This is a genomic window from Acinetobacter sp. G11 (genome assembly GCF_049808495.1).
GTDB lineage: Bacteria > Pseudomonadota > Gammaproteobacteria > Pseudomonadales > Moraxellaceae > Acinetobacter > Acinetobacter kookii.
In genome coordinates this window covers 1-57,671 of sequence record NZ_JBNCAT010000017.1, presented here as the reverse complement: position 1 = coordinate 57,671, position 57,671 = coordinate 1, and the positions used below count along the sequence as shown (strand labels likewise).

At 43.8% G+C, this 57,671-nt stretch carries 51 protein-coding genes, 1 tRNA gene and 3 pseudogenes (1 of these 55 running past the window's edge); 37 read left to right on the top strand and 18 right to left on the bottom strand.

Annotation, left to right across the window (positions count from 1 at the left end):
- Positions 1-281, bottom strand: partial view of a tRNA dihydrouridine(20/20a) synthase DusA gene (gene dusA / locus ACPUEY_RS08285; protein ID WP_425121773.1) — the beginning only. 751 nt of this gene lie to the left of the window's left edge; 281 of the gene's 1,032 nt are visible here — the first part of the coding sequence; its start codon is at positions 279-281; its stop codon lies off the left edge, out of view.
- Positions 282-395: 114 nt separating this feature from the next.
- Here dusA and ACPUEY_RS08280 point away from each other — a divergent pair.
- The 6 genes and pseudogenes from ACPUEY_RS08280 to wecB all read left to right on the top strand — a co-directional run.
- Positions 396-872: pseudogene (locus tag ACPUEY_RS08280) on the top strand (integrase); the annotation flags it as partial.
- Positions 873-1,351: 479 nt separating this feature from the next.
- The gene (locus tag ACPUEY_RS08275; RefSeq protein ID WP_425121772.1) at positions 1,352-2,179 is read left to right on the top strand and encodes an ABC transporter permease; all 828 of its coding nucleotides are present in this window, start codon (positions 1,352-1,354) and stop codon (positions 2,177-2,179) included.
- On the top strand, positions 2,118-3,479 hold the full coding sequence (locus tag ACPUEY_RS08270) for an ABC transporter ATP-binding protein (protein WP_425121771.1): 1,362 nt from the start codon (positions 2,118-2,120) through the stop codon (positions 3,477-3,479). The genes ACPUEY_RS08275 and ACPUEY_RS08270 overlap by 62 nt, the downstream gene beginning before the upstream one ends.
- A gap of 3 nt (positions 3,480-3,482) precedes the next feature.
- Positions 3,483-5,732 carry a methyltransferase gene (locus tag ACPUEY_RS08265; protein WP_425121770.1) on the top strand — a complete coding sequence of 750 codons (2,250 nt, stop codon included), beginning with the start codon at positions 3,483-3,485 and terminating at the stop codon, positions 5,730-5,732.
- Positions 5,722-6,780 carry a glycosyltransferase family 4 protein gene (locus tag ACPUEY_RS08260; RefSeq protein ID WP_425121769.1) on the top strand — a complete coding sequence of 353 codons (1,059 nt, stop codon included), beginning with the start codon at positions 5,722-5,724 and terminating at the stop codon, positions 6,778-6,780. Before ACPUEY_RS08265 ends, ACPUEY_RS08260 begins: the two co-directional genes overlap by 11 nt.
- A 43-nt stretch (positions 6,781-6,823) precedes the next feature.
- A pseudogene (gene wecB, locus ACPUEY_RS08255) lies at positions 6,824-7,875 on the top strand (non-hydrolyzing UDP-N-acetylglucosamine 2-epimerase).
- A 192-nt stretch (positions 7,876-8,067) separates the two neighbouring features.
- On the opposite strand, the gene ACPUEY_RS08250 reads toward wecB, so the two are convergent.
- Complete coding sequence (locus tag ACPUEY_RS08250) at positions 8,068-9,168, bottom strand: hypothetical protein (protein WP_425121768.1); 1,101 nt, start codon at positions 9,166-9,168, stop codon at positions 8,068-8,070.
- Between the two features lie 324 nt (positions 9,169-9,492).
- On the bottom strand, positions 9,493-10,254 hold the full coding sequence (locus ACPUEY_RS08245; protein ID WP_425121767.1) for a glycosyltransferase family 2 protein: 762 nt from the start codon (positions 10,252-10,254) through the stop codon (positions 9,493-9,495).
- 1,044 nt (positions 10,255-11,298) lie between these two features.
- Between ACPUEY_RS08245 and ACPUEY_RS08240 the strand changes: the two genes are divergently transcribed.
- Positions 11,299-11,943: a hypothetical protein gene (locus ACPUEY_RS08240; RefSeq protein WP_425121766.1), complete on the top strand. Its 645-nt coding sequence runs from the start codon at positions 11,299-11,301 to the stop codon at positions 11,941-11,943.
- Between the two features lie 59 nt (positions 11,944-12,002).
- Here the strand turns inward: ACPUEY_RS08240 and ACPUEY_RS08235 are convergent, their stop codons facing one another.
- Positions 12,003-13,190, bottom strand: coding sequence for an MFS transporter (locus ACPUEY_RS08235; RefSeq protein WP_425121765.1), 1,188 nt, complete (start codon positions 13,188-13,190; stop codon positions 12,003-12,005).
- Positions 13,191-13,378: 188 nt separating this feature from the next.
- Positions 13,379-14,305 carry a DMT family transporter gene (locus tag ACPUEY_RS08230; protein WP_131274378.1) on the bottom strand — a complete coding sequence of 309 codons (927 nt, stop codon included), beginning with the start codon at positions 14,303-14,305 and terminating at the stop codon, positions 13,379-13,381.
- Between the two features lie 977 nt (positions 14,306-15,282).
- Here ACPUEY_RS08230 and ACPUEY_RS08225 point away from each other — a divergent pair.
- The 5 genes from ACPUEY_RS08225 (at position 15,283) to ACPUEY_RS08205 (ending at position 20,550) form a co-directional block, all read left to right on the top strand.
- Complete coding sequence (locus tag ACPUEY_RS08225) at positions 15,283-16,410, top strand: Re/Si-specific NAD(P)(+) transhydrogenase subunit alpha (RefSeq protein WP_092820281.1); 1,128 nt, start codon at positions 15,283-15,285, stop codon at positions 16,408-16,410.
- An 11-nt stretch (positions 16,411-16,421) separates the two neighbouring features.
- Positions 16,422-16,745, top strand: a complete 324-nt coding sequence (locus ACPUEY_RS08220; RefSeq protein WP_092820282.1) for a proton-translocating transhydrogenase family protein — start codon at positions 16,422-16,424, stop codon at positions 16,743-16,745.
- 3 nt (positions 16,746-16,748) lie between these two features.
- Positions 16,749-18,203, top strand: coding sequence for an NAD(P)(+) transhydrogenase (Re/Si-specific) subunit beta (locus ACPUEY_RS08215; protein ID WP_261183227.1), 1,455 nt, complete (start codon positions 16,749-16,751; stop codon positions 18,201-18,203).
- Positions 18,204-18,573: 370 nt separating this feature from the next.
- Complete coding sequence (locus ACPUEY_RS08210; protein ID WP_425121764.1) at positions 18,574-19,908, top strand: ammonium transporter; 1,335 nt, start codon at positions 18,574-18,576, stop codon at positions 19,906-19,908.
- Between the two features lie 21 nt (positions 19,909-19,929).
- Positions 19,930-20,550, top strand: coding sequence for a hypothetical protein (locus ACPUEY_RS08205; RefSeq protein WP_425121763.1), 621 nt, complete (start codon positions 19,930-19,932; stop codon positions 20,548-20,550).
- Positions 20,551-20,650: 100 nt separating this feature from the next.
- Here ACPUEY_RS08205 and rsfS read toward each other — a convergent pair whose 3' ends face one another.
- The 5 genes from rsfS to ACPUEY_RS08180 form a co-directional block, all read right to left on the bottom strand.
- Positions 20,651-21,052 carry a ribosome silencing factor gene (rsfS, locus tag ACPUEY_RS08200; protein WP_092820286.1) on the bottom strand — a complete coding sequence of 134 codons (402 nt, stop codon included), beginning with the start codon at positions 21,050-21,052 and terminating at the stop codon, positions 20,651-20,653.
- Between the two features lie 77 nt (positions 21,053-21,129).
- Positions 21,130-21,924, bottom strand: coding sequence for a hydroxypyruvate isomerase family protein (locus ACPUEY_RS08195; protein ID WP_092820287.1), 795 nt, complete (start codon positions 21,922-21,924; stop codon positions 21,130-21,132).
- Positions 21,925-21,958: 34 nt separating this feature from the next.
- Positions 21,959-22,825, bottom strand: coding sequence for an NAD(P)-dependent oxidoreductase (locus tag ACPUEY_RS08190; RefSeq protein WP_425121762.1), 867 nt, complete (start codon positions 22,823-22,825; stop codon positions 21,959-21,961).
- 36 nt (positions 22,826-22,861) lie between these two features.
- On the bottom strand, positions 22,862-23,650 hold the full coding sequence (locus ACPUEY_RS08185; RefSeq protein ID WP_425121761.1) for a crotonase/enoyl-CoA hydratase family protein: 789 nt from the start codon (positions 23,648-23,650) through the stop codon (positions 22,862-22,864).
- 126 nt (positions 23,651-23,776) lie between these two features.
- Complete coding sequence (locus ACPUEY_RS08180) at positions 23,777-26,587, bottom strand: GacS-like sensor histidine kinase (RefSeq protein ID WP_425121760.1); 2,811 nt, start codon at positions 26,585-26,587, stop codon at positions 23,777-23,779.
- A gap of 153 nt (positions 26,588-26,740) precedes the next feature.
- Here ACPUEY_RS08180 and cysM point away from each other — a divergent pair, with 153 nt between their 5' ends.
- From cysM to ACPUEY_RS08065, 23 genes are all read left to right on the top strand, one after another.
- Positions 26,741-27,661 carry a cysteine synthase CysM gene (gene cysM, locus ACPUEY_RS08175; RefSeq protein WP_180174432.1) on the top strand — a complete coding sequence of 307 codons (921 nt, stop codon included), beginning with the start codon at positions 26,741-26,743 and terminating at the stop codon, positions 27,659-27,661.
- A gap of 20 nt (positions 27,662-27,681) precedes the next feature.
- Complete coding sequence (locus ACPUEY_RS08170) at positions 27,682-28,503, top strand: 3'-5' exonuclease (RefSeq protein WP_425121759.1); 822 nt, start codon at positions 27,682-27,684, stop codon at positions 28,501-28,503.
- Between the two features lie 6 nt (positions 28,504-28,509).
- On the top strand, positions 28,510-29,901 hold the full coding sequence (rlmD, locus tag ACPUEY_RS08165; RefSeq protein ID WP_425121757.1) for a 23S rRNA (uracil(1939)-C(5))-methyltransferase RlmD: 1,392 nt from the start codon (positions 28,510-28,512) through the stop codon (positions 29,899-29,901).
- A gap of 29 nt (positions 29,902-29,930) precedes the next feature.
- Complete coding sequence (locus tag ACPUEY_RS08160) at positions 29,931-32,237, top strand: RelA/SpoT family protein (RefSeq protein WP_092820294.1); 2,307 nt, start codon at positions 29,931-29,933, stop codon at positions 32,235-32,237.
- Between the two features lie 232 nt (positions 32,238-32,469).
- Positions 32,470-33,108: a beta-ketoacyl synthase chain length factor gene (locus ACPUEY_RS08155; RefSeq protein WP_425121756.1), complete on the top strand. Its 639-nt coding sequence runs from the start codon at positions 32,470-32,472 to the stop codon at positions 33,106-33,108.
- A complete protein-coding gene (locus tag ACPUEY_RS08150) occupies positions 33,093-33,902 on the top strand; it encodes a lysophospholipid acyltransferase family protein (protein ID WP_131274368.1) in 810 nt (269 codons plus the stop codon). The genes ACPUEY_RS08155 and ACPUEY_RS08150 overlap by 16 nt, the downstream gene beginning before the upstream one ends.
- On the top strand, positions 33,899-34,159 hold the full coding sequence (locus ACPUEY_RS08145) for a phosphopantetheine-binding protein (RefSeq protein WP_092820297.1): 261 nt from the start codon (positions 33,899-33,901) through the stop codon (positions 34,157-34,159). Before ACPUEY_RS08150 ends, ACPUEY_RS08145 begins: the two co-directional genes overlap by 4 nt.
- A gap of 9 nt (positions 34,160-34,168) precedes the next feature.
- On the top strand, positions 34,169-34,417 hold the full coding sequence (locus ACPUEY_RS08140; RefSeq protein ID WP_092820298.1) for an acyl carrier protein: 249 nt from the start codon (positions 34,169-34,171) through the stop codon (positions 34,415-34,417).
- The gene (locus ACPUEY_RS08135) at positions 34,414-34,968 is read left to right on the top strand and encodes a septation protein IspZ (RefSeq protein WP_425121755.1); all 555 of its coding nucleotides are present in this window, start codon (positions 34,414-34,416) and stop codon (positions 34,966-34,968) included. Before ACPUEY_RS08140 ends, ACPUEY_RS08135 begins: the two co-directional genes overlap by 4 nt.
- 12 nt (positions 34,969-34,980) lie before the next feature.
- On the top strand, positions 34,981-36,651 hold the full coding sequence (locus ACPUEY_RS08130; RefSeq protein WP_425121754.1) for an AMP-binding protein: 1,671 nt from the start codon (positions 34,981-34,983) through the stop codon (positions 36,649-36,651).
- A 12-nt stretch (positions 36,652-36,663) separates the two neighbouring features.
- Positions 36,664-37,398: a glycosyltransferase family 2 protein gene (locus tag ACPUEY_RS08125; protein ID WP_425121753.1), complete on the top strand. Its 735-nt coding sequence runs from the start codon at positions 36,664-36,666 to the stop codon at positions 37,396-37,398.
- Between the two features lie 55 nt (positions 37,399-37,453).
- The gene (locus ACPUEY_RS08120) at positions 37,454-38,332 is read left to right on the top strand and encodes an acyltransferase (RefSeq protein WP_425121776.1); all 879 of its coding nucleotides are present in this window, start codon (positions 37,454-37,456) and stop codon (positions 38,330-38,332) included.
- Positions 38,332-39,864, top strand: a complete 1,533-nt coding sequence (locus tag ACPUEY_RS08115; RefSeq protein WP_425121752.1) for an HAL/PAL/TAL family ammonia-lyase — start codon at positions 38,332-38,334, stop codon at positions 39,862-39,864. Before ACPUEY_RS08120 ends, ACPUEY_RS08115 begins: the two co-directional genes overlap by 1 nt.
- Before the next feature lie 19 nt (positions 39,865-39,883).
- Positions 39,884-40,303, top strand: a complete 420-nt coding sequence (locus ACPUEY_RS08110; protein ID WP_425121775.1) for an acyl-CoA thioesterase — start codon at positions 39,884-39,886, stop codon at positions 40,301-40,303.
- Between the two features lie 68 nt (positions 40,304-40,371).
- Positions 40,372-40,956, top strand: coding sequence for an outer membrane lipoprotein carrier protein LolA (locus ACPUEY_RS08105; protein ID WP_425121774.1), 585 nt, complete (start codon positions 40,372-40,374; stop codon positions 40,954-40,956).
- A complete protein-coding gene (locus tag ACPUEY_RS08100; RefSeq protein ID WP_425121751.1) occupies positions 40,931-43,264 on the top strand; it encodes an MMPL family transporter in 2,334 nt (777 codons plus the stop codon). The genes ACPUEY_RS08105 and ACPUEY_RS08100 overlap by 26 nt, the downstream gene beginning before the upstream one ends.
- An 11-nt stretch (positions 43,265-43,275) precedes the next feature.
- Positions 43,276-44,574: an NAD(P)/FAD-dependent oxidoreductase gene (locus ACPUEY_RS08095; protein WP_425121750.1), complete on the top strand. Its 1,299-nt coding sequence runs from the start codon at positions 43,276-43,278 to the stop codon at positions 44,572-44,574.
- Positions 44,564-45,127, top strand: coding sequence for a DUF3261 domain-containing protein (locus ACPUEY_RS08090; RefSeq protein WP_425121749.1), 564 nt, complete (start codon positions 44,564-44,566; stop codon positions 45,125-45,127). Before ACPUEY_RS08095 ends, ACPUEY_RS08090 begins: the two co-directional genes overlap by 11 nt.
- An 11-nt stretch (positions 45,128-45,138) precedes the next feature.
- Positions 45,139-46,338 carry a beta-ketoacyl-[acyl-carrier-protein] synthase family protein gene (locus tag ACPUEY_RS08085; RefSeq protein ID WP_425121748.1) on the top strand — a complete coding sequence of 400 codons (1,200 nt, stop codon included), beginning with the start codon at positions 45,139-45,141 and terminating at the stop codon, positions 46,336-46,338.
- Positions 46,335-46,772: a 3-hydroxylacyl-ACP dehydratase gene (locus ACPUEY_RS08080; protein ID WP_425121747.1), complete on the top strand. Its 438-nt coding sequence runs from the start codon at positions 46,335-46,337 to the stop codon at positions 46,770-46,772. Before ACPUEY_RS08085 ends, ACPUEY_RS08080 begins: the two co-directional genes overlap by 4 nt.
- Positions 46,769-47,494, top strand: a complete 726-nt coding sequence (locus ACPUEY_RS08075; RefSeq protein ID WP_425121746.1) for a 3-ketoacyl-ACP reductase FabG2 — start codon at positions 46,769-46,771, stop codon at positions 47,492-47,494. Before ACPUEY_RS08080 ends, ACPUEY_RS08075 begins: the two co-directional genes overlap by 4 nt.
- Positions 47,494-48,714 (top strand): beta-ketoacyl-ACP synthase, encoded by a 1,221-nt coding sequence (locus tag ACPUEY_RS08070; RefSeq protein ID WP_425121745.1) that lies wholly within the window; start codon positions 47,494-47,496, stop codon positions 48,712-48,714. Before ACPUEY_RS08075 ends, ACPUEY_RS08070 begins: the two co-directional genes overlap by 1 nt.
- Before the next feature lie 20 nt (positions 48,715-48,734).
- Complete coding sequence (locus tag ACPUEY_RS08065) at positions 48,735-49,169, top strand: excinuclease (RefSeq protein ID WP_425121744.1); 435 nt, start codon at positions 48,735-48,737, stop codon at positions 49,167-49,169.
- 119 nt (positions 49,170-49,288) lie between these two features.
- On the opposite strand, the gene secF is transcribed toward ACPUEY_RS08065, so the two are convergent.
- From secF to queA, 7 genes are all read right to left on the bottom strand, one after another.
- Positions 49,289-50,257 carry a protein translocase subunit SecF gene (secF, locus tag ACPUEY_RS08060; protein ID WP_425121743.1) on the bottom strand — a complete coding sequence of 323 codons (969 nt, stop codon included), beginning with the start codon at positions 50,255-50,257 and terminating at the stop codon, positions 49,289-49,291.
- Between the two features lie 10 nt (positions 50,258-50,267).
- Positions 50,268-52,169 carry a protein translocase subunit SecD gene (gene secD, locus ACPUEY_RS08055; RefSeq protein ID WP_425121742.1) on the bottom strand — a complete coding sequence of 634 codons (1,902 nt, stop codon included), beginning with the start codon at positions 52,167-52,169 and terminating at the stop codon, positions 50,268-50,270.
- 51 nt (positions 52,170-52,220) lie between these two features.
- A complete protein-coding gene (yajC, locus tag ACPUEY_RS08050; RefSeq protein WP_086195837.1) occupies positions 52,221-52,550 on the bottom strand; it encodes a preprotein translocase subunit YajC in 330 nt (109 codons plus the stop codon).
- Positions 52,551-52,655: 105 nt separating this feature from the next.
- Positions 52,656-53,786 carry a tRNA guanosine(34) transglycosylase Tgt gene (tgt, locus tag ACPUEY_RS08045; protein ID WP_092820315.1) on the bottom strand — a complete coding sequence of 377 codons (1,131 nt, stop codon included), beginning with the start codon at positions 53,784-53,786 and terminating at the stop codon, positions 52,656-52,658.
- Positions 53,787-54,050: 264 nt separating this feature from the next.
- Complete coding sequence (locus ACPUEY_RS08040; RefSeq protein WP_261183250.1) at positions 54,051-54,617, bottom strand: LemA family protein; 567 nt, start codon at positions 54,615-54,617, stop codon at positions 54,051-54,053.
- 30 nt (positions 54,618-54,647) lie between these two features.
- Complete coding sequence (locus ACPUEY_RS08035) at positions 54,648-55,676, bottom strand: hypothetical protein (protein ID WP_425121741.1); 1,029 nt, start codon at positions 55,674-55,676, stop codon at positions 54,648-54,650.
- 26 nt (positions 55,677-55,702) lie between these two features.
- Positions 55,703-56,740, bottom strand: a complete 1,038-nt coding sequence (gene queA / locus ACPUEY_RS08030; protein WP_425121740.1) for a tRNA preQ1(34) S-adenosylmethionine ribosyltransferase-isomerase QueA — start codon at positions 56,738-56,740, stop codon at positions 55,703-55,705.
- A 194-nt stretch (positions 56,741-56,934) separates the two neighbouring features.
- On the opposite strand from queA, the gene ACPUEY_RS08025 reads away from it, so the two are divergent.
- Together ACPUEY_RS08025 and ACPUEY_RS08020 are read left to right on the top strand one after the other, a co-directional pair.
- Positions 56,935-57,021, top strand: a tRNA-Leu gene (locus ACPUEY_RS08025).
- 93 nt (positions 57,022-57,114) lie between these two features.
- Positions 57,115-57,588, top strand: coding sequence for a hypothetical protein (locus ACPUEY_RS08020; protein WP_425121739.1), 474 nt, complete (start codon positions 57,115-57,117; stop codon positions 57,586-57,588).
- A 2-nt stretch (positions 57,589-57,590) separates the two neighbouring features.
- Here the strand turns inward: ACPUEY_RS08020 and ACPUEY_RS08015 are convergent.
- Positions 57,591-57,671, bottom strand: a pseudogene (locus ACPUEY_RS08015) (IS1 family transposase); the annotation flags it as partial.

Here is a 57,671-nt window from a genome sequence, read left to right as displayed (position 1 = left end):
TCATAGCCCCAGTCTTGTGCCATTTTAGTACAGGTCGCAAGATCTTTCGGATTTGAGCCACCGAGTTGCAGCACAATCGGGTGTTCTTCGTGGTTATAGTCCAAATGGCGTGCTGCACCGCCAAAAAGAATGGCACCCGTCGTCACCATTTCGGTATACATAATAATATTCGGATTAAACAGGCGGGCAAAAAAACGGTAGTCACTGGTAGTCCAATCCATCATCGGGGCAACACTGATTCGCGGGGATTGAGTGTTTTCAATGTTTTTGATAATAGTCATTAAAAATCATACCTTTAATCTATATTTCGCAACCTGCGCGAATCTGTTTGAACCTGTGTTTAGATGGGTTAATCGGTTTGCATTTACACCAAATTTTACACCATAATCAAAAAAATAGGCTGTGGTGTAAATTATGGGTTAATTACAGCAAGGAAAGGTGCCGATGGTAAAATTAACTATCCTGCTGCGATTAGAATCAATCGAAAGGGCTTTCCTACTTTCTCTGAAAGTAAAACATTTCACTCAAAGAAGTTGGCTGAAAACTGGGTTAAGAAACGAGAAGTCGAAATTCAAGACAGTCCTGATATTTTGCTTGGCAAAGAACAGCTCATTGATCTGACCTTATCAGATACCATAGATAAATATTTGGATGAAGTCGGGAGCGAGTACGGAAGAACGAAACGCTATTCTCTGCTCTTAATTAAGAAGCTACCAATCGCGCGCAATATTATCACAAAAATAAAACCAGCCGATATCTCAGAGCATGTTGCGTTACATCAGAATTGTGATGTTAAGTTGGATTTGAAACCAATCGCTATAACTACCTTACATCGTGAGCTACTTCATATATGGGGAATATTATCTCACGGCTAGGTCATGTAGGAGGTGAATGTTGAATTGGCTAGCTTTGATAAAGTAAATGCGTGATTATGAGAAACTAGACAGATCTGATCTAATGGTAAGCGTGACAGGACTACCTGCAACAGCAGAATTGAAGGAGTTCTTATTGAATACAGATATAGTGAAGTAAATTGTGTCCGTGAATTAGAAGAGTTTGATTCATTAACTTCAAAGAATCATAGGTCATTCTTGCTATTGGAATATTTTCCTGAAATAAATTAATAGAATTAAGGAGGTTGGGGATAGGTGTTGATACAATTGTATTTGTGTAACAGGACTAATTAAAGTTGGTATATATACGCAATTAAGCTAGTGACTAGCCTGAAAGAATTCGATTCTATAATAAAGCATGGTATTATTCATCCTCAAAAATATATTTTTTAAAAATAAAGTGCTGGCTAATAAATTCACAGTAATTTAGTTGACAAAATGAAAATGGAGTATTGTTGTTGAATCCGCATGCAAGTCCTTCCAGTTCACTCTTGGCTTTGATTAGAACTGTTATTATCAATAAAAATCTTATTTGGAGTTTAATTAAACGAGAGGTTGTTGCGCGCTATCGTGGATCAATATTTGGGCTGCTTTGGTCTTTTTTTAACCCCATTTTAATGTTAGTTGTTTATACATTTGTTTTTAGTGTCGTGTTTAAAGCAAAATGGTTGGGTGGTTCGGATTCTAAAACAGAGTTTGCTTTAATATTATTTTCCGGGTTAATGATATTTAACCTTTTCTCAGAATGCATTAATCGTTCTCCAAACTTAATATTAAGTAATGTGAATTATGTTAAAAAAGTTATTTTTCCTCTCGAAGTTCTCCCCATAGTAGCTTTAGGTTCTGCAATTTTTCATTTTTTAATTAGTTTTTTTGTATGGATTATTTTTTATATCATATTTATGGGTATTCCTCACATTGAAATATTCTTATTTCCATTTGTTTTATTACCTTTAATAATGTTGGTTTTAGGATTTTCTTGGTTACTTGCCTCAATAGGGGTTTTTTTGAGGGATGTATCACAAATTGTAGGAGTTTTCACCACCCTGCTAATGTTTTTAACAACAATTTTTTACCCAATAACGGCTCTACCTGAAGCATACCAGTCTTTAATGCAGTTAAATCCATTAACATTAATAATTGAACAAGCACGTGATGTCCTAATTTGGGGTAAAGGAATTAACTGGATTGAGTGGTTAATCCAAGTTGTCTGGACTAGTATGTTTGCTTGGTCAGGTTTTTTATGGTTTCAAAAAACCCGTAGGGGATTTGCTGATGTTATCTAATTATGCCATTCGAGTAACCGATTTAAGTAAATGTTATAACATTTATGAAAAGCCACAAGATCGACTCTTTCAAATGCTAAGTTTTGGAAATAAAAAAAAGCCTCGCCAATTTTGGGCATTAAAAAATATAACATTTTCTATAAATCGAGGCGAAACTGTAGGAATTATAGGCCGTAATGGTAGTGGAAAATCCACTTTACTCCAAATGATCTGCGGTACAGTGACTCCTACAACTGGTCGTATTGACACAAATGGCCGTGTAGTGGCTTTGCTTGAGTTAGGAGCTGGCTTTAATCCAGAATTCACAGGGTACGAAAATGTCCTTTTAAATGCGGCTATTTTGGGATTTCCTAAAGAAACAATAGAACAAAGAATGGGTGAAGTGCTTGAATTTTCAGAGCTTGGCGATTTCTTAGGCCAACCTGTTAAAACTTACTCTAGTGGCATGTATGCTCGGCTCGCATTCTCAATTGCCATTCATGTCGATCCTGAAATTCTCATTATTGATGAAGCACTATCTGTAGGCGATGCCCGTTTCGTAGCCAAGTGTATGAAACGCATTAAAGAAATCCAAGAACGTGGCACGACTATTTTATTTGTTAGTCATGATGTGGGTGTAGTTCGGACACTTTGTGATAGAGCAATATGGCTTGATAAAGGAACGCTTGTTGAGGATGGAGAAGTTTTTCCGGTTACAGGCAAGTATATGGAATATATGTTTCAAGATGAGCTATCCGAGGAACAGGGTCTACATCAAAATATTAAAAAAAATATAGCAACTCAGACGGTGATTGATTCTTTAGAACAGAATGATCAGCAAATTATACAAAACCATCATGCTTTGGATGCTCGTCCTGTTACCCATTGGGGGGCACGTAAGGGATTAATTCTTGGAGCATCAGTATGTAATAAACATGGTGCTAGAAGTGATGTTATTGCTTGGGGTGAGCCTATAGAAATTGTGGTGCAGGTACATGTGCCTTCGGATATTCCTCGCAAGCATTTAAGCATCGCCTGTTCAATTAAAGATCTTAAAGGGACTGATTTAATTGTTTCAACAACACATGACAGTGGCGATATTCGACTTCTTGAGCAAGAAGAATTTAGTATACGTTTTCGTATGATAAATCCGTTAGTGACGGGAAAATATCTCTTGGTGGTGGCCGTGGAAAATCGTGCCGATTTAGATATCCACTACTATGAATATCTTGAGGGTGCTCACTATTTTTCATCTTTGTCTGAGCAGCGTTTTTTTGGAATTTTTCAGCCGGCGATTGAGCAGACAGTACAGGTTTTATAATAAATGTTATCTACTATTAATTCAGATACTTATTGGGATAAACGATTTACCGAAGATTGGGAGGTTTATGAAGGACCGCGACAATCTCGCTTTTTTGCTCAACTTGCACTTGAAAATTTGCCAATTTGGTTGATTGAGCAAATTCGGCGAGAATCTCTCAGTGTTGTAGACTGGGGGTGTGCACAAGGGGATGGAACTGATATTTGGGCTAGTTATATAAATTCACAGCAATTATTTGGTGTTGATTTTTCAAAAATAGCGATTGAGCAGGCTAGCCAGCGCTATCCTATGATTAAATTTTTTTGTGAAAACTGGCTTGAACCAGATTCTGAGATTACACCAAGCTATGATGTAGTTTTTTCATCTAACACACTTGAGCATTTCCATAATCCGTTTGAAGTATTGGCAACTTTAAGTACAAAGGCTAAAAAAGCCGTTATTCTTGCGTTGCCATATCGCGAGATTAATCGTATTGCTGAACATTTCTCAACTTTTTTGTCAGAAAATATCCCTTTAGAACTAGACAATGGTTTTCGGCTAGTATGGTCCAAAGTTTTGGATTGTTCACGTATTCCTTCTACACAATGGAGTGGGGATCAAGTTTTTTTAGTCTATGGTGACTCCTCTTGGATTCATTCACTTCAGCTTAGATTAAGTGATTGTGAACTAGAAAAAATTGATTTGAATACAGAGTTTAATATTCTAAAGCAAACTGTGCTTGAACGAGATATACAAATTGCAAGTCTAACACGGGCAGTGAGTGATAGAGATATACAAGTTGCCAGTCTTACGCAAGCAGTGACAGATAGAGATTTACAAGTTGCTAGTCTTACGCAAGCTGTGGCTGATCAGAATATGCAAATAGCAACTCTCAACCAGAAAATATTTCAGCAAAATAATCAAATTCAGATGTTTCAGACATCTCGTTCATGGAGATTGACTCGACCTCTGCGTTTAGTGTATTCGCTTTCCCGTTATATTTGGAGTAAAGATGGGAGATATTTATTATTAAAAGCGATTTACTGGAAATTACCTCAAGCATTACAAGATAAATTAAAAAAGCAAAGATATGCTTTTGCAGCTAAACGCATGCAGCACAATATGGATATCGCTAGTGATAAATTTTTGAATGATGATACTAACGGTTATATTGAATGGGTTGAGAAAGCAAACAAGAACAATAAAGTTGTGATTATTCCTTGTGGGTTTGAATTTGATGAGTTAGTAAATCAAAGGCCAATTAATGCAGCAAAATATTTTGCTGAAAAAGGTTATCAAGTATTATTTATTGCTTGGCAGTGGTCTGCTAAGGATAAATTGTCCAAAGGATGTAAAGAGGTTTTTCCAAATGTATTTCAAGTTCCTCTCTTCGATTTTATAAAGTACGTTAATAAACTCCATCTTTGCCGTGAGCGTTCTCTTTTTCTTGTGACTATGCCTACTCCTAATTTGGTGGGGCTTGTTCCCATTTTAAGAGAAAAGGGATTCGCTATTATTTATGACATTATGGATGAATGGGAGGCATTCTGTGAAGTAGGGCAAGCTCCTTGGTTTAAAAAATCTGTAGAAGAAAGTCTTATATTGCAGTCTGATTTTGTTTGTGCGGTATCTCCTCCTTTACGAAACAAATTTTCCCATATTCGTTCGGATATTAAAATAATTGGGAATGGTTTTACTCCTGAAGTGCTTGGTGTAGAGAATCAAGGAATAGCGAGGAATCGAGAAGATGGAGGTCCTATAATTGGATATTTCGGACATCTCACTGATGCTTGGTTTGATTGGAAGCTTATACTGCAGCTTGCGAAGAGCTATCCTCATATTAAGTTTGAGATTATTGGTTATGGCGAGCCAGAATGGGTTAGAAAAGAAATTACAGCTTTATCCAACATTCATCTTTTAGGTAAGGTATTACCAAAAGATTTACATAGGCAAGTTTCCAATTGGTCTATTGGGATAATTCCTTTTATGGAAGGAATCTTAGCAGAAGCTGTAGATCCTATTAAGATATATGAATATTTGTACTTTGGACTGCCTGTTGTTGTAACGGGTATCCGACATTTGAAAAGCTATCCTATGACATATTTTGCAGAAAGCGAAGATGTTGAAGACATTATTGAGAAGGCACTTAATGACGACTATGACACAGAAGATATTAATAATTTTTTGCAGCAGGTAACTTGGCGAGCGCGATTTGAGACGCTGATAAATGAAATAAATAAAAATAATGGTATATGGGATTTATATGCAAATTAGAATATGTTTTGTTTATCCTTGGGCGACTTTTGGTGGCTGTGAGAGAGTGCTAATTAATCGTGCACTAGCTTTTAGACAATATTTTCCAGAGATTTTAATAGACTTTTATTTTATGCATGATGCAGGAGGGGGGCAGGCATTTCGTTTAGCGCTGAAAAAATATGGACTTGAAGACACCACATCAATTGTAACTTCACTTGATAGAAACTATGATTTAGTTTCTTTAATCGATTGCCCACAAGCAATAGAATTATGTGAAAATCGTTCTCAACGTTATATCGTTGAATGTCACACTGGATATCAAGATAATCGGGAATATCTTCAAAAATTATCGTCTAGTTGCGAGCAAGTTGTCGTCCCTTCATTATCATTTAAGACACTGATTGAAAATGAATTTTTATCTTTACCCACTTCAGTGTCTTTACTGAGAAATTTTGTTCCTTGGGGGATCGATTCTTTTGAATTGTCACAAAAAATTTCTCTTCCAGCATGGAAGCGTAAGCCTATTCTTTTCTTTGGCCGTCTAGATCGTTTAAAAGACCCCTTATCTATATTAGATGCCTTCCAAATTTTGGAGAGTCGACGAAAAGGAGAGTTCATGCTTTTGATCTGCGGTCCCAAAAACCCTGAAATTAATATTGAAAAAGAATTGTTAATGCGTTCCCTTGATAGTATTTCTTTAGTATTACCTCCTGTTTCATTTACCTCCTCTAGAGCTTTATTGAATGCTGTTGCTGATTCAGGTGGAATATTTGTTTCCCCCTCTCAAAGTGAATCTTTTGGCCTTTCGGCTGCAGAAGCAATATCTTCAATTATTCCTGTCGCTTTGTCAGATATTAAAGCACATGTAGATTTAGTTTCTGGTCATGAGTCTATGCTTACTTATCCACTCGGTGATACTGAAAAGTTCGCTAAGTGTATAGAAAATTTATTTGATCATTATGACGTGGCGCGTAGAGCGGTAACTTCAGTACGAAATAGCTTTTCTACAGAGATATTTCTTGAGGATTGGAAAAAACTCATGAAAAAACTTGGAATTACTATATAAAAAAATTCTCTGCGTTGTAGGTACCCACCTTGAAGCCATTAAAATGCCACCAATCATTTTGGCACTAAAATCTGAACCATGGGCTGAGGTTCGAGTGTCGGTAATGGCTCAACATCGACAAGTGCTTGATCAAGTCAACCAATTTTTCGGTATAGAACCCGATATTGATCTTGATATTATGCGTCCCAATCAAGCATTAACTACTTTAACAGCAAGATTATTATTAGACTTGGAGGAGGTTTTACAAGGTGAAAAACCCGATGCTGTTTTAGTACAGGATGATACGACTACAGTTATGACTGTAGCTCTGGCGTGTTTTATCATCGTATTCCGATAGGACATGTTGAAGCAGGATTAAGAACTTGAGATATGCAAAATCCGTTCCCTGAGGAGGCTACCGAGTTATTGCTGGAAAATTAGCACGTTGGCATTTTGCACCGACTGAAGGTTCTCGGCAGAATTTGCTAAAAGAAGGGATTCTAGATGCTGATATCGTGGTCACAGGTAATACGGTAATCGATGCATTGTTGATGAGTGCTGTCAAAGATTTAGAGCTATCCATTGATATAGAAGCGGATAAGCGACTGGTATTGGTAACTTCACATCGCAGGGAAAATTTTGGAGAACCATTCCGAAATATTTGTAAAGCACTACGTACTTTAGCTAAGAATAATTCAGATATTCAATTTCTTTACCCAGTACATCCAAATCCAAATGTTAAAGATGTAGCTCATGAATTTTAGCAGAATTACCTAATGTCATTCTATGTGAACCTTTGGAGTATGCACCCTTTATTGCTGTAATGAAACGAGCATATTGATTTTAACAGATTCTGGAGGAGTGCAAGAAGAAGCTCCTGCATTAGGTAAGCCAGTACTTGTGCTACGTGATGAAACCGAGCGTCCAGAAGCAGTAGAGCAGGGTGTAGTGAAATTAGTGGGACCAAATTGCGAACGAATTATTGAAGAAGCTCAGCGATTACTTGATGATGAGTCAGCTTATAAGGTGGTGGCTTGTGGTGTTTCTCCGTATGGTGATGGTCATGCAGCTGAGCGAATAGTTCAAATTCTTAGAGAATATTTTGATGCTATTTAAATATAGTTAGTTCGTGCGAAGAAGTATCCATAGAATATTTTCAAAAGTGGGCTTTAGCAGGGAAGTCCGCTGAATCATCATTTTTTTCTCAACATTGAAGTGTCCAATAGTGTCCACATAAAGTGGACACTTATTTATCGATATAAGATGGAATAATGTATATTTATTAGTACTAAAAAATATTGCCTAACCTTAACTAATATTTAAATTTTTTATGATTTTTCCATATGAATCTAAATATACGTTTTCATAATAATTTTTATAGTGATTTTCCCATAATTTTTTTGCATTGATTGATTTTATTTTTATCAGCTCTTTATTAATTAAACTATCAAAGAAATCATTTAAACTATCTTCTCCTTCAGAGATAGACCAACCTGTATTAAATTTTTCAGTTTTTATACCTGGGGGAATGTCTTTAGTGGTAAGAAAAGCTTTACCTAGCATTAAGTGTTCATAATATTTATTTGGTGCTGCATATAAATGATTTAATATATCTTTATAATACATGCCTACTATAATATCCATTTTAGACATGATGGAAAGTCCTTCTCTTAATGAAGCAGAACCATAAAATATGATATTTTTATTGGGCTGATTACTTATAAAGTCAGCTAAAGGACCATAGCCTATAATATGAAGTTCTAAATTATTTCTTTCGGCTATTGAATTTACCAGATGTTCAATTCCGCGATGTTTTTTCTCTAAAACTCCAAAATAACCAATTTTAATTTTTGAGTTATCTTGACTATCTGAATTTATATTCGGTAGGTTCGTATCTCTTGGTACGTTTTCTATTATAATAATATTTTTCGAATCAACACTATGTTGTTTTTTTCTTATTTCATCCGCTAAAATACATAAGTCACTTTGTTTTATGAGATAGTTTTCAATTTTATCTAAAATTTTTTTAAATTTCCCATTTATCCCATGAGTATCTGTATATTTATCATAAATATCAAAAATCATTTTTTTAGAAAAAATTTTACAAAAGATAAATGCTGTCAATGCGGTATCCAAATCAATCGCTTGAACTATATTAATTTTTTTATGATGTTTACATAAAGTAATAAAAATAAAAATATTCCAGAGAATAAGGTTGAAAAAATTTTTTAGACCTCCGCCTATATAGCCCTTTTTTTTAAAAAGAATATTTTTATCATTGTTTTTACTTTCCCCTATACGATCCCAACCAATAAAACGATAAGAAATCTCTAAAGTGTCTAGAACATTAAAGTATTTTTGAATTTTACCATCAAAGTCAGGTATATATGATCTAATGAAAAATAGCATATCATTAACAAAAAAGAGAATTTTTTCAATTGTAAATAGACTTTCTTATAAAGTCTATTTTTTCTACAAACTTATTAATTTATTAGAATTTTGCTTAAGGAATTGAAATAATAAATTTTAGCACGAATAAATAATTATTTTTAATAAAGTCTTAAGGTGAGCTTATGGTGTTAATAATCATACCTAATTTTTTTATTAGGTTCCCATTAATAAATTGATCTAGTTAAATTTACATATAAATAATTATGGATTCCTGAATAAACTGAAATTTTTAATGTAATAAAGCTGTCTATCAAGCCAATTTATTTTCCTCAAAATGCACGACTAAATTTTATGCTTTAATAGTCCTTTAACGGCATAATGAGTAAAATAATAACAAGATTTAATTAGATTTATTTGTAAAATATTTCTATAAATTTTCCATTGCCATTGCGCTGATTTTATTTTTTTTCCTGAGAGGGAATTTTTTGATATGGTATAGTTGCATAAAGGTTTTTCAGTAATAACTTTAACAGCTTTTTCTGTGCTTGATAGTAATTCAAGCCAGAATATATAGTCTTCGTGTCCATGTTTTATAAATCTCCTATTTTTAATTAGCTCTTTACTAACCATGCAAGTTAATGTTCCAATGCAGTTAGATTTTAATAGATAGTTTCGATTACATTCTATAGGACTAATAATATCTTTTATAAACTCCCCTTTATCATCTACGTGTCGGTAATCCATGTAACTTATTGAACATTTATTTTCATTCATATATTGAAACTGTATCAATAATTTTTCTTCTGACCAAAAATCATCAGCATCAAGAAAGCAAATATATTTTCCTGTTGCTAAATCTAATCCATTATTTCGACTTTTTGCCACACCAACATTTTCAATGTTATTAATTAAGATAATTTTAAAATGTGCTTCAGTAATAAATTCTTTTATTAATTCTTCAGTTCTATCATTGGAGGTATCATTAATAACAATCCATTCAAATTTTTTAAATTTTTGATTTTTAAGAGAATTATATGTTCTGGTAATAAATTTTTCAGCATTGTAGGCTGGTGTTATTACAGAAATATCAATATTTAAACCCATATTATATATTTAACGAATTAAAAGATTTAAGTTTATTCTATTGCTTTTTTTTAAGTTGGGCGAGTTAAATTATATAAAATTTTTCATGATTTTGGATGTATAAATATTTAAAAGTTAAAGCAGCTCTTTATAAAGCAGAATTTAAGCTATGAAAAGCATTGTTTCGTAAGGGTGCAATCAGCAAAAGTTTCAGATAGCTTCAACACCATTGAGCATTTTGTTTTTCTGAATGAAATTAATTATTATTGCTGTGGATAGTCAAACTCTGCCTAGGCGAAAAAAGGCTGCAGCGTTATGAAGAGTTTCATTTACCTGTTGGAGTTCTTTGTTCTCATATTTAAGTTGAGATGCATTGTTGATTAAACAGTAATTGATTTTTGTTGATCTGGATACTTTTTTATATCAAGGTAGAAGTACTACAAGAGTACATTCGAACTTAAGCGAGTGCAGTGATTGTAGCCCAGCAGGTTGATGGATATTCTCGCATTCACTAACTAAGTGTACCGTACGCTCTTTAATTTTAGGCGTCTATTTTGATTTTGTCATCGCGACATTCTTTTCTGGAAAGTAGGTTTTCGACAATCTCGGTACGGCTTATTTCCATAAATTATTATTTATAGAAGATTGATCATATACAAATGAGTAATTTGATCTTGACTCTCATTGCTATCAAAGATTCGTGATAATTGTGTTGCTGTTGTTTGCTCAGTAGAGCAAATTAAATAATTAGTGTAAAAGTTTAGTGAATCTTTATTCCTGACTTGAATTATAACGCTTTATTCTTGAACTTCGTAACATAACCATTTGACTTAAAATATAAAGAAAACAATTTATCCAATCCGTTATCAGTACGACCGAAGCACGGTTTATATCTGCTGTCTGCTTAAAGCCCCAAGACAAGAGCAGAAACAAAAAATGCAACAGGCTCAAATGTACTGATTATTCATTAAAAAATGAATATTGAGTGCTTTGATTATATTGTGGAAATTTCTCGAATTCAGTATGTTCTTATAAAGAAAAGAATAATGGATAGAGAAAATATAAATGTTCATTTTGGAAGAAGTTTTTAAAAGTAAAAAGGCAGAGCATTCAGATTATTTCAACTTGAGAATTCATCGCGGCTTAAGCTGGTTAAAAAAATCACTCGAACTCGATAGCGACCTTGATCTTAAATTCATGAGTCTCTGGATTTCATTTAATGCTATTTATGCACAAGATATTGCCTTCAATCAGGACAAGCAGACATTCAGGCAGTTTTTATATTTAATTTGTCAGAAAGATCGGGAACATAAAATTTATCATGTGCTTTGGGATAAATTTAGCCAGCCCATCCGTCTGCTTCTAGAAAATCCCTATGTGTATCAGGAGTTCTGGGATTATCAGAATCAAAAAATCAGCCAGCACAGCTGGAAAGAAGGTTTTGAACAGGAGAAGAAAAAAGTCCACAAAGCCTTACAGGAAAAAGCCTCTGTAGATATTTTATTTATTGTTTTTAATCGTCTTTATACCTTGCGCAATCAGATCATTCATGGCGGTGCCACCTATAACAGTTCGGTCAATCGCCGGCAATTGCAGGATGCCTGTAATATTCTGGCCGCCTTGTTACCGACCTTTATCTTTGTGCTGCTAGAAAATGCGCATAGTCTGGATTTGGGCAAACCGTTTTATCCCGTCGTACAAGTTTGTTAAATTCTATTTTGCAATCAGCCGAGTCGGGCAGAAAATTCTTTATTTGCCAGTTTTTATGCCTAAGTGGAGGCAGCAGAGTGATAGCGCATATCCAGAAAGGCAAAAAAGGCAGCGCAGAGCACCAGAACCCATCCTGCCAGACAGGTCATGCTCCAGCCACCATGATGCCATGAATAAACGCCCAATGCGGAACCGCACGCCCCACCAATAAAGTAAGAGGTCATATAAATAGAATTAATCCTCGATTTAGCATCTGGACGTAAACGGAAAATAATATTTTGATTACTGGTGTGCACAATGGTCAGACCCAGGCTGATGACGCCGTAACCCAAAATATAGCTTGGCAGAGATTGCCCACCGAAATAAAGAAAAATCCAGCTCAAAATCAGGGTGAACAGACCTATCCAGGTGAGGGATTGAGTATGGCCCTGATCGGCAAATTTGCCAATTTTAGACGTAGACAATGCACCGAATACCCCCACCAAAGTTACAACACCGACCAGCACATCAGAGAGATAAAACGGGGATGAGGTCAGCAAAACGGCAATGGTCGAAAACAGGGTACTCATGGCAGCAAATACAAAACCGCCAATCAAGGAACGAAATCCTAAACGCGGCTCCTGTTTCAGTAAAATTGCCATGGATTTAAAAATTTGCGCATAGCTCATTTTTAATATGGGAATGTGTGGCAGTCTGGCTTTGAGTAGAAAAGCCAAAATCAGCATCAATACCGCACTGAGCATATAGATCAGTTTCCAGTTGAACAGGTTAGACATTAAACCCGCAAGACTGGTGGATAGCAGCAGTCCGACCAGCAGTCCGCTCATTAGGAAACCTACCACTTCACCGGTTTTTTCCGGTTTGACGGCCATGGTGGCTAGAGGAATCAGGACTTGTGCCGCAACTGAAAATAGTCCCGTAATCATGGTTCCCAGCCAAAGCATGGGTAAGTTGACGGCAAAAGCACATAGAAATAAACCGATGGCCGCCATGATCATCAGTAAAGGAATGAATTTGGTTTTATTGACAATGTCACCCATTGGAACAATAAACAGCAAGCCCAGTGCATAGGATACCTGGGCAAACGTCACGGTTAAGGCAACTTGTGATTCAGGAACATGAAAATATTGCTGGATGGAATGGATTAAAGGCTGGCAATAATAGTTGGCTCCCGCACACAGACCACAGGCTATGGCCATCAGCCAGAGCAAAGATTTATCCTGGCTGATGTCGAGAGAAGTTTTCATAACCATCCTTGTTTTGTTTCATGCAGACAAAATTTGCCGGCATTGCAATGTACCTGCAGAGTATAGCAAGCGCTATCAGTCTGGACGTACAAATATAAGGGAAAAGCGGTCTTTATTCGGCGTCCTGTGGCTATTTTAAAAGCCGTATTTTTTAGGTTGTACAAGGCTTGAATCAGACCGAACAAAAATTAATGTGAGAATTTCTTTTTAGAGAGAGTGATCATCATGACGCCAACAATATTGAGCATACAGCCCAGCCATTGAATGGCATTTAAATGCTCACCCAGAAAAATGGTGGCCAAGATAATGGTCAGAATCGGCCCGATCGAAGCAATCATGGCAGACTGCGCAGCACCCAGTCGGGCAATGCTTTGCGCCATCAGGATGGTCGGCAACACGGTGACCAGAAAGCCTAAAGCGACTCCATACCAGATTACACTGGAAGGAAGCTGAGACAGTAAGTTCAGAGGTTGGGGTGTGGCAACAAAATAGTGGGTTAAGGTGCCGATACAGGCAATACTCAGGGCCAAACCGGTAAAATTCCATGAACCAAACCGTTGAATCAGGCGTGGGGTCAGCAGTAAGTAGGCAGCAAAACATACTGCACTGGCAAAGACCAGGCTTGCTCCCAGCCAGAAATGACCTTCATGCGGGACATTACTTTGTTCCTGCAACATCACAATAACCGTACCGCCATAACTTAAAGCGATAGCAAACAGGCTTTTTAGGCTCAAGCGTTGTTTATAGATCACGCTGGAAGCCAAAACGGTCAGGGTTGGATAGAGAAAGAGAATAATCCGTTCCAGAGAGGCACTGATATACATCAGACCGACAAAATCCAGCCAGCTTGAAAAGTAGTAACCTATTAGCCCTGCAACAATCAATAAACCCCAATCTTTCGCTGCCAGCGCTTTATTGTGATGCCGGTTGAACCAGCACAGCAGTAAAAAAAACGGTAAGGCGCTGGCCATACGCAAAGCCATTAATACTGTGCCATCCACCAGAGGTGACAGGGCATAGGTTTGCTTGATAAAAATGGCTTTGGTACTAAACAGGAAAGCAGCACAGATCGCAAACAATGAACCCAGTTGTGTTTTGGTTAGACTCAGTTTCATTTTATCTACTTGATGAGGGTTGCTGATCAGAGCAATCAGGCACTAAATGTGAATTATAAAGTTTTTAGCCGCCCAGGTTAAATGCAAAAATATGATGGTGATGATTCCTGTATGGAATAATTGATCGCTAAACTCAGGCTGATGTTTATCCGTCGCTACAATTTTCTGCGAAAGTTAGAAATCCGGGCAATCAGTCCTGAATAAATTTTATCCAGACAATACTTCTGCTAAGGGTTTGTTAGGCTAAAGATCAGTGAATTTGTGTGTAAAAAGTCGGGAATCAGCCTAAAAGCTGATTATTTGCACCAAATAGGTGCAATAAATGCGCGCATCCCATTGATTAAATTTAAAACATCATCATGCGAAATGACGAGGAAAAAAATATTTATTAAATTTTGAATCGGATTAGACTTAGGACGAATAAACATAAAAGAGCAAAAAAAGCATAAAAATAAGAAAATTATCTATTTTTTAGCGTTGTAAAAATATGCAATCGCCGCAGCACGAGTTTTTCAGTGACTGATGTTTTTGAGGACAAAAAAAGCCTTTCAGATGTCACCAGAGTCAATGAATAAAAAAAACCATTTAATTTTAATAATTTTATAAATAAATCAGGCAATTTGAGGGAGGAAATAAATTCAAGTCAGCAAGGCTATATTGTCAGAAAGATCAATCTCGGATTTTGGTCAGGTAGGACGGCTTCGACTCAGGTATTTAAGTAAAGCCAAACATTAAATGTTGAGCGTGGTAGTTAAAGTCATTCAGCACAGCTGAAATAAATGCTAAACCTATAAATGATATATCGTATGATTATTTTTATGAATCACCAGTTCAAAATATGGGTATTTATTAAATAAATATTGGGTGGTAATTTAAAAAAGTTCAATTAGAATCCAAAAATTCAACAAAAACGCATCTAGGGGGAAACATTGCTTACGGCGATGTTTACTTAAGAAAAATTAGCTTGAGGAACGCTCATGCAGATCGGAATCCCAACCGAAACTGTTGTCGGTGAAAATCGTGTGGCGGCAACGCCAGAAACAGTCAAGAAGTTGATCAGTGCTGGTCATACTGTAGTCATTGAACGTAGAGCAGGGGTAAAAGCCGCTTATATTGACAGTGCCTATGAACAGGTCGGTGCCAAAATTACGGATGATGCCTATACCGGCAGTCAGATTATTTTGAAAGTTCGTGCCCCTCAAGGCGAAGAAATTCAAAAACTTGCGCCAAATACCGCAGTAATTGCGATGTTTGACCCGTATCGCAACACTGAGCTGGATCAGTTTGCAGCGCAGCAGGTTTCTGCATTTGCATTAGAGCTTTTGCCGCGTACGCTGTCCCGTGCCCAAAACATGGACGTGCTGTCTTCTCAAGCTAACTTGGCTGGTTATAAATCGGTACTTTTGGCGGCAGCAGAATATCAACGCATGTTCCCCATGCTCATGACGGCTGCCGGTACGGTAAAACCGGCCCGCGTGGTGATTATGGGGGTAGGTGTTGCCGGTCTGCAAGCGATTGCAACGGCAAAACGTTTAGGTGCTGTGGTTGAAGCAACTGATTTACGTCCAACTGCACGTGACCAGGTCGAATCGCTTGGCGGTAAATGGCTCGATGTGCCAATGTCGGATGAAGAAAAGCAGAAAGCTGCTGACGCTGCTAAAAACGGTTATGGATGGATGCCAGGTGAGCAATACATCAAAGACCAAGCGGTCATTGTCGATAAAGCTGTTTCCAATGCGGACATCGTGATTACTACTGCACTTTTACCGGGTCGTGATGCACCGCGTTTAATTCGTGCTGAAACAGTGGCCAAAATGAAACCGGGTTCAATCATTCTGGATATGGCGGTTGAGTCTGGCGGTAACGTGGAAGGTTCCAAGTGCGGTGAAAATGTCGTGACGGATAATGGCGTGACCATTTTGGGTATTCCAAATATTCCTTCTACAGTTGCGACTGAAGCTTCAGCACTGTATGCACGTAACGTCTTTAATTTCCTTGATACCCTGTTTGATGCAGAGAAAAACTTTGCCATCAATCCGGAAGAGGAAATTCAAAAAGCCCTTCTGGTAACTCATGGCGGTCAAGTACTGCTGAAGCGTGGTTAAGGAGAGTCATCATGGTTGAAACGATTACAATTTTCGTCCTTGCCATCTTCGTAGGTTACTACGTGGTTTGGGGCGTAACACCTGCTTTACATACGCCACTTATGGCGGTAACCAATGCATTGTCTTCGATCATTATCGTTGGTGCAATGATTCAAACCGTAGGCTTGCCAGTGATTGGTGTCGATGCCAACGTGGCTTTTCAAAGCGTAAACATCGTGAGCATTTTAGGCGCGGTTGCAGTGTTCCTGGCAAGTATCAACATTTTCGGTGGTTTTGCCGTGACTGCACGTATGCTTGAAATGTTTAAGCCAAAGCAAAAGAAAAAAGAGGGCTAATCAATGGAATTTATTCGAGAATATGCCAATTGGTTCTATTTGATCGGTGCCATTCTTTTTATCTTGACCCTGCGCGGCTTGTCGGGTCCAAAAACTGCGATTGCCGGTAACCGTTACGGTATGATCGCAATGGCGATTGCCGTGATCACGACTTTCTTTGTGGCTGAACATCCTGTGATCTGGATGATTGTCGGTGCAATGGTTCTTGGTGCTGTTGTGGGTATTGCCCGTGCACGTACCGTACCGATGACGCAAATGCCAGAAACTGTTGCTTTGATGCACTCATTGGTTGGTTTGGCTGCGGTATTGATTGCCATTGCCGCGATTCTGCATAACAACCAGTTAACAGCGTTATTTGCACAGAATGAAGCGGCGTTAACAGCAGCTGGTGTTCAGCATGCACATATGAGCAGCGTTCACTTATTTGAATTGTTCGTGGGTTGTTTCGTGGGTGCAATCACCTTTACAGCTTCCGTATTTGCTTACGGTAAACTGGCTGCGAAGAAATGGGCGAAAACCATTTCGGGTGGCTGGGTTAAGCCGGTACAGGCGATTATTTTCCTGGCAATGCTTGGTTGTGGTATCAACTTCTTCTTAACCGGCGACATGACATCTTTCTGGGTAATGACTGCACTTGCACTTGCATTTGGCTGGGTATGGATTGCACCGGTCGGTGGTGGCGATATGCCGGTTGTGGTGTCACTGTTGAACTCATTCTCTGGCTGGGCTGCAGCAGGTATTGGTTTCACTTTAGAAAACAATATGCTGATTGTTGCCGGTTCCCTGGTAGGTTCTTCAGGTGCAATTCTGTCTTACATCATGTGTAAAGCCATGAACCGTTCAATCATCAACGTATTGTTTGGTGGTGCAATGGGTGGTGCAGCAGTGGCTTCTGGTGACAAGGGCGAGCAGGTTCAGCGTAACCACCGCTCAGGTTCAGCAGATGATGCAGGCTTCCTGATGTCAAATGCAGACAGCGTAGTGATTGTTCCGGGTTATGGTATGGCTCAAGGCCGTGCACAAAATGCCGTAAAAGAACTGTGTGAAATCCTGAAAGAACAAGGCGTTAAAGTACGCTTTGCAATTCACCCGGTTGCAGGTCGTATGCCTGGTCACATGAACGTATTGCTTGCTGAAGCTGACGTGGCTTATGAAGACATTCTGGAAATGGATGAAATCAACTCTGACTTCCCGGCAACTGATGTGGTGTTGGTCATTGGTGCAAACGACGTCGTCAACCCGGCAGCGAAAGATGATCCAAGTTCACCAATTTATGGTATGCCGATTCTTGAAGCACATAAGGCGCGTACCATTATGGTGATCAAGCGTTCTATGGCAACCGGTTATGCAGGTCTGGACAATGACTTGTTCTATAATGAAAAAACCATGATGATTTTCGGTGATGCCAAGAAAGTTGTGGAAGATATGACTAAAGCCATTAACGGCGGCGGTCACTAAATCCACGCTTCAAAAGTTCCTCTTTCATAAAGAGGGATTTAGGGAGATTAAAACCACCTTCGGGTGGTTTTTTGTTTCTAGAATATATGACTTTTCAATAATTAAATTGAAGAATAGAGCAGGATACATTTTTATAAGGATATGGTTTCTTGTTTTATTTGGTGCTGTCTGATCAAGCGATATTACAAAAATGCTTTATAAAATGGCAATTAACTGTTTATTTCTAAATAGATATTGCTGATTAGTGATATTTTTAGAAATTAAGTTGTGCTAAGACCGGCATTTGCCGGCCTTTTTAAATAAAAAGATAAATCTCGATAATCTGGCATTTCTTTTGCATTTTTGTGATTCAGTTTTAGGGGGACTGTTCATGAAAATAATAAAGTGTCTAGTATTGCTGTTATGCGTCTGTTCACTACCTGCATTTGCAAGTGAAGCTGCGACAAACACAGCCAATATTCAAGAAATACGTTTATCACTCGACAGCGTTTGGGTGGTCATCGGCGGGATTCTGGTGTTCTTGATGCAGGCCGGTTTTGCAATGGTAGAAAGTGGCTCTGTACGCAGCAAGAATACCGTTAACGTATTAATGAAAAACTATATGGATGCTTGTCTGGGGGGATTGGTCTTCTGGTTGGTGGGCTTTGGGCTGATGTTCGGCATGAACGCTTCGGGCTGGATTGGCACCAGTCATTTTGCACCCGATAACATGGATGGCTGGCATTGGAATCTGCTGTTCTTTCAAATGATGTTTGCCGCTACTGCAACCACAATTGCCAGTGGTGCCATGGCGGAGCGTATTCACTTTGTCGCTTATATTGTCGTTGCTGCCGTGGTCAGTGGCCTTATTTATCCTGTCTTTGGTAGTTGGGCATGGGGCAGTATTTTTGAGGGTACAGGCTGGTTAAAGGCCTTGGGGTTTATCGACTTCGCCGGTTCAACCGTGGTGCATTCCATCGGTGGTTGGGTCGCTTTGGCCGGAATCATTGTTTTGGGGCCGCGCTTGGGACGTTTTGGTCGTAATGGACAAAGTCATTTTTTAGCGGGACATAACTTGCCCTTGGTAGCCTTGGGTGGTTTTATCTTGTGGTTTGCATGGTTTGGTTTTAATGCGGCATCCACGGTGAATGCCAATGTCAGTATTGGCCGGATTGCTTTAAATACCCATCTGGCCGCTTGTGCTGCTGCAGTGTCTTATATGCTGTATGCCTTGGTTCGTGGCAAGGCAATCCTCATGAAGACCACCATTAATGCCTCATTGGGCGGTTTGGTGGGTATTACGGCAGGTTGTGCAACCATGTCGCCACTTTTTGCCGTCATTACCGGTGCCATTGCAGGTTTGCTGGTAAGTACCTTGCCGGTCTTAATGGAAAAATTAAAACTGGATGATGTCGTGGATGCAGTGACGGTACACGGTTTTTGCGGGGCGTGGGGAACCGTAGCTGCAGGCCTGTTTTTTGAAGCCGATATGTTCAACTCGCAAATTGTTTCCATTCAGGTGCTAGGGGTACTGGCAGCATTTGCCTGGGGATTTGGAATCGCGCTGATTACCTTCAAAGTGCTGAAGAAAATGCTGGGGAGTTTGCGTGTTGGCACGCAACATGAACAGCGCGGTCTGGATTATACTGAACATGCCGAGCTGTCTTATCCTGAATTTCAGCGCGATGTGACTTTTGAAACAGATGATATTACCAAACGCCACTAAACCAAAAAGGGGAGTTTAGCTATGCCAAATGAATTACTCACTGTGATGCAAAAGAAACAGGCAATTGAACGCGGTTTAAGCCATTATTTGCAAGGAACTGTACTGGAACGGGTGTTGAATTACTGGGAACAGGAGTATGGCGACAAGCCTTCATTTGTACTCAACCGTTTTATGAATGATATTTGCAATACCGATGAATTGCGTGTTCAGCGCAAGGAAATGTTGAAACAGGTGTTATGCGAAATGTCGGCGGTTGAAAAACAGGTGCTACTGGATACCAAGCCGAAAGTGCAAACGGAAGTGCTGACAGAGGTGCCGGTTTCAGCCGATTTTTCCGATGCTTTTTTTGATTTGATTAATGGGGTGGTGCAGACAGTAGCTGCAGCTGATCTGAATGATTTTAATGCGGAAGTGAAAAATCATGTCCAAGCCCTAGGCATTGCCATTCAGCAATCCGCGAATCTGAATGATGCTGCTTTTACGGAATGTTTGCCGCTTACCAGTTATGCTCAGGTGATTACTGCATCCTATGAATGCTATTGCGAATTTTATGGGCCAAGCAAGGCCGATCAGGTCTATGCACGGGTGAAAATGGACATCAAGAGCAAATATCCTTCTGTGGATTTACATCACTTATTATAGTGGATTAATCTGGATGGAGTGGATGTTCGGTCTAAAGTTCAGGCTGGGCATCCCCAAAACAGCAGCACAAAAAAAGCGACCTGAAGGTCGCTTTTTTAATTTAGGCTACTGATTCTGGAGTTGCGCGCCATAAGCTTTCCAGATCGTAAAATTTACGCGCTGTTGGAAGCATGACGTGAACGACAACAAAACCAAGATCGATGAGGATCCATTCGGCATCACGTTCACCTTCAACGCCGAGAGGGCGGAAACCTGCTTTACGTGCTTCTTCAGCAACATTGTCTGCAAGGGCTTTAATGTGACGGGTTGATGTACCACTCGCAATGACCATGGCATCTGCCACATTGCTGATTGAGCTGACATCAAGTTCTAGAATATCTTTTGCTTTTACATCTAAGAGGGCTTCATGTACAACTTTTAAGCAAGCTTGTACATCTTTAGCATGAGCATTCATTGCGTGTTCGAGAGAATTAGAAGCGCTGGGCGATGGTTCTAAATTCATAAAAGGTTTAATTTCCGGACAATATCTCACTGTGTAATATAGCGGTTTTGGGGCTAAATTTCAAATCTGTTCATAATTTAACTTTGTGGATGTTTTGCAAAATATTTATCTTTCCAGGCAAAGGAATGGCTGGAATGCGCTTGGGGCTTGTATTCTGCCGCGGTGAAACCCGTATAGGGACTTTGGCTTAACCATTGAAAAATGTCTGCGTATGGAATTTGTGCAGTATCAGGCTGATGACGTCCCGGGCAGTCTGCAAACTGGATATGCCCAATATCCTGAATATTTTCCTTTAAGCCTTGCAGCACATCTTCACCCATCATCGCCATGTGATAGCAGTCATATTGCATTTTCAGCGCAGGGTGTCGTACAGCTTCCAGCATCTCCTGGGCCTGGGCAATATTCTGTACCAGAAAGCGCGGCATGTCGGTGCCATTAATCATTTCAAACACCGGCTGGATGTTGTGTACAGCAAACATGGAACAGGCCAGTTTTAAATTTTTTGCCAGCGTATTTAGGCAAGGCAACAGATCTGAATCGAGCGGTTGCTTGCCAGCCAAAATATTCACACTGGATACATTCAGTGCGGTGGCATATTCAATGGCCTTTTCCAGGGCACGATGAAATTCAATTTCTTGACCCGGTACGCCAGCCAGCCCATTGCCGCCTTGCATCAGGTCACCTGCAGGTACATTAATCAGGCACAAGCCAAGATCATGCAGGGTCAGTTGAGTCTGAATCTGTTCAATGCTGAGTTCATAGGGAAACTGAATTTCCACATACTGAAATCCGTGCGCGCGCGCCAGAGCAAAGCGCTCAATCAAAGGTACTTCAGTAAAAATCATGGATAAATTTACCGCCAGCTTCATCATGCTGTTACTCCTTGCGTGCTAAGAAATGGTCTGCTCAAGATTCAACCAGTTGAATGACAGTTGCCAGGTCAGCCTCAGCATAGCCGTTATTTTGGTGGGTTTTCAATTGTGAAAGAGCCTGTTTTGCGACAGGAATATTTAAATTGAACTGTTCAGCCAGCTGCATGGCATTATTCAGGTCTTTGGACAGGGTTTGTACTTTCCATTGCACCGGCTCAAAAGTATGCGTTGCCATACGCGGGCTTAAGATCTGAAACGGTTTCGAGTCGGCAAAACCACCGGCAAGCGCAGGGGCAAGCAAGGTGGTATCTACACCGGCCTGTTTGGCTAAGGCTACTGCTTCTGCAATCAAGGTGCTGTTTGCTGCAACAATCAGCTGATTGCAGATTTTGGTGGCTTGCCCGGTACCTGTTTCGCCCATACGCGTCACACGTTGCGAGAGCACATTATAAATCAGCGATAAATCCTGAATGGTTTGCGTGTCGCCACCGGCAAAGATCACCAGTGTGCCCTGTTCGGCACCTGCGGTACCCCCGGAAACAGGCGAGTCAATCCATTGCACTTGCTGGTTTTGTGCCTGCAGTGCCAAAGCTTTGGTTTTATCCACAGATAAACTGGAGAAGTCCACAATCACTTGACCCGCAGTGAGTTGATCCTGGATGTGATCAAACACCGCCTGTACGGCAGCATCATCGGCCAGACAGGTCAGAATCACCGGATATTGCCCAATATTTTGCAAGTCTAGGGCCGTAGCGCCCATATCAATCAGCACGTCACAGGCAGATGCCGTTCTGTTCCATACCGCCACGTCAAAACCGGCCTGAATCAGCCGGGTCGCCATGCGGCTGCCCATGAGGCCCATGCCTAGGAATGCGATTTTTGTATTGCGATCAAAACTCATGTGTTTTTCTCTGGACCATGCTGTTATTGGACTATTTTACTTATATTGGCGCGGTAAAAACTGAACTTCCGGGTTCTTGTCTTTTTTACGGGCCAATTTACTGTTTTTGCCCAACAGTAATTTCAATTGCCAGATTTTCTCCAGGCGTAATGATTTTTTCGGTTCATGTTGCATGGCATCAAGAACCTGTTTGGCGGCTGCCAGTGCATCCGGAGAGCGTTGCAGCATTTCTTCTGCAATTGCTTGGGCTTTGCTCATGGGTGATTCATCCAGATGCGTCACCAAACCAATCTCTTTGGCATAGCTGGCGTCAAAAATACGCCCGGTCAAGGTCAGTTCTTTGGCCAGATCGACACTAATGATGCCTTTAATGGAACGGGTCAGTCCCATGTCCGGCACCAGTCCCCAGCGGCTTTCCATAATCGACATCTTGGTGTCCGGATGGGCAATACGAATATCGGCTGCCAAAGCCAGTTGCATGCCGGCACCCAGACAATAACCTTCCATTGCCGCAATGACCGGTACAGGCAGTTCCTGCCAGATTAAAAAAGCTTTCTGGAACAGGCTTTGTCCCGGTTTAAGCAGTTCCCAGGCTGCATAAGCGGTATTTTTTGGCGCATTTAAATCGGACAGGTCAATTCCGGCACTAAAGACATGCGCTTCGCCGGTTAAAATGACACAGCGAATGGAGCGGTCCATTTTAATTTGTTTGGCGACATGCACCAGTTCGCGTAATAAAGCAAAGCTCATGGCATTGCGCTTTTCTGGACGGTTTAAGGAAACGGTGGCGATGCCATTATTTTTTTCTATGCGAAGTAAAGCCATGGGTTAGACCTGTATTTTTATATGGTTTTGAGCATAACACGGGTATTTCTCTGATACATGCCGCGATACATGACAGCAGAGTCACATCTAAAGATGGACGCTACTGCCAAAATTTGAATAAGTCCTTCAAATACTTTGTTTGTTCAAAATTTGCTGTGAAGCCTGTTCAACCTGCTGAATGACCGACTGCAATTCGTCAAAGCGTTTCAGAGTTTCCTGAATAAAGGCTTCATCCGCCTTACGGCGTTCTTTACGTAAGGAAGAAACAAACTGTTCAAATCCACCGGTGACTTCCTGCAGGCGAGGAACACCGACATAGCGGGTCGCCCCATATAAGCGGTGCAGCACATGTTCCAGTTGCGGAAAATCTTCCATTTCAATCAACTGCTGCATTTCATCCAGTTCTGTCGGGAAACTGTCGATCAGCATTTGCAGTAAATCGATGGCCAGATCTTCTTTATTGGCCGCCAGTTGCAGGCTTTGTTGCCAGTCCAGAATATTGGGATCCAGCGCTTCAATCAGAATGGACTTCTCGATGCTTTTCGCCTTTTTGAAGCTTTCAGAGGTCCAGTGGGTCAGAATCTGAATAATCTGTTCCATCTGAATCGGTTTGGTGACGTAATCATCCATACCGACCTGCAACAGTTTCTGTTTTTCATCGGCCAGGGCATGTGCCGTCAGGGCAATAATCGGCAGGCGCTTATGATTCTCCAGGGTCGACTCTAGCGAGCGAATGGCACGGGTGGTATCAATTCCGGACATCACCGGCATTTGAATATCCATAAACACCACATCAAATGCCGGCAACTCCTGCTCGATGCGCTGCTGAATAATTTCAATGGCTTCCTGACCGCTTAATGCCTTGGTGGTGGTGACATTCAGCTCTGCAAGCAATGCTTCTAGAACAATCAGGTTCGGTAAATGGTCATCCACTGCCAGTACATGCAAACCTTGTCCATTAAACTCTTCATGCACATCCTGCTCGAAAACAGGCTGATTGCTGAGCAGCTGAATCAAGGCACTACGGCTTAAAGGCTGATACAGCGGACGGGCGCGGTAATCGTTCAGCATGTTTGGATCGAGCGCCATCTGATAGCCATACACGGCAATATTGCCGTGGTAGCGTTGACGGATTTCTTTCAGCAGCGCTTCACCATCGCCGCTATGGTCGACAATCAGCCAGGTATTTTCATCGTTGGTCGGGAATTTATTCAGCTGGCTGAATAGGTCCAGAATCGAACCGGTTTCGACATGATGCACACCATAATTTTCCAGATAATGGCGCAGAATGTTGGCGGTTGCAGGATGGGCCAAATAGGAAACCACCTGCATTTGTTCAAAGTGCGGATGCACAATTTCAATGTCTTCATCCACCACAAACATGGCGGTAAACCAGAAGGTAGAGCCTTTTTCAGTCGGCGCGCGTTCCTGGTTGTCTTCAAAGCCAATTTGCCCCTGCATCAAATGCACCAGCTGTTTGGAAATGGCCAGGCCAAGCCCTGTACCGCCAAATTGCCGGGTCACTGAAGCATCGCCTTGCGAGAAGGATTCAAACAGTTTTTTCCGGTCTGTACCGCTCAGGCCAATGCCGCTGTCCTGCACGCTAAAGTGCAACAGGCATTGTCCGATATCGTCATGTTCCATGCGGGCACGGACAATAATTTCGCCATCTGGGGTAAATTTGATGGCATTGGAAATCAGGTTGGTCAGAATCTGCTTGAAGCGTAAGGCATCGCCAATGACTTGCGTTGGCACATTGTCGGCATAATAGAATGCCATATCGATGTACTTTTGCGCAGCCAATGGCGAGAGCATATCCATCACGTCAAAAATGGCTTCTTCCAGGTCAAACGGGGCCGTTTCCAGTTCCAGCTTGCCGGCATCAATCTTGGAGAAATCCAGCACGTCATTAATCAGCGCCAGCAGATGCGCAGATGATTTACGGATGGTTTGCAAATACAGGTTCTGCTCATTGCTCAGGTTGCCTTGGCGCAGCAATAAATGAATAAAACCGTCAATACTGTTCAAGGGAGTACGCAGTTCATGGCTGATATTGGCCAGAAACACCGACTTTGACTGGTTGGCTGAAATCGCCTGGTCGCGTGCCTGACGATAGGTAATGTTCTGAACTTCCAGGGTATCTAAAGTACGGCGCAAATCATCTTCGGTCTGTTCGGTATGTTCTTTGAGTTCCAGAAAGCTAAAGTGCAGGCGTTTCACCACGTTGGCAATATCGCGCTGCAATAAGCGCAATTCCCCGGTACTGTTAATCACCATGTGCTGATCAAGCGTGTCGGCATTCAGGCGCTGTAACTGCATCCGGATTTCGTACATTGGCGCAATCCAGCGCCGTGAGTAGAAATTCAGGCACAGTAACAGCAGCAATAACGTCAGCAGGCCGGTGGCAATCAGCACAATCATGACCCGGTAGTGGGCAATTTCCAGGGGCTGGTTATCCAGCTCAATTACCAGTGTGGCCGGGTTATCGGTATGTTCATTAATTTTTAAGGCATAGATATGATTGTGATTATGCAGGATAGGCCCGACAAAATCGGCTTTAGCGTCAATCTTGGGCCAAGCTTCCTGATCCTGAAAACCAATACTTAAACGGTTTCTGCCTTGGGGATCGATAATTGCGGCACGAATGAGATGTTTTTCATCCAGCATCACTTGCAGGGTATTACGAGCCTGATCATATTGCCATGGATAGCGGTTGAGCAGATCGAATGCAGCTTCGGCGGTAAGCTGATAGCGGGTCACAATCGCAATAGCCATCTGACGTTGCTGCGCACGTGAGGCATTGGATGTTTCGGATAAAACCAGCAATGCCCCCACACATGCCAAAACCATAATGGGGACAAAAATCATGGCGATGAGTTGTCCATAAGCATGATTTAAATGTAGACGCTTAAATAACTTTTTATTGATATTTGACATGGTTAAAGCAGTTGATTCCCTATGCACCGCAGTTTAGCACGCTTTGTAAAAAATCGGCTGTGCTTTAATCACTTTCAATAAAAAGCCTGCTAAATGGGTGCAGGAGGAAGCATTTTTTCATACAATAGGCGCACCTCGATATAGGTGCAAATAATGAGTAATACCACCCCTGATTTTCAAGCAGACGAATTTTTGTTAGACCACTATGTAGGTAAAACGCCTCTGGTGCGTTTACAGCGTCTGGCAAATCACACTCAAGCAACAGTATTGGCGAAACTTGAAGGAAACAATCCTGCAGGTTCGGTAAAAGACCGCCCAGCATATAATATGATTATGCAAGCTGAAAAACGTGGTCAAATCAAGCCAGGCGATACGTTGATTGAAGCGACCAGCGGAAATACAGGGATTGCCTTAGCCATGGTTGCTGCCATGCGTGGCTATAAAATGAAACTCATTATGCCTGCAGGTTCAAGTCAGGAACGCAAAGATGCCATGCGCGCTTACGGTGCTGAGCTGATCGAGTCTGAAAACATGGAACAGGCGCGTGATATGGCGCTGCAAATGGAAAAAGAAGGGCAAGGACTGGTCTTGAACCAGTTTGGTAACCCGGACAATGTGGACGCCCATTACCGGACGACTGGCCCGGAAATCTGGCAGCAAACCGGCGGTAAAATTACCCATTTCGTCAGTTCCATGGGAACCACCGGTACCATTATGGGAATTTCCAAATTCTTAAAAGAACAAAATCCGGATATTCAGATTGTCGGCTTGCAACCTTCTGAAGGTTCAAATATTGCCGGTATCCGTCGCTGGCCGCAAGAATATCTGCCAACCATTTTTGATCCGACACGCGTTGACCGGATTATGGATATTCCGCAAATTGAAGCGGAAAAAACTGTACGTCAATTGGCACGCAAAGAAGGCATTAGTGCTGGTACATCTTCCGGTGGTGCGGTTTGGGCATCCATCAAACTGGCGGAAGAAAATCCGGGGGCGGTAATTGTCTGTATCGTCTGTGACCGTGGTGACCGCTATCTGTCTACTGGCTTGTTCTCTGTAGTCGACCCTGAATAATTAAAAAACTGTGAGATGAAATGCGCTTACCTATCTTGATTTTTGATATCGAAACGCTGACCGATTTAAAGTCAGGTGCGCATTTATATCATCTGGATTTGCCCGAAGCAGATCTTGAGCAGGCGTTAATGAAATTGCGCCGTCAGGAATCAGGGACGGATTTCCAGCGTCTGCCGCTGCATGAAATTGTTTGTATTTCCGGTCTCTGGATTGATGAAAACGGGGCGATGACACTGTTTTCATTTAGCCGCGAACAGTATAGCGAAGCGGAAATTTTAAAAAAATTTCTGTCCATTTTTGATAAGCGCCATCCGACTCTGGTCAGTTGGAATGGTTCACAGTTTGATCTGCCGGTAATTCTGTTCCGTGCCATGTATCATGGCCTGTCGGCACCAAGTTTGTTCGATCAGGGCGAAATTGATCAGCAAAAGCGCTATAATAATTACCAGAACCGTTACCATCAGCGTCATGTCGACTTAATGGATGTCATGGCGATGTTTAATGGCCGTCATTTCCAGAAGCTGGATGATGTTGCACATCTGCTGGGATTTCCGGGCAAGCGCGGTGATGGTGCTTACCATGTTCCGGAATATGTCCGTGCACAGCAGTGGTTAAAATTAACCAGCTACTGTGAAGGCGATGTGCTGAATACCTGGCTGATCTATTTGCGCTGGCTATTGCTGAAAGGCCAATTGCTGGCTGAAGATCACCGTTACTGGGTTCAAGCCACCATCCAGTATTTACAGCATCAACCGCAACACGCAGATTTTCTTCAGGTATGGCGTGAAACTTCACAGCATACCGAATTTACCGCTACAGATTTTATCTCTCCCACACCCTAGGTATTCATGAAACATAGAACCAAGCCACGTCCAGCTCAGCATCCGATTTACACATTTCAGGTTGAGTCTCTTTCACATGAAGGACGGGGAATCGCGCACTATGGATCGCATCCCGATCATCCGAGTGACAAGCACGGTAAAAAAGTTTTTATTGCATATGCCTTGCCGGGGGAGACGGTTAGAGCACAAATTACCCATGTGGTGAAACGTTTAGAAGAAGCCGATTGCGTAGAGATTCTGAGCGAGCCTTCGCATTTGCGTGTTCAGCCGCAATGCCCGCATTTTGGTGTTTGTGGTGGCTGTAATATGCAGCATATTCAGCAAGATGAACAAATTCGACTGAAACAGGAGGTCTTGAAGTCGCATCTGGAACATTTTGCCGGTATCCAGCCTGAACAATGGTTGGCAGCTTTACGCTCACAACGTGAAGACTACCGCCGTAAAGCACGTATCGGTGTGCGTTATATTCCAGCCAAAGAGCAGTTGGTGGTGGGCTTTCGTGAACGCCAGAGCAATAAGCTGACGCCGATTGACCGCTGTATGGTGCTGGATCGTAAATTTGGTTCCATGACCGAACTCAAACAATTACTCCAAAGTCTAAAGGGCAAAGCAGCGATTGGTCATGTAGAATTGGCCATGGGGGATCAGGATATTGCATTGCTGGTGCGCCATACTGAAAAATTGTCATCCGATGATGTCAACCAATTAAAACAGTTTGCGTTAAACAGACAGTGGCAACTGTATTTGCAGCCTGCAGGGGGCGACAGTTTGCATCGTGTCGATGATCCGGCCGCGGCGATGCGTTTGCATTATGCTTTGGACGAATTTGATGTGAAATTTGGCTTTAATCCGCTTGATTTTACTCAGGTCAACTCCACCATTAACCCGCAGATGGTGAAGCTGGCATGTGATTTGCTTCAATTGCAGCAAGGTGAGCGTGTAATCGACCTGTTTTGTGGTTTAGGAAACTTTTCTTTACCCTTGGCGCGTTGTGTCGGTGAAACCGGACAAGTGGTTGCTGTTGAAGGAAGTGAGGAAATGGTTCAACGTGGTGCAGAAAATGCCGAGAAAAACGGTATAAGTCACGTAAAATTTTATTCACAAGATTTAACAAAAGATTTTGCGCATCATTCTTGGGCAAATCAGGGATTTGATGCATTATTGATTGATCCTCCACGCTCAGGGGCGGAGGAAATAATGTATTATGTGCCCAAATTTGGTGCAAAAAGAATCGTTTATGTGTCATGTAATCCTGCCACACTGGCGCGAGATGCGGGAGTGCTGGTAAAACATGGTTATCGATTAAAAAAGGCTGGGGTAATGGATATGTTTACCCATACGGGACATGTGGAATCTATTGCCTTATTCGAAAAATACAACGAAATAAACGATTTATAATATGAAGTGTAAAAAAGTAGGAGTAGGGTATGGTCACAGTACGTGAGCAGCTTCCTGGACGTCTCAATGAGTTGTCGGAGGAAGCGACTGTAGAACATGCCGAACAAGCCCAACAAGATTTGGCTGAATGGTTAAATCGGGTTCGTGGCATATTAGATGATACGGCGCTAAAACAACTCGAAGATGTAGCGCATTTAACTTTGCAGAAAGAACTGCAAAGTACGGTCAACCATCGTTCCAATACCTTCTATACCGGCATTGAAATGGCCGATATTCTGGCGCATCTGCATGTCGATGAGGCGACCTTGTCTGCCGCAATGCTATATCGTAGCGTTCGTGAAGGCGTGATGACGCTGGAAGAAGTGCAGGAGCATTTTGGCGAGCAAGTCTATGGCCTGGTGCAAGGCACACTGGCGATGGGTAAGCTGTCCGAGCTGATTGAAAAAAACAAGCGTCTGGAAGACCATTTTAATAACAACCAGCGTGAACATTTAAGCGGCATTTATAAAATGCTGATTGCCGTGACCGAAGATGTTCGCGTAGTGCTGATCAAGCTGGCCGAACGTACCTACGCCTTGCGTGAACTGACCCAAGCCTCTCGGGAACGTCAGGAACGTGTTGCACGTGAAATTCTGACCATTTACTCGCCTTTGGCACACCGTCTGGGGATTGCCCAGCTTAAATGGGAGCTGGAAGATCTCGCTTTCCGTTATCTGGCCCCGGAACGTTATAAAGAAATTGCCTCCTTGCTGAATGAGAAACGCCTGGAGCGTGAGCAGTACATTCAGTTTGTGATTGATAAGCTGAAAACCGAACTGGCCAGCCATGGAATTGAAGCCGAAATTAGCGGACGGGTGAAGCACATTTATTCGATTTATCGAAAAATGAAAAGCAAGAACTTAAGCTTTGACCAGCTGTACGATATCCGTGCGGTGCGGGTTCTGGTTAAAACCGTACCCGAGTGTTATCACTCCTTGGGCATTGTGCATCAAATCTGGCGCCATATTCCGCATCAGTTTGATGATTACATTACCAATCCCAAAGCCAATGGCTACCGTTCATTGCATACTGCCGTGATTGCAGAGAACAAGTCGCTTGAAGTGCAAATCCGTACCAAGGATATGCATGAGGAAGCCGAGCTTGGGGTGTGTTCGCACTTCAACTATAAAGAAGGTGCCAAAAATACCGATCATTCCTTCAATCATCGTTTACATTCATTGCGTGCCGTACTGGAACATTATCAGGAACGCAATGATGCCAGTGCGCATAAAGTAGAGGATGAGCCAGAAAATTTTGAACAGATTCAAGACTTTGAAGGCTTTGAAAAAATTTATGTGTTTAGCCGCGATGGCGATATTAAAGAGTTGCCGCGTGGTTCGACTGTTTTGGACTTCGCTTATCACGTGCATACCGAAGTGGGGAACAAGTGCTATGCCGCACGGGTGAACCAGCGCTATGTGCCGCTGACCTATACCCTGAAAACCGGTGAGCAGGTTGAAATCTTAACCAAGAAAGATCGCGAGCCGAACCGGGACTGGTTGGTCAATTCGCTGGGTTATATTAAAACTGCCCGCGCGCGGGATAAGCTGCGTCACTGGTTCAGACAGCAAGACCGCAGTAAAAATCTGGAAGTCGGCCGTGAAATTCTCAACAAAGAGCTTTCACGCCTGGCGATTCACCCGAAAAGCATTGATTTAAGTGACTATTGCAATCACTTCAATGTCAAGTTGGGTGAAGATATCCTGATCGGGCTGGTGAATGGCGACATTAGCCTGCATGCCCTGATCAATCAGGTCAACCGTCATATGCATATCGGTCAGGATGAGCCTGAATTGGTACTCAAACCGACCTTGAATCCGCGTGCCAGCCATACCCTGTCTGCACATGGTATTTTAATTGACGGTCTGGACAATGTGGAACTGCATATTGCCCAGTGTTGTCAGCCAGTGCATGGTGAATCCATTGGGGGATATATCACCCTGAATCGTGGCGTCAGTATTCACAAGGTGGCCTGTCCGGATTATGTACGCATGATTTCCCAGGAACCTGAACGTGCCGTCGAAGCCGATTGGGAAATGCAGCCGACGCGTGGTCAAAGTGTACAGATTGTTGTCGAGGCTTATGATCGCCGCGGTCTGCTCAAAGACCTGACTCAAGTGATTTTCTCGGATCAGATCAATATTCGTCAGGTGAATACCATTTCTGAAGCGGATGGTATTGCCAACATGAAATTGTTGATTGAGGTGAAAGGTCTGGCCCAGTTATCCCGTCTTTTGGCGCGTTTGGAACAACAGCCGGGCATTATTAGTGCGCGTCGTTTGGTGCAAGGCAATTAATCTAGCATTGTACTGATGCCATAAAACCAGCAACATCTGTTGCTGGTTTTTTTATGCCTGATCGGTTTTTTAAGGGTTTTTAAACAAAATAAACAATGAAATCAAAACTATAATTTTAAATACTCAATATTATACAAGATACATTTTGTGTAATTTTTATTACAAATGCTATAATCCGACCTATTAAAATAGCCTCGAGCTAAAATATTTTAGGGTATGGAAAATTACGGCAATGCTTCAAATCAATGTGTCACAACTGTGCATAAGTCGTGCCGATGAAACCGTTGCCGCCTTAGAACAAATTCCAGCCATGCAGCGCAGACGTTTGTCAGGGATTGCCAAACTCGCGTTAAGCAGTGCCATTCAATCGCTGAATTCCAAATCGGCAGATTATATTGTCTGGGCTTCACAATATGGCGATGAACATAAGACTTTAAAAATTCTGGCCGATGTACTGCAAGATCAGACGCCGTCACCGACCCAGTTTTCAACTTCCGTACATAATGCGATTGCCGGACTGTATTCCATTTTATGTCAGGATGCGACCCCATCGACCAGTCTGGCGGCTTCGTGGAGTGAAGCCCTGATTGAAGCCTATGCCTGGTTAAAAACCGCAACGCAACCGAATCCACGTGTTCTGGTGGTGTATTACGATGAGGCATTGCCGGAAATTTATCACGAAGCTGAGCCTTTTACCGCTTTTGCCATGTCGGCAATGGTGAGTCTTGAAGCACCCAACCTGCAACTGGATATGCATGCGCTAGGCAACCAGCGTCATAAATATATGGATGCGCAGAATTTTTATGATTTCTGGCAGCAATCTGAACAGCGTCTTGATTATCCTCAAACTCAGGCATGGCAAAAATGTTAAAGCGCGATCAAATCAAGCAAAAAGCCAACTACCTGTGGCGTGTGGGCGCAACCGGTTTCAGTTTCGCCAGTTTCGGGATTGGCGGCGTTGCCATTGGGGGGCTAATTGCACCCTTAGTGAAACTGTCTACTCAGAATCCCGGTTTAAGGCAGCAGCGTACCCAAAAAGTCATTAAGCATAGCTTCAAGGGCTTTACCGAAATGATGGTAAAACTCGGAATTATGACCTATGACATTGAAGGCCTGGAAAAATTACAGCACAGTAAGCAGGAACTGGTGATTGCCAACCATCCTACCCTGGTGGATGTGGTGGTGCTGATTGGGCTGATGGAGCAAGCCAACTGTGTAGTCAAGCAGGCTTTATGGTCAAATCCATTTACCAAAGGTCCGGTGCAGAATGCCGGTTATATTTTAAATGCCGGTTCGGAACAGTTTATTCATGATTGCGTGGCAAGGCTAAAGCAGGATCAGGCAGCATCGTTGCTGATTTTTCCTGAAGGTACCCGGACTGCAAAAGGCGAGTTGCTGAACGAATTTCAGCGCGGCGCGGCCAATATTGCCATTCGTGCCAACGTGCCGATTCGTCCCGTATTGATTAGCTGCACGCCGTCAACCTTAACCAAGAATGAAAAGTGGTATCACGTTCCTTCCAAGCCTTTCCATATTCATGTGAAGGTACTGGATGCCATACAAGTCGATGATCTGCTCGAGGATGTAACGGTGAATCCGAAACACGTGCGTCAGCTGAATCATCAATTACACCAATTTTTTAACCAAGAGTTATCTAAAAAATGAGCAATCTTGCTGATGAATTAAAGCAAATGATTATTGATGTTCTGGCCCTTGAGGACATCAGCATAGATGATATTGAAACCGAAGCACCTTTATTTGGGGATGGCCTGGGTCTGGATTCGATTGATGCACTGGAACTGGGCCTGGCACTGAAAAAACGTTACAACATTCATTTGAATGCTGAATCGGCGGAAACCAAACAACATTTTAAATCAATTCAAAGTCTGGTGGCTTTGGTTGAAGCACAGCAACAGGCATAAGAGGTAGTGATGCTAACTCAGGAACAAGTACTTGAAAAATTAAGAGAATGGATGGAAGATCTGTTTGAGATTAGCCCTGAAGATGTGCAGCTGGATGCAAATTTAGCCACCGATCTGGACGTAGACAGTATCGATGCGATTGATCTGGTGGTCAAAATCAAGGAATTGACCGGTAAACAGGTTAATCCTGAAGACTTTAAAAGCGTACGCACAGTACAGGATGTGGTGACTGTGATTCAGAACATGTCTGCTGCATGAAACTGATCTTTAGAGGGATAGTGGCAATCGGGTTGATGCTCTATCCCTTTTTAGTGGGCTATAGTTTGGCACATGGACAATATGTCTGGGTCAGCAGCCTGCTGATTGTTTTGGGCCTATTGCGCCTGTTCAGCAAGGGCAATGCCTTGCTGTGGCCCTTAACCGGATTTGCCATTTTGTGTGGCAGCCTGAGCCTGATTTTAAAAGATCATGCCTGGCTAAAACTGTATCCGGTGTTGATGAGTGTGGGGGCATGTATGATTTTTGCCTCGACTTTAATCCGCCCCCCATCCATGATTGAGCGTTTTGCCCGATTGGCAGAACCGGATTTGCCCGAAGCTGGCGTGATCTGGACTCGAAAAGTCACCTTTGTATGGTGCGGTTTTTTTGTATTGAATGCCCTGATTGCCTTGGCGACCATACTCTTTGCCTCTATGCAGGTCTGGGTATTGTATAATGGCTTTATTTCCTATGTGTTGATGGGGCTGTTACTACTGGGCGAATTTATCTTGCGTAAGCGACAGCAGCGCTTAAATCAACTTCAGGAATAAAAACAGAATATTATGTTGTGTCATTTTCAAAATCATCTCCATTCACTGAAACCGCTGTGTATTCGGCCTGATTTAAGCCAGATCCGCTTTCAGGATTTCTGGCAGGATGTGATGCAACAACGTCATGCCATTGAGGCACTTTCACAGGAAAGTTGGGCGCTTTGGGAGCCTGACAGTTACCAGTTTTTAGTGCTGTTATTTGCAGCACTACTGGCCAAAAAACAGGTACTGCTGCCTCCGAACCGGGTCAGTGATCTGGAAAAAGAACTGGCCGGGCAGAATGTTTATTTTTTACAGCGCCAGACTGTATCCCATAGCTACAACCAGCCGATTGAACTCGATCTGGATGATGCCTTTCTGACTCAGGCACAGCTTTATTTTTATACGTCCGGTTCTACCGGTCAGCCTAAAAAAATCCCGCGCAGCTTGCGTCAGTTGCTGAATGAAGTACAGGGGCTGGATGCCAGTTTTCAGTTGCCTGGGCAGGCGATTGCGATTGCCACGGTCAGTCATCAGCATATTTATGGCCTGCTGTTTAAGTTGCTCTGGCCATTGGCCAGCGGTCGCTGCTTTTTTCAAGTACAGCTGGCTTTCCCCGAAGATGTCGCCGATATCCAGAAAAAATTAACTGTTTTCAAGATGGATAATTATGTGATTTCCAGTCCGGCACTGTTAAAACGCTGGACTCAGGATGTGCTGCTGCAAGACTGTTTAACGGTGTATTCCTCTGGTGGGAAACTGGAATCCGGTGTAAGACCCTATCTGAACCGTACCATTACCGAAGTGTTTGGCAGTTCCGAAACCGGCGGGATTGCCCATCGCCAGCAGGATGATGCCTTGTGGATACCCTTTGCCAATGTCGATATAAAGACCAATGCACAGCAGGAACTCCAGGTCAGAACCAATCATGCGTTTAGCGAAGACTGGATTTTTACCGGTGATAAAGTTGAACTGGTTGAAGCCGGCAATTTAAAAAGTCCATTCCGTTTGTTGGGGCGTTTGGACCGGATTGTCAAACTGGAAGAAAAACGTTTAAGTCTGGATGCCATCGAGCAAAAAATTGTCGAGCTGGATGACATCGTACAATGTCATGTGCTGATTCTGGAACGGGAACATCGCCAGATTTTAGCCTGTGTTGCAGTATTGTCAGAGCAGGCCAGACAGCAACTGCAAAATGGCAGCAAAGTACAGTATGTCGCGACCTTAAAAGCCCAGCTGAAAGCCAAACTGGAAAGCATTGCCATTCCAAGACAGTGGCGTTTTTTGACACAATTACCGCAAAACTCCCAATCCAAGCTGAATAAACAATACATGAAATCCTTATTTCAGCCTATGTTATTGCCTATTGTATTGGAACAACAGCATGTCGCGGATTCGGCATCCTACCGTTTGGAGTTTTCACCTGAACTGGAATGCTTTAAGGGGCATTTTCCAGATTATCCTATTTTTCCAGGGGTGGGGCAGATCGGGTTTATTCAGCATTTTGCCCGCCAGACCTGGGCCGATCTGGAATGGTGCAATGGTTTCGAGCAGTTGAAGTTTCAGGATCTGATCAAGCCTTTTATGGTGCTGCAATTGCAATTGACCAGAAAATTGCACAAAGTCAGTTTTGAACTCACCCATGCGGATCAGACCTTGGCCTCTGGACGATTGCTGTTTAAAACGCCGAGCGATCAGATTTAAAGGTAGATGTATATGCAGCAATGTTTTGTGATTCCGGTTTATAACCATCCTAATTATATCGAGGCTTTGGTCGCCCATCTGGAACAGTTTCAGAAACCGATCATTCTGGTCAATGATGGCAGTGATGCCGCATGTACTCAGCTTTTACATACTATTGCTGCAAAGAATTCATTGGTCGAATTGGTTGAGCATCATCATAATCAGGGCAAAGGCCAGGCCGTGATCACCGGGTTGCGTCATGCCCACAAGCTGGGTTTCAGTCATGCCTTGCAGCTCGATTCGGATGGTCAGCATGACTGGCAGGATGTGGCAAAATTCCTTGATATTTCTGCACAGCATCCAGATGCGATGGTCATCGGACAGCCGGTTTTTGATGAATCAGTGCCCAAAAAACGCCTGTATGGCCGTTATGCCACGCATATCTGGGTCTGGATTAACAGCCTGTCGTTTGACATTAAGGACAGCATGTGCGGTTTCCGGGTCTATCCCTTAGCCTCAACCATTAAAGTGCTGGATTCGGCAAAATTTCAGCCACGTATGGGCTTTGACAGTGAAATTCTGGTACGTCTTAAATGGGCCAATGTGCCTTTTATCAATGTGCCGACCAAAGTCATTTATCCAGAAGACGGTATTTCTCATTACCATGTCTGGCGAGACAATCTGGGCATGAGTAAGGCGCATGCCAAATTGCTGGGCGGGATGCTGATTCGTTTGCCAAAATTGCTGGCACAGAAAGTAAAAGGTTGATTCTGTGGCCGAGCTGAATTCAGGTAAATGGAGTGATATTCAGGAACGTGGCGGCATGACCTCACTGAGTCTTGTGCTGGCGTTCTACCGTCTGGGTGGCCGATGGCTGTGTCGGGTATTGATGTATTTTATTATCTTATGGTACTGGCTGTTTGCGGCTGCCGCACGTCAGGCTTCACTGCAATATCTGACTCGATTGCACCATTTTGCAGGTAGAAATTCTCCCTTCCCGCATCCACCAAGTCTGGCACAGAGCTATCGGCATTTCATGCAGTTTGGGGAAGGCATTCTGGACAAAATTGAGGGCTGGCTGGGTAAAATCCCGGAACAGCAACTGGTTTTACATGGACATGAATATTTTCGTGAGCATTACCAAAAAGGTGCGGTGATTGTGGTGTCGCACTTTGGCAATATTGAATTGCTGCGTGCCATTAAGTCGGAACATCCGCAAAAAATTAATGTTTTGGTCTATCAAAAGCATGCCACCAAATTTAACCAGTTCCTTAAAAAGCTCAATGACCATGCCGATGTCAATCTGGTTTCGGTGGATGAACTGGGGATTGAAACAGCCTTGGTGTTGCAAGAAAAACTGGATCGCGGAGAATGGGTGATTGTGGCGGCAGACCGTGTGCCGGTGCAGTCGGATCGGGTACAGCCGATTTCATTTTTAGGCGAAGACGCGAACTGGCCGCAAGGGGCGTGGATTCTTGCCAGTTTGCTGAAAGTTCCGGTGCTCGCCGTGTTCTGTTATCGCGTGGCCGACAACTTTGAAGTGCATATTCACGCGATTGCCGAACAGCTGAATTTTCCACGCAAAAACCGTCTGCAAGCCATGCAGACGACAACCCGTAAATATGTGGAATTACTGGAGCAGCACTGTATTCGTGCGCCCTATCAATGGTTTAATTTTTATAATTTCTGGAACAAAGATTAATGCAAGTTTTAGTTGTTGGGGAAAATCCGTTATCAATTGAAGATGTCGTCGCTGTAGCGCGTCAGGAAAAATCCGTCGCTTTACCGGCCAGGGCTGAATGGTGCGAATTGATTCAACGCGGTGCCGATTTCCTGGATCAGTTGCTGCAAGATGAAGGCGTGATTTATGGTGTGACCACCGGTTATGGCGATTCCTGTCTGGTGGAAATTCCAGCCCATCAGGTCAATGAACTGCCTTTGCATTTATCGCGTTTTCATGGCTGTGGTCTGGGTCAGAACCTGGACTTAATTAGCGCACGTGCAGTCGTGGTGACACGCCTGTGCTCGCTGGCACGTGGCTATTCAGGTGTTTCACATGCCTTGCTGCAACGTCTGGTGTGGATGCTGAATGAAAACGTGATTCCGGTGATTCCTTCCGAAGGCTCGGTTGGGGCCAGTGGAGATTTAACACCATTGTCTTATATTGCCGGTGCTTTGGTCGGTGAACGTGATGTTTACTATCAGGGGCAGATTGTTCCGATTGGCCAGGTCTATGCAGAAAAAGGCATGCAGTCTTTAGTTATGCGTCCTAAAGAAGGGTTGGCACTGATGAACGGTACGGCGGTGATGACCGCGATTGCCTGTCTGAACTATAAAAAAGCCGAACAGATCAGTTTGGCCAGCACCTGCATTACCGCACTGAATGTCTTGGCTTTAGAAGGTAATCCGAGCCATTTTGATGAAGTGCTGTTTGCGCAAAAACCGCATCCGGGCCAGCAGCATATTGCCGCACAGCTGCGTGACTGGCTGAACAGTGAAGTGCAAACCGAGCATCAGAGTTCACGCCTGCAGGACCGTTATTCACTACGCTGCGCACCGCATATTATTGGTGTGTTTGAAGATTCTAAACCTTGGCTACGCCAGTTTATTGAAAATGAACTGAATTCCAGCAATGACAATCCGCTGATTGATCCGGTGAATTTGCGTGTGTTGCATGGTGGGCATTTTTATGGCGGTCATATTGCGCAGGCCATGGACAGCCTGAAAATCATGATTGCCAATATTGCCGACCTCATGGACCGGCAATTGGCGCAACTGGTCGACTATAAAATGAACAATGGTTTGCCGCGTAATTTAACCGGGGCAACCGATGAGCGCTTGCCGCTGAATCATGGCTTTAAAGCGGTACAGATTGGCGTGTCGGCATGGACGGCAGAAGCCTTGAAACAGACCCTTTCAGCCTCCATTTTCTCGCGTTCGACCGAATGTCATAACCAGGACAAGGTCAGTATGGGCACTATTGCCGCGCGTGATGCCAGCCGCGTGATTGTGCTGACTGAACAGGTGATTGCAGCCTTGTGCTGTGCCAGCGTGCAAGCGGTGAACTTAAAAGGTTTAGATGGCAAGTTAGCTGAAGTCTTAACTGCTTTTAAAGTTTGGGTATTACAAACCTTTGACTACGTGGTAGAAGACCGTCCACTGCAACAGGAGTTGCAGCAACTAGTGGATCGCCTGGAAAATCTGGAATTGTTGAACAGTGAACTTGTTCGCTAAACGTGACGGGAAACAGACTATGCATGCCGATGTAATGATTGAAGTGCCATTTCATGATGTGGATACCATGGACGTGGTCTGGCATGGGCATTATTTGAAGTATTTTGAAATTGCGCGCTGCAAGTTGCTGGACCAGTTTCAGTATAACTATAAGCAGATGCGTGATTCCGGCTATGCCTGGCCGGTGATTGAAAGCCATGTACGTTATGCGCATGGCATCCTGTTTGAGCAGAAAATTCGGGTGCGTGCCATTTTAAAAGAATGGGAAAACCGCCTGAAAATTGAATACCAGATTTTTGATGTGGAAAGCGGCAAAAGGCTGACCAAAGGCTATACCACCCAAGTGGCGGTACATATTGAAAGCCGTGAAATGTGTTTCCAGTCACCGCAAATTTTATTGCAGCGTTTACACGCCTGGTCTGAGTTTAAAGCGGAGTAAAGCAGATGACCTTTCTCAATCTACCACGTGCAGCAGGATTATTCCTGGCAGGAGTGCTGTCTCTGACCATGTTGCTGTCGCAAGCAGTGCATGCGCAAAATCCGCAGCTCAGACAAATCTTTAGCCAGCTCTCTGAAACGCCAACCGTGCGGGCCAATTTTGAACAGCAAAAAAAACTGGCAAGCATGAACAAGACCTTTGTATCCAAAGGCACGGTGTTATTTTCCAAGTCACAGGGCGTAATCTGGAAAATCCAGACTCCGGTCAAAGCCGACCTGATTGTGACCCCTCGTAAACTGGTACAGAAAACCCAGCGCACGCATAGCCAGATTGAAATTGACAAATCTCCTTATGGTTCGGTCGCGACCATGTTCCTGCAGCTGATGTCGGGGAATGAAGCAGCTTTGGCCAAAAACTTCAATGTTGTTTCGGCCAGTTATAGCCCAGCACAGTGGAATGTGGCCTTAACTCCGAAAAGCAGTTTGTTTAAGAAATTATTTGTCCGGGTCGATGCACAAGGGCAGCGTTATGTGGACCGTATCGTGATTCGCGAGAAAGCCAATAACAGCACCAGCATTCGCTTTAGCCAGCAAACCACCCAACCCCAAACCTTAACGGCTGAGGAAAATGCACTTTTCCAACTGGCAAAATAAATTTACTGCGCTCTGGCTGATTGTACTGAGCGTGATTGCCATCGCGCTGGGTACGGCTTGGTTGAAAAAAGACATTCATATTCAAACCAATATCTTTGCCTTACTGCCGGAAGCCCATCATGATCCCCGCTTGGAACGGGCGCAGCAATATGTCAGTCAGCAGCTGAATGACAAGGTCTTTGTGGTGCTGAATGCCAAAGATGATGCTGCATTGGCCAAAGCCACAGCGACGTTTAAACAGAGCGTAGCGGCAACAGATTTATGGCAACCTCTACATGCACAGCTGGACAGTGACAGGTTTGCCCAGGTGTTATATCAGCATCGTGCCGGTCTGCTGTCATCCGCGGATCAAAAGCTGCTGGAGCAAAAAGATTATGCCGCGCTGAGCGAACAGGGCCTGTTGCAGATCATGAGCCCGGGCATGCCGGTGACTGCTGAGCTGTTACAGCAAGACCCGCTCTTATTATTTCCACGTTATGCCGTGGGCTTGTCCAGTTTACAGGACAATCAGGATATTGAGCTTGAAGATGGCTTTGCCACCATTCGCGATGAGCAGGGCATTTCCCGCCTTATCGTTCTGGAGCTCAAAAATAGCCCTTACAATATTGATTATCAGGAAAAAACTGCTGCATGGATTGAGCAGTTAAATTTAAAACTGAAACAGATGCAGGTACAGCCGCACTGGACCGGTACCTTGCTGTTTGCGCAGTTCGGCACCACCTCGGCGGAAAATGAAATTTCCACCATTGGGGTCGGTTCGACCATCGGGATTTTTCTGTTGGTGCTGTTCGGTTTCCGCTCGGTTCGTCCAATGCTGACTGAAATGATTGCCGTCGGTACCGGCTGTCTGGTGGCCTTTGCCATCACCCATTGGGTCTTTGGTGAAATTCACCTGATGACCCTGGTGTTTGGGGCCAGTCTGGTCGGGGTCTGTGTCGATTTTTCATTTTACTTTATGGCCATGCAGTCACAGCATCGGCAGATTGACGGTTTTGCCGTACTCAAACCGCTGTTGCCCAGCCTGTTTATGGGCCTGATGACCACTCTGGTCGCGTATATTTTCTTGAGTTTTACCCTATTTCCGGGCTTTAGGCAGATTGCCGTATTTTCCATGGTGGGACTAGCTGCGGCATGGATCACCAGCGTTTTATTGTTGCCAAGATTGCCGCCTTTAAATGCCGAACCGGCGATTCGCCGCTTGAGTTTTATTGGCAAGGCACGCTCCTGGGTACAGGCCAGAAAGGGTCTCCGTTATGGCATTATCTTGATCATTGCCGTGATTACAGGCAGCAGTCTGCTGTTGCTGCAAAGCAATGATGATATCCGTAACCTGCAAAGTATGGATAAGACGCTCCAGCAGGAAGATCAGTATGTGCGTGAACGCTTTATGCAGCAGCAAAGCAGCGAATACTTTGTGGTGCATGGCGATACGACGCAGCAGCTGGAACAGAATGAACAGCAACTGCTACAGAAATTGCAGGTTTTGCAGAACCAGAACAAGCTGGAGGGTGTTCAGGCCTTAGGCCAATGGCTACCCTCCAAAGCAGAGCAGCAACACAATATTGCATTGCTGCAAGCCATTCCAGCCAGTGCTTTACAGGACTACGCTACGGCATTGCAGCTGAATCCGGCCGAGGTGGTGGCCTGGCAAAAGCAGCTTTCTCAGCAGCCTTTACTCAGCCCAGCCGAAATGAGTCAGCATCCTTTGGCTTTTTTAAAAATGAGCCCAACCGAGCGTCTGGTGCTGCTGCAAAATGTGCATGATGTAGCTGCCTTGCAGCAGCTGAATAGTCCGCAGGCACAGCTATTGCGCCCGGTGAACCTGTTGTCCGAACTGTTCCAGCAGCACCGTATTCAGGCACAGTGGTTACTGGTTTCAGCCTTAATCTGCCTGATGATTGGCTTGGGCATCATTTATGGCATCAAGTCGATTTTGCCTTTGGTGCTCCCGGTCAGTCTGGCCTTAATGACCACCTTTGCGATTCAGGCCTGGCTGGGTGTAGAAATCAATCTGTTCAGCATCATGGGCACTTTCCTGATTATCGGGATTGGGGTGGACTATGCCATTTTCTACCGGCACGGACATGATCATCCGCAAGTGGTTGGCATGGCCTTATTCCTATGTATGATGTCGACCTTATTAGGTTTCGGGTTATTATCCTTTAGCCATACCTATGCCATTCACTGCTTTGGCTTGACGGTATTACTTGGGGTTATTTTTTCATTTATCTACGCAACATTGTTTACATCTTCCGATGCCGGACATGTTGTGCTTCAACAGTATCAGCCAAAAGAGCTGAAAGAATAAGGTACAGTGCAATGAGCACCACACAACACACAGATGTATTGATTATCGGCGCAGGGCCATCGGGGAGTTCGGCAGCAGCATTACTGCGCCAGAAAGGCTATCAGGTCACGATTATTGAAAAACAGCATTTTCCACGCTTTTCCATTGGCGAATCATTGCTGCCACAATCCATGGTTTTTTTAGAGGAAGCCGGCTTGCTGGATACCGTGCGTGAGCATGTCGAACAGTTTGCCTTCCAGTTTAAAAATGGCGCGGCTTTCTTAAAGGGCACGCAGCGCAGTTTTTATGATTTCCGCGAGAAATTTAGCGACGGTCCGGGCACCACCTGGCAGGTGCGCCGTGCCAATTTTGACCATTTGCTGGCACAGCAGGCAGAAAAATACGGTGCCGATATCCGTTTTGGTCATGAAGTGATTGATGTCAATGTTGAGCCGGAACATCCGGTACTCACGGTCAAAGATGAACAGCAGCAGGTCTATCAGATTCAGGGCAGGTTTTTACTGGATGCCAGCGGTTTTGGCCGCATCTTGCCAAAATTTCTGGATCTGGAAAGCCCGTCCGATTTTCCGGTACGCCGTGCCGTGTTTACCCATATTGAAGATGGTATTTTAAATGACCCGGAATTTGACCGGGAAAAAATCCTGATTACGGTACATGCCAAAGACCCACGCGCCTGGTACTGGCTGATTCCGTTTGCCGATGGCCGTAGCTCTTTCGGGGTGGTGGCCGAACAGGATTTCTTTGAGCGTTATGGCTTTAAGGGCAGTGCCGATGAAGATATGGAAGCCTTGCTGAAGCGTATTCTGGCAGATGAAGAAAGCCTGTCGCATGTGCTGCGCAAGGTCAAATTTGATACGCCGGTACGTACCCTGGTGGGTTACTCTGCCGATGTCAAACATCTGGCCCAGCGTAACTATGCCTTACTGGGCAATGCCGGTGAATTCCTCGATCCGGTGTTCTCTTCCGGTGTGACGATTGCCCTGAAGTCTTCCAGCCTGGCCATTCCCCTGGTCGATCAGCTGCTGCAAGGGCAACCGGTCAACTGGACGGAGCAATATGAAAAACCGCTACGTGCAGGCATTCAGGTATTCCGTGCCTATGTGGAGTCGTGGTATAGCGGTGAATTTCAGGATGTGGTGTTCTCGAAAAATCAGGAGGACAAAATCCGCCGTATGGTTTCTTCCTTACTGGCCGGTTATGCCTGGGACAGCAGCAATCCAATTCATAAAAATGCCAAAAAGCGTTTAAACACTTTGGCGGAATATTGCCGTGATCCGCAATTACAGCAAACAGAAATGAATGGTGCTTAAGATGAAACTGAAATGGACGGGGATGTTCATCGGCGCAGTCCTGCTGTGTGGCGGCTGTCAGTCCATGCTGCCTAAAGCACAAGGCTTGGCAACGACTACATGGGCTGCGCACAACTACCAGCGTCAGGATCAGTTAGAAATTCAGTGGAAAGCGCACAGTTTCAGCTTTTTGCTGTATCAGCAACAAAAAGGCCAAAAGCTGGAAATGCTGGCTTTGACCCTGACCGGGCAGCAATTGTTCAAGCTCAGTTTTGATGGACAGAAAGTGCATGTCGAACAGCGCATCGAGCAAATGAAGTTGTTGCCGTTTGAATTTGTGGTACGCGATATTCTGTATGCCACCTATCCGGATTTTGCCCGCTTACAGCCGCAGAATGTCCGCACTGAAACTTCGGCTCAGACCCGGAAAGTATGGATCAATCAGCAGCATGTGCTCAATATTCAGCAGCAGGATGATGTGGTTGAGCTGGATAATCTGCAGGTGCCGTACCAGATGGTCATCAGTCGCATCAACGATGGCTTAGCAAATACTGATGCGGACAGCACTGAATAAGAGGCATGATCATGGGTGATAAAATCACGACACAACATCCGGCAGTGGGTATTCAGTTGAGCGTCGGCTTATCCGCACTCGGAAATACCGCTGAACAGATCAGGCAGGCACTGACCACACAGCAGAATAGTTTGAGTTTAAGCAAAGAATTCATTCCAGAAAAGCCGGTCTGGGTAGGGGCTTATCAGCAGCCCTTAATCGAAACTGTTCCGGCCTTTTTACAGGATGTGGACTCGCGCAATCTTCGTTTTGCCTTAACGGCGTTGAGTTCGATTGAAAACGACATCCGTAACTATACCGCGCAGTTTGATTCCAAACGTCTGGCGATTATTCTGGGTACCTCGACTTCAGGTATTGCCGACAATGAAAAACTGCTGAAACAGTATTTCAACCATCACACCGAGATTGAAATCGATCACTATAAACAGGAAATGGGCAGCCTGGCCAAAAGCCTGCAAATGTATCTGGGCTGGGAAGGTCCGGCATACACCATTTCTACTGCCTGTTCTTCCAGTGCCAAAGCCATGGCGGCAGGACAGCGCCTGCTTAATGCCGGTCTGGCCGATGCGGTGCTGGTCGGCGGTGTTGATACTTTGTGCCGCTTGACCTTAAATGGTTTTCACAGTCTGGAAAGCCTGTCCAATGACCTATGTCAGCCCTGTGGCGCACAGCGTGACGGCATCAATATTGGTGAAGCGGCCGGGCTTTTTTTATTGTCCAAAGAAACGGCACCAGTCATGCTGATGTCAGCCGGTGAGTCGATGGATGCCTGGCATATTTCTGCACCGCATCCGGAAGGCAAAGGTGCAGTCGAAGCCATGCAAAAGGCGCTAGATATGGCGGGTGTTACAGCTCATGATATTGGCTACTTGAATATGCATGGTACGGCAACCCCGCAAAATGATGCCATGGAAATCAAAGCCGTACAGACGGTGTTCCAGCATTATGATGTGCCTATCAGCAGCAGCAAACATAAAACCGGGCACTGCCTGGGTGCGGCCGGTGCCATTGAAGCAGTGATTTGCCAGCAGGTTTTGGCTGATCAATCCTGGTTGCCGCTGCATCATCCAGAAAGCATTGACCCGGAACTGGATGAAGCCAACTATGTGCTGGATGCAGCATTACAACAACCGGTCCATTACGTAATGAGCAATTCATTCGCGTTTGGCGGCAGCAATATTAGTTTGATTTTTGGAACAAAACTGAAATGATGGATGCAGTACAGTTTATCCCGCATGAACAGCCGATGGTGTTTGTCGATCATCTGATTGAAGCCAATGATGTGTTTGCCATTGCCGAACTGGTCATTCGGCCTGAACTGATGTTTTTTGAGGCGGAAGGTTTACCGACCTGGACCAGTATTGAACTGATGGCACAGACCATTAGCTCTTATGCAGGACATAAAGGGCGAATGTCAGGCTTGCCGCCTAAAATCGGGTTTTTATTGGGCACGCGTAAAATGCAGTTGCCTGTGCCTTATTTTGCTTTGGGGGAAACCGTACGGATTAAAGCGGAACAAGGTTATTTACATGAGGGGCTGGGGCAGTTTCAATGTGAAATTGAATACCGGGAACATCGTTTTAGTGCCATGTTGAGTGTATTTGAGCCGCCAGAAATGAAAGAAGAGATCAGGAAGTCAGTGTGAATAGACGAATTTTAGTAACAGGTTCAAGCCGCGGAATTGGTAAAGCGATTGCCTTGCAACTGGCACAGGCAGGATTTGATGTCACTGTCCATGCACGCTCCAGACAACAGGAAGCCGAACAGGTGGTGCAGGAAATTCAGGCCTTGGGGCAAGCCAGCCATGCACTGTTATTTGATGTCAATGACCGTGAAAAAGTGCTGCAATTGCTGGAGCAGGATATTGCCGAACATGGTGCATTTTACGGTGTGGTATTGAATGCAGGCTTAACCCGGGATGCGGCATTTCCGGCCTTAACCGACAGCGACTGGGATGAAGTGGTCTCAACCTCATTGGACGGTTTTTACAATGTGCTCAAACCTTTGGTGATGCCGATGATTCGTCTGAAACATGGCGGCCGCATTGTGACTTTGTCTTCGGTTTCAGGTTTAATGGGCAACCGGGGACAGGTCAATTACAGTGCAGCAAAAGCAGGCCTGATTGGCGCGACCAAAGCCTTGGCACTGGAACTGGCGAAACGCAAGATTACCGTAAACTGTGTAGCACCGGGTCTGATTGAAACCGAAATGGTCACTGAAGAAGTCAAAGAACATGCCTTGAAGATGATTCCCTTACAACGTATGGGGCAGGTCGATGAAGTCGCCAAGGTCGTAAAATTTTTATGCAGTGATGATGCCAGCTATATCACCCGACAGGTGATTTCAGTGAATGGGGGCTTGATTTGATGAAACGTGTTGTGGTCACGGGCATGGCGGGAATCACTTCTTTAGGTGAAACCGCAGATCAAATTTTTGCGCAATTTGAGCAGGGCAAAAGCGGCATTCGCTATATGCCGGACTGGGAAGTGTACACGGACTTGCGCAGCAAACTGGGCGGCCCAGTCGAATCCTATACCATCCCAAAGCATTTTAACCGTAAGGTGACCCGCGGCATGGGCCGAGTCGCCTTAATGTCAACCGTATGTGCGGAAAAGGCTCTAGAAGATGCAGCCCTATTGCATGATCCGATCTTAAGCAGTGCTCAAGCCGGTGTGGCATTTGGTTCATCTGCGGGCAGCGTCGATGCGATTGGCGAGTTTGGCAGCATGTTGATTGACAACAACATGAACAAACTCAATGCCACCACGTATATCCGCATGATGTCGCATACCAGTGCCGTCAACATGACGGTCTATTTTGGCTTGAAAGGTTTAACATTACCGACATCCAGTGCCTGTACGTCAGGTTCCATGGCGATTGGCCAGGCCTATGAAGCGATTAAATATGGCAAGCAGACCGTGATGCTGGCCGGTGGGGCGGAGGAACTCAGCGCCGCAGGTTCTGCGGTGTTCGATGTACTGCTGGCCACCAGCAGCCAAAATGAGCATCCGGAAAAAACACCGCGTCCCTTCGATAGCAAGCGTGATGGCCTGGTGGTCGGTGAAGGTGCTGGCTGTCTGATTCTTGAAGAATATCAACATGCCAAAGCGCGCGGTGCCAAAATTTATGCAGAAATTATTGGTTATGGCAGCAATACCGACGGTCAACATGTGACACGTCCAGATTCGGAGATGATGGGGCGCTGTATGCAGCTGGCTCTGTCAGATGCGCAAATTCCGGCAGACCGGATTGACTACGTGAATGCGCATGGGACATCTACCGATCAGGGCGATATTGCAGAAACGCAAGCCACTGCTCGCGTAGTGGGTAAAAAACCGATCAGCTCTTTAAAAAGCTATTTCGGGCATACGCTGGGCGCATGCGGAGCAATTGAAGCATGGCTCAGTATTGAAATGATGCAGCGTAGCCAGTTTATCCCGACATTAAACCTGGATGAAATTGATGTGGCCTGCGGCGATCTGGATTACATCGTCAAACAGTCAAGAAATATGCATGCCGACATTATTATGAGTAATAACTTTGCTTTTGGAGGAATCAATACCTCCCTGATTTTTAAACGTGTCTAACAACAACTAGAGGGTACATCATGTTCATCAAAAAATTAGCACTGACAGCTGTATTGTGTTTGGGTGGGGTCGTTTCAGCTCAGGCTGCAGATCAAATGCATGACTTCAACTTTCAGGAAGCGGTCAGTCGTGCGGTTGCTGACGGTACACTGGACGGTTCGGTTAAATTTTATTTGGCGGGTACGCGCGCTGGTGGAAAAGTCATCCAAAAAGGTTTGGTGACCAATAAAAAAACCAATGGTTTTGCCAAATCTGCTGAAGGCTCATGTGACCATGTATTGCGTTCCGCTTTAATCCAGTTCCAGAACACGGCAAAGGCAAAGGGTGCTAATGCCGTGACCAATATCGTGAGCTACTATAAAGCGAATGAGACGAAGAGCAGCACCACGTATCAATGTGCCAAAGGCATGGCCGTTGCAGGCGTTGCCTTAAAAGGTGATCTTGCAAAACTATAAGCTTGTGCATTTACATTTATAAAATTTTAAATCTAGTACAGAATTTTATATTTTTGAACTGCATAAAAAAGCCCATCACATGATGGGCTTTTTTATCGAATTTAAAGAAAGCACAGAAATTACTTTGGAATTTCCTGTTCTTCATCAAATTCAGGTTTCACCTGTACAATAAAGTCCTGACGGTTCAGGCCACGCCATAATGCAAATGCAGTACCAATATAAATTGAAGAATAGGTACCGACAAATACACCAATAAACATCGCAATCGAGAACCAGTGCAGACCTTCACCGCCCAGGAACATCATCGCTACAACGACCAACAATAAAGTCATGGAGGTATGGATGGTACGACGTAAAGTTTCCGTTAAGGAAATATTGACAATTTCACGCGGGGTTGCACCACGGATCTTGCGGAAATTTTCACGGATACGGTCGGATACCACGATGTTATCGTTCAACGAGAAACCTAACAGTGCCAGAATTGCGGCCAAGACGGTTAAATCAAACGGCCATTGCATCATGGCAAAAATACCAATGGTGACAACGACGTCATGGAATAACGAAAGCACCGCACCGACTGCCAGCTTGAACTCAAAACGAATGGTCACGTAAACCAGCATGAGCAGTAAGGCCAGGGCTACGGCACCTGCCGAACGAACATAAAGCTCGTTACCGACCTGTCCACCGACAGAATCCACTTTATGCACGACTGCAGGGTTGTTCGGTAATTGCGTCGCTTTGGTGATGGCGTTATTCAGATCTTCTACTTCAATGTCCTGAACAGGCATACGAACCAGAAGGTCTTTGTTGCTGCCCAGGGTTTGCACCACGGCATCTTTAAAACCGGCCTGGTTCAACGCCTGAACAACTTCGACCTGATTGGCAGGCTGTTTATAGTTCAGCTCGGCAGAGACACCGCCAGTAAAGTCCAGACCGAGGTTTAGACCTTTGGTGGCAATAAAGAAAATACTGGCCAAGGTTAAAAGAATAGAGATGATTGCCGCCGGTTTGGCAATCTTCATAAAGTCAATGATGCGCTCATCATCCGGGCGACCGTATTTCTTTTTCGGTTGAGTCATATCAGTCATCTTCGATCTCCTAAATGCTCAACTTTTTCAAGTTACGTTTTTTGCCATAAATAAGCTGTACGATGGCACGTGTTACAGTAATGGCTGTAAACATCGAGCAGACAATACCGATCATTAATGTCACCGCGAAGCCCTTGATCGGACCAGTACCGATGGCAAACAGAATGAATGCCACCAGGAAGGTGGTGAGGTTCGAGTCAAAAATGGTGTTATAGGCCCGATCATAACCGGCGACAATCGCCTGTTTGGGCGAGGCACCCCATTTCATTTCTTCCCGTATTCGTTCACAGATCAGTACGTTGGCATCGACCGCCATACCAATGGTAATCACGATACCGGCAATACCCGGAAGGGTGAGGGAAGCGCCAATCCATGACATGACTGTCAGGATCATCGCCAGGTTAAAGACCAGTGCAAAGTTGGCAATCAGACCAAACAGGCGGAAGAACACCACCATCCAGATTGCAACCAGAAGGAAACCGATTTGAGTAGATAACACACCTTTGTCAATATTTTCCTGACCCAGGCTCGGACCAACCACACGCTCTTCAACGAAGTACATTGGCGCAGCCAAAGCACCGGCACGAAGCATCAAGGCAAGTTCAGCCGCTTCCTGCGGTGAATCCAGACCGGTAATACGGAACTGTGAACCTAGTACTGCCTGAATGGTCGCAGCATTAATGATCACCGATTCAGCATAAGGCGTACGAACTTCCGTTTGCGCACCCGTCACAGGATCTGGAACATAGCTGATCTTCTGCTTGTTCTCGATGAACAATACCGCCATGCGTTTACCTACCGCATTACGGGTGGCATCTGCCATCAACTTGCCGCCAGCGCTGTCCAGGGTAATGTTTACTTCAGCACCGCCAGTATCCTGGCTAAAGCCGCTAGAGGCATTCTGAACACGCTCACCGGTCAGAATACGGTTACGGTTGAGCAGTAATTCACGACCGCTATCCAGCGATTCATAAGCAAAAGCTTCAGTGCCAGGAGGCAAAGCCTGACCGGTTGATTTGCCGGTATACGGGTCGATGTACTGGTCATTCAAATCGGAAACCAGACGGAATTCCAGGTTGGCTGTACGGCCTAAGACACGTTTCGCTTCAGCAGTGTCCTGAACACCCGGAAGTTCAACCACAATGCGGTTGCTGCCTTGGGTTTGCACCAGTGCTTCCGCCACACCTAACTCGTTAATACGGTTACGTAAGGTGGTTAAGTTCTGGTTCACGGCATAGGATTGAATTTCCTGCTTGCGTACGTCGGTATAGTTCAGACGTAAAGTTGAACCGGACTCAGAGGCAATCGCTTGCTGGTTGAATTCATTGCCGTTACGACGCAAGAAATCCATCACTGCTTCACGGTCGCCGTTATTGGCGAACTGAACGGTAATGGTATTGTTGTTCAACGACAGGCTGTTGAATTTCAGCTTGTTGTCGCGCAATTGACGGCGCAAATCAGTCGCCGATGTTTCCATACGCTGACTGATGGCCTTGTCCATATCTACTTCAAGCAGGAAGTGAACACCACCACGTAAATCCAGACCCAGTTTCATGGGTTTGGCACCAATTTTTTGTAGCCATTCAGGTGTGGTTGGCGCAAGGTTCAATGCAACAACGTAATCATCACCCAATCCGCGACGCAATACTTCTTTGGCTTTTAACTGTGCTTCAGAGGAGTCGAGACGTAAAAGGGCAGCATTATTGCTAAAGCTGTTGTCATGGCTTGAAATTTTTTCACTTTGTAATAATTGCTCTGCTTTTTGCACGATGCTCTGGTCAATTTGGGTACCAGCTTTGGCACCGGAAATTTGAACAGCAGGTTCATCGGGGTACAAACTAGGCAGGGCGTATAATGTGCTGACCACCAAAACCACGAGGATCAGCAGATATTTCCATGCTGGGTAACGCATCTGTTTTCTTCTTAAAATGAAAAAGTCGTGCAAGGGCACGACTAATTTTGATTAGAGGTTATTTAATGTACCTTCAGGCAGAACTGAAATTACACTTGCGCGCTGAATTTTTACTTCTACGCCACGGCTGAGTTCAACCACTGCAAAATCGCCTTCAATTTTAGTGATTTTGCCCATCAGGCCACCTGCAAATACTACTTCGCTGCCTACACCCAGGCTTTCAACCAAAGTGCGGTGTTCTTTGGCGCGTTTTGCTTGAGGGCGCCAGATCAGGAAATAGAAAATTGCGACAAATACCGCAATCATCAAAAGGTTGGTTACCAAACTTGGTTGTTGTGCAGCTTCGCCTGCTGCGTGAGCAGTAGAAATAAAAAGGCTCATTTCAATTTCCTAAACTAAAAAATGTATATCAACAATATGATGATAAATAAGATAACTTGTTCAGCAATTTACCTTGTCTTTTTCCTCAGCGCAAATGCTGATGGATTAATCTTCAGGACAAGGGGGTACTTCCAGGCCACGACGCGCATAAAAATCCTGTACATATTCATCAAAAGTACCATTATCTAACGCATCACGGATGTCTTGTGTAAACCTTTGGTAATAACGCAGGTTATGAATGGTACCCAACATGGAACCTAGCATTTCACCACATTTTTCCAGATGGAACAGGTAAGCGCGGGTGAAATTTTGACAGGTATAGCAGTCGCAGTCTGGATCGAGCGGACGCTGGTCATGGCGATATTTGGCATTGCGGATGCGGACCAGACCGTCTGTCACAAAATAATGACCGTTACGTGCATTACGGGTTGGCATGACGCAGTCGAACATATCCACGCCACGGCGGATGCCTTCCACGATGTCTTCCGGCTTGCCGACACCCATCAGGTAACGTGGCTTGTTTTCCGGCATTTTCGGTGGAAGATGATCCAGAATCTTGATCATTTCTTCTTTCGGTTCACCGACAGAAAGACCGCCAATGGCAAAGCCATCAAAGTCGATTTCTTTTAAGCCTGCCAGCGATTCATCACGCAGGTCTTCATACATGCCGCCCTGAATAATACCGAACAGGGCATTTTTATTTTTTAATACATCATGGTGGTGGGTTTTACAGCGTTTTGCCCAGCGCAGTGACAGCTGCAAAGATTTCTGTGCTTCTTCACGCGTAGCCGGATAAGGCGTGCATTCGTCAAAAATCATCACGATGTCTGAATTCAAGGTATGTTGAATATCCATTGAAATTTCAGGAGATAAAAAGACTTTTGAACCATCAATAGGGGAGCGGAAGGTGACACCTTCTTCTTTGATTTTACGCATGGCACCGAGGCTGAATACCTGGAAACCGCCTGAATCGGTTAAAATCGGTTTATTCCACTTCATGAACTCGTGCAAGCCGCCATGTTCACGAATCACGTCCAGACCTGGGCGTAAATAAAGATGGAAAGTATTGCCCAAAATAATTTGAGCCTTGATGTCTTCAACATCACGTGGGAGCATGCCTTTGACTGTACCGTAGGTACCGACCGGCATGAATACAGGGGTTTCCACAACACCGTGTTCAAGCGTTAAACGACCACGACGGGCACGACCCGACTGACCTAACTTTTCAAACTTCATAAAATATCCTGAACGAGAGCAAAGCACTGCGTGCAGTGCAAGAGCGAAAAAACAGTTCGCCGCTAAAAGTTCGCTATTTTCCTTGATTACGAAGATAAACGCCAGTGTTGTCGAATTTTAACTCGCTACTTTCCTTTTCACGGTAGAGGGGAAAAGTGATCCTGGTTGAGTAAAGTTAGGCTGTGGTTGCTATGATAGAACTGTTCTAGGTTATCGGACTTCTTGCAATGAGAGATGGATAACGAGTACAAAAAGTCCTAAATGTTAAAAATTCGGTCGATAGTCAAAACTCTGTGTAGCTGCCAGATCGCGGAAGGGGCGAATGGCCTTTTTACTCAGCGTCATGGTGTTCACAATATTATTCGGAAAGATCTGAATATGGTTGTTAAACAGTTCGACATTACGGTTAAAAATACTGATGGCTGCACCGACATTTTCATTCTGTTCTTCAATTTCATTCATCATTTTCAGATAAATTTCATTGGCTTTCAGTTCAGGATAGTTTTCTACCACGACATTGAGGCTATGCATCAACTCTTTGTTGAGGCTTTCAATACGTTGTAACTGGGCAACATCGGCATTGTTCACATTGAGGTTAAGAATATTCTGGCGCAGTTCGGTCACTTTTTCCAACGTGCCTTGTTCAAAATTGGAATATTGTTCAACCAAAGGTTGCAGACCATCCAGAATCTTAAGTTTCTGACGTTCATAGGTGGCGACATCTGACCAGGCACGAATAGAAGCATTGTGATGACGCACAATATTATTGCGAATCATGATACAGGCTACAATCACGGCAATAATCAACAATAAAAAAATCAACAGCCCCATTTATTTGTCCCCCAAACATTTACAAGATTGTTATTTTAAAAACTGCGTTAAATCACGCTGCAAGCTTTCCAGATACGGTAGTTTAAAAGTACGCAAGTGTCCACGTAATGTGGAAATATCGTGAATATTTTTTGCCCGGCTTGAAATATGAAATAAATCCGCAGGTCCTAAAAAACATAAGATATGGCTGTCGGGATGAAAGACCAAATCGCCCTGACGCTGGGCAAAAAATTCATCCAGCCTCAACACAAATGCAGGTGTGAGCAGTTTTGCCATCTGCATTTCATCGCTGCCAAAAATATTCAGTTTCTGGTTGACCTGAATATCGCTGGTATGCCACGGAAAACTGTAAGGATAATAAAACTCCTTGTTGGCCGTGGTGACAGCCAGTCCCTGTGTCTCGACATCAAAAACAAAAACGCCCCATAAATCTTTGTGGACTTCTTTGACTTGAACTTCATTGCCGTCTTTATTTCGAATCCGGATTTCATTGATATAGTGATATTGAAAGACCATCACCTGATGCTGTTTGCCTTCATCATCGGTCCATTGAGTGCTGGCATAATAAGGAAAGTCATTGGCAATGCTGCCCTGGTTAAAAACCGGAAACAGGCGCTTTAAATGCGCAATAAACAGAACCGGTTGCAGGGGAACGGAAATATGCTGCGGCTGTTGCTGAAAGGCAAGATGGTATTTTTTGGCAATGCTTTGCTGTTCCAGATATTCAATGACTTCATCAACGGGCTTGCTTTCTTCATAGCTAATGTAGGCCCAGAAAATCATAAAAAAACCGCTAATCAGGCTGATCTGAACCCAGATATTGCCGGGATGGATAAAAATCAGCAGGATAAAAAAAAGTCCTGCTGCTGCCAGAAGCAGCGGGAGGACATTTTCAAATTTGAGCACGATCGGGGCATTCCAGGGATGCAGGGCATCTAAAATATCCTGATGCGTTTGTGCCTTGCGGGCAATGTCCCAAAGCCGCGCAACATTGTTAAAGACCCGTTCATTTTTTTTACGTCGAATATGAATCGAATGTTTAACAGTATCGAGCGGCATGGCGTACTTCTTATTATTGACAATGATTAAGGTGTGATTTTATCAACCAGCATGGCATCGCCATAACTAAAGAAACGGTATTTGGCTTCTACAGCATGATGATAGGCATTTAAAATATTATCACGATTCGACAAGGCCGAAACCAGCATCAATAAAGTAGATTCGGGAAGATGGAAGTTGGTAATCAGGCGGTCGACAACCTTAAATTCATAACCCGGGTAAATGAAGATTTGCGTATCCCCAGTCCAGCCTTTCAATTCACCGCCATTGGCCTGTGCAGCACTTTCGGTGGCACGTGTTGCTGTGGTGCCGACCGCAATGACTTTATTGCCACGCGCTTTGGTTTCACGGATCAGTGCCATAGACTCATCAGACACATCACACCATTCACTGTGCATGATATGGTTTTCAATATCGTTGGTACGAACCGGCAGGAAGGTACCCGCACCGACATGCAGGGTCACAAAGGTTTTCTGGATGCCTTTTTCTTCAAGTTTTTTCAACAAAGCTTCGTCAAAATGCAGGCTGGCAGTCGGGGCCGCGACACTGGCCAGTTTAGTCGGGTCATTAAAGACAGTCTGATAGCGCTCGGTATCAATCGATTCTGCTTCACGGTTGAAATAAGGCGGAATCGGCAAAGCACCATATAAATCCAGAACATTTAAAATTGGCTGAGAAAACTCGACAATGAATAGGTTTTCATGACGACCTTTTACCGTCACTTTAACTTCATCTGGACCAATGAACAGTTCTGCACCTTCTTTTGGCGAATTGCTGGCTTTAATGTGGCAATGCGCAATGAACTTGTCCAGCATGCGTTCCACCAAAACTTCAACTGCACCGCCAGTGGCACGTTTACCTTTCAGGCGCGCTTTCATGACCTTGGTGTCATTTAAAACCAGCAAATCACCTTCATTCAATAAATTTAGAATATCTGTAAATTGATGGTCATGATATTGGCCTTGAGCGTCTAAGTGTAAAAGACGGGAAGCACTACGGGTTTCCAGCGGGTAACGGGCAATCAGCTCGTCAGGGAGATCAAAGTTAAAGTCGGAAAGTTGCATCTTCAATGTATTGAAATAAGAAAAACATCCGCATTATAGGCTGGAAAAGGGTAAAACAGATGATATCTGATGTTTTTTAAAACAAAGTTTTTGATTTTGATTTAAAATTGAGCGATCGGCTAAATTAGATAATTGACAATTCCAAGTTTGATAGTAATATAGCCACCACAAGCTGATTAGCTTGCAACACCTTTCCCGAGGTGGTGAAATTGGTAGACGCGGCGGACTCAAAATCCGCTGTCAGAGATGACGTGTCGGTTCGAGTCCGACCCTCGGGACCAAGATTTTGAAGAACCCCAAGCATATTAAGTCTTGGGGTTTTTTATTGCCTGAGGGAAAGTCTGACAGTCGCATTTAAAGTATTGATAGAGTTTATGTTATTATTAAAAATATTCTTTATTTTTATGAAAATGATAACGATTGATTTATTAATTAAAATTTTGCCTATATTTCTAGCTATTGTTCCTTTTTTAGTCTGGCTTGATAAAGCTAAGCGTTTTACGCATCGGCGGAAATTTTATTTGAATCGCTTGGAAGCGGTTAAAGAATACTTGGATAATTATTATAATTCGGACAAAAATAAATTGGAGAAGGATTGCGCTGCACAAGCATTGGTATGTTCTGAAAAAACCAGTCATTTGGAAGTTGATTATATAATTAAAGTATTTCCGCAACGTTTTTTCATTATGATAAGAAAATTAATCACGGCGCGTCATTTTATAACGGCATTGATTGCAGATAATAAAATTATTCTTACGGCACAATCCTCTAAAGAAAGGTACAAAAAGAAAAGAATGATTTTGGTTGGGATCTATTTTTCTTTGGTGGTGTTTCAAAAAGTATGCTAGCGTTAAACAAATCCGTTATTAAGGTAAAAGAAAGTCAAATCAAAGGCTTTAAAATGATTTTCGAGCTTTTTAGAAAAGTTGCA

Coding starts and splice junctions, on each gene's coding strand:
- secF (WP_425121743.1), bottom strand. CDS start 50,257: ATGACTGATATGACTCAACCGAAAAAGAAATACGGTCGCCCGGATGAT.
- ACPUEY_RS08160 (WP_092820294.1), top strand. CDS start 29,931: ATGGTCACAGTACGTGAGCAGCTTCCTGGACGTCTCAATGAGTTGTCG.
- ACPUEY_RS08125 (WP_425121753.1), top strand. CDS start 36,664: ATGCAGCAATGTTTTGTGATTCCGGTTTATAACCATCCTAATTATATC.
- ACPUEY_RS08140 (WP_092820298.1), top strand. CDS start 34,169: ATGCTAACTCAGGAACAAGTACTTGAAAAATTAAGAGAATGGATGGAA.
- ACPUEY_RS08100 (WP_425121751.1), top strand. CDS start 40,931: ATGCACTTTTCCAACTGGCAAAATAAATTTACTGCGCTCTGGCTGATT.
- ACPUEY_RS08070 (WP_425121745.1), top strand. CDS start 47,494: ATGAAACGTGTTGTGGTCACGGGCATGGCGGGAATCACTTCTTTAGGT.
- ACPUEY_RS08210 (WP_425121764.1), top strand. CDS start 18,574: ATGAAAATAATAAAGTGTCTAGTATTGCTGTTATGCGTCTGTTCACTA.
- cysM (WP_180174432.1), top strand. CDS start 26,741: ATGAGTAATACCACCCCTGATTTTCAAGCAGACGAATTTTTGTTAGAC.
- ACPUEY_RS08220 (WP_092820282.1), top strand. CDS start 16,422: ATGGTTGAAACGATTACAATTTTCGTCCTTGCCATCTTCGTAGGTTAC.
- ACPUEY_RS08065 (WP_425121744.1), top strand. CDS start 48,735: ATGTTCATCAAAAAATTAGCACTGACAGCTGTATTGTGTTTGGGTGGG.
- ACPUEY_RS08090 (WP_425121749.1), top strand. CDS start 44,564: ATGGTGCTTAAGATGAAACTGAAATGGACGGGGATGTTCATCGGCGCA.
- ACPUEY_RS08215 (WP_261183227.1), top strand. CDS start 16,749: ATGGAATTTATTCGAGAATATGCCAATTGGTTCTATTTGATCGGTGCC.
- ACPUEY_RS08105 (WP_425121774.1), top strand. CDS start 40,372: ATGTTGCTGTCGCAAGCAGTGCATGCGCAAAATCCGCAGCTCAGACAA.
- ACPUEY_RS08205 (WP_425121763.1), top strand. CDS start 19,930: ATGCCAAATGAATTACTCACTGTGATGCAAAAGAAACAGGCAATTGAA.
- yajC (WP_086195837.1), bottom strand. CDS start 52,550: ATGAGCCTTTTTATTTCTACTGCTCACGCAGCAGGCGAAGCTGCACAA.
- ACPUEY_RS08235 (WP_425121765.1), bottom strand. CDS start 13,190: ATGAAAACTTCTCTCGACATCAGCCAGGATAAATCTTTGCTCTGGCTG.
- ACPUEY_RS08085 (WP_425121748.1), top strand. CDS start 45,139: ATGGGTGATAAAATCACGACACAACATCCGGCAGTGGGTATTCAGTTG.
- ACPUEY_RS08155 (WP_425121756.1), top strand. CDS start 32,470: ATGCTTCAAATCAATGTGTCACAACTGTGCATAAGTCGTGCCGATGAA.
- ACPUEY_RS08195 (WP_092820287.1), bottom strand. CDS start 21,924: ATGATGAAGCTGGCGGTAAATTTATCCATGATTTTTACTGAAGTACCT.
- ACPUEY_RS08095 (WP_425121750.1), top strand. CDS start 43,276: ATGAGCACCACACAACACACAGATGTATTGATTATCGGCGCAGGGCCA.
- secD (WP_425121742.1), bottom strand. CDS start 52,169: ATGCGTTACCCAGCATGGAAATATCTGCTGATCCTCGTGGTTTTGGTG.
- ACPUEY_RS08180 (WP_425121760.1), bottom strand. CDS start 26,587: ATGTCAAATATCAATAAAAAGTTATTTAAGCGTCTACATTTAAATCAT.
- ACPUEY_RS08035 (WP_425121741.1), bottom strand. CDS start 55,676: ATGCCGCTCGATACTGTTAAACATTCGATTCATATTCGACGTAAAAAA.
- ACPUEY_RS08185 (WP_425121761.1), bottom strand. CDS start 23,650: ATGGCTTTACTTCGCATAGAAAAAAATAATGGCATCGCCACCGTTTCC.
- ACPUEY_RS08150 (WP_131274368.1), top strand. CDS start 33,093: ATGGCAAAAATGTTAAAGCGCGATCAAATCAAGCAAAAAGCCAACTAC.
- ACPUEY_RS08190 (WP_425121762.1), bottom strand. CDS start 22,825: ATGAGTTTTGATCGCAATACAAAAATCGCATTCCTAGGCATGGGCCTC.
- ACPUEY_RS08080 (WP_425121747.1), top strand. CDS start 46,335: ATGATGGATGCAGTACAGTTTATCCCGCATGAACAGCCGATGGTGTTT.
- ACPUEY_RS08230 (WP_131274378.1), bottom strand. CDS start 14,305: ATGAAACTGAGTCTAACCAAAACACAACTGGGTTCATTGTTTGCGATC.
- ACPUEY_RS08250 (WP_425121768.1), bottom strand. CDS start 9,168: ATGCTATTTTTCATTAGATCATATATACCTGACTTTGATGGTAAAATT.
- rlmD (WP_425121757.1), top strand. CDS start 28,510: ATGAAACATAGAACCAAGCCACGTCCAGCTCAGCATCCGATTTACACA.
- ACPUEY_RS08120 (WP_425121776.1), top strand. CDS start 37,454: ATGACCTCACTGAGTCTTGTGCTGGCGTTCTACCGTCTGGGTGGCCGA.
- ACPUEY_RS08240 (WP_425121766.1), top strand. CDS start 11,299: ATGTTCATTTTGGAAGAAGTTTTTAAAAGTAAAAAGGCAGAGCATTCA.
- ACPUEY_RS08020 (WP_425121739.1), top strand. CDS start 57,115: ATGTTATTATTAAAAATATTCTTTATTTTTATGAAAATGATAACGATT.
- ACPUEY_RS08245 (WP_425121767.1), bottom strand. CDS start 10,254: ATGGGTTTAAATATTGATATTTCTGTAATAACACCAGCCTACAATGCT.
- ACPUEY_RS08265 (WP_425121770.1), top strand. CDS start 3,483: ATGTTATCTACTATTAATTCAGATACTTATTGGGATAAACGATTTACC.
- ACPUEY_RS08040 (WP_261183250.1), bottom strand. CDS start 54,617: ATGGGGCTGTTGATTTTTTTATTGTTGATTATTGCCGTGATTGTAGCC.
- ACPUEY_RS08110 (WP_425121775.1), top strand. CDS start 39,884: ATGCATGCCGATGTAATGATTGAAGTGCCATTTCATGATGTGGATACC.
- tgt (WP_092820315.1), bottom strand. CDS start 53,786: ATGAAGTTTGAAAAGTTAGGTCAGTCGGGTCGTGCCCGTCGTGGTCGT.
- ACPUEY_RS08115 (WP_425121752.1), top strand. CDS start 38,332: ATGCAAGTTTTAGTTGTTGGGGAAAATCCGTTATCAATTGAAGATGTC.
- ACPUEY_RS08170 (WP_425121759.1), top strand. CDS start 27,682: ATGCGCTTACCTATCTTGATTTTTGATATCGAAACGCTGACCGATTTA.
- ACPUEY_RS08130 (WP_425121754.1), top strand. CDS start 34,981: ATGTTGTGTCATTTTCAAAATCATCTCCATTCACTGAAACCGCTGTGT.
- ACPUEY_RS08135 (WP_425121755.1), top strand. CDS start 34,414: ATGAAACTGATCTTTAGAGGGATAGTGGCAATCGGGTTGATGCTCTAT.
- rsfS (WP_092820286.1), bottom strand. CDS start 21,052: ATGAATTTAGAACCATCGCCCAGCGCTTCTAATTCTCTCGAACACGCA.
- ACPUEY_RS08145 (WP_092820297.1), top strand. CDS start 33,899: ATGAGCAATCTTGCTGATGAATTAAAGCAAATGATTATTGATGTTCTG.
- ACPUEY_RS08260 (WP_425121769.1), top strand. CDS start 5,722: ATGCAAATTAGAATATGTTTTGTTTATCCTTGGGCGACTTTTGGTGGC.
- ACPUEY_RS08225 (WP_092820281.1), top strand. CDS start 15,283: ATGCAGATCGGAATCCCAACCGAAACTGTTGTCGGTGAAAATCGTGTG.
- queA (WP_425121740.1), bottom strand. CDS start 56,740: ATGCAACTTTCCGACTTTAACTTTGATCTCCCTGACGAGCTGATTGCC.